62 protein-coding genes, 1 pseudogene and 1 riboswitch (2 of these 64 running past the window's edge) are annotated in these 56,280 nt (G+C 50.7%); of the genes and pseudogenes, 26 read left to right on the top strand and 37 right to left on the bottom strand.

What is annotated here, in order from left to right:
* The 3 genes from topA to SLIP_RS11990 form a co-directional block, all read right to left on the bottom strand.
* A protein-coding gene (gene topA, locus SLIP_RS04655; RefSeq protein WP_148216515.1) for a type I DNA topoisomerase crosses the window boundary here: on the bottom strand, positions 1–1,356 show its 5' portion. 726 nt of this gene lie to the left of the window's left edge; the window shows 1,356 of its 2,082 coding nt (coding positions 1–1,356); its start codon is at positions 1,354–1,356; the stop codon falls past the left edge of the window.
* Between the two features lie 533 nt (positions 1,357–1,889).
* Entirely contained in the window at positions 1,890–2,990 is a 1,101-nt protein-coding gene (gene dprA / locus SLIP_RS04650) for a DNA-processing protein DprA (RefSeq protein WP_013175124.1), read from the bottom strand.
* 146 nt (positions 2,991–3,136) lie between these two features.
* On the bottom strand, positions 3,137–3,826 hold the full coding sequence (locus SLIP_RS11990; protein ID WP_148216514.1) for a hypothetical protein: 690 nt from the start codon (positions 3,824–3,826) through the stop codon (positions 3,137–3,139).
* A gap of 333 nt (positions 3,827–4,159) precedes the next feature.
* Between SLIP_RS11990 and SLIP_RS04640 the strand changes: the two genes are divergently transcribed.
* Positions 4,160–4,573 carry a secondary thiamine-phosphate synthase enzyme YjbQ gene (locus tag SLIP_RS04640; protein WP_013175122.1) on the top strand — a complete coding sequence of 138 codons (414 nt, stop codon included), beginning with the start codon at positions 4,160–4,162 and terminating at the stop codon, positions 4,571–4,573.
* Between the two features lie 93 nt (positions 4,574–4,666).
* Positions 4,667–6,004, top strand: coding sequence for a hypothetical protein (locus tag SLIP_RS04635; protein WP_013175121.1), 1,338 nt, complete (start codon positions 4,667–4,669; stop codon positions 6,002–6,004).
* 23 nt (positions 6,005–6,027) lie between these two features.
* Here the strand turns inward: SLIP_RS04635 and SLIP_RS04630 are convergent, their stop codons facing one another.
* Both SLIP_RS04630 and SLIP_RS04625 read right to left on the bottom strand, forming a co-directional pair.
* Positions 6,028–6,219 (bottom strand): ferritin family protein, encoded by a 192-nt coding sequence (locus SLIP_RS04630; protein ID WP_013175120.1) that lies wholly within the window; start codon positions 6,217–6,219, stop codon positions 6,028–6,030.
* Positions 6,220–6,299: 80 nt separating this feature from the next.
* Positions 6,300–7,841 carry a YifB family Mg chelatase-like AAA ATPase gene (locus SLIP_RS04625; protein ID WP_013175119.1) on the bottom strand — a complete coding sequence of 514 codons (1,542 nt, stop codon included), beginning with the start codon at positions 7,839–7,841 and terminating at the stop codon, positions 6,300–6,302.
* Between the two features lie 163 nt (positions 7,842–8,004).
* Here SLIP_RS04625 and SLIP_RS04620 point away from each other — a divergent pair, with 163 nt between their 5' ends.
* Positions 8,005–8,472 carry an Hsp20/alpha crystallin family protein gene (locus SLIP_RS04620; protein WP_013175118.1) on the top strand — a complete coding sequence of 156 codons (468 nt, stop codon included), beginning with the start codon at positions 8,005–8,007 and terminating at the stop codon, positions 8,470–8,472.
* 92 nt (positions 8,473–8,564) lie between these two features.
* On the opposite strand, the gene hcp is transcribed toward SLIP_RS04620, so the two are convergent.
* Together hcp and SLIP_RS04610 are read right to left on the bottom strand one after the other, a co-directional pair.
* Positions 8,565–10,199, bottom strand: a complete 1,635-nt coding sequence (hcp, locus tag SLIP_RS04615) for a hydroxylamine reductase (RefSeq protein ID WP_013175117.1) — start codon at positions 10,197–10,199, stop codon at positions 8,565–8,567.
* A gap of 166 nt (positions 10,200–10,365) precedes the next feature.
* The gene (locus SLIP_RS04610; protein WP_013175116.1) at positions 10,366–10,767 is read right to left on the bottom strand and encodes an RrF2 family transcriptional regulator; all 402 of its coding nucleotides are present in this window, start codon (positions 10,765–10,767) and stop codon (positions 10,366–10,368) included.
* 164 nt (positions 10,768–10,931) lie between these two features.
* Positions 10,932–11,114, top strand: a riboswitch (cobalamin riboswitch).
* On the opposite strand from SLIP_RS04610, the gene SLIP_RS04605 reads away from it, so the two are divergent.
* From SLIP_RS04605 to cobK, 16 genes are all read left to right on the top strand, one after another.
* The gene (locus SLIP_RS04605; protein ID WP_049765004.1) at positions 11,072–12,607 is read left to right on the top strand and encodes a cobyrinic acid a,c-diamide synthase CobB; all 1,536 of its coding nucleotides are present in this window, start codon (positions 11,072–11,074) and stop codon (positions 12,605–12,607) included. Its footprint overlaps the riboswitch before it by 43 nt.
* A 57-nt stretch (positions 12,608–12,664) precedes the next feature.
* Positions 12,665–13,729, top strand: coding sequence for a pyridoxal phosphate-dependent aminotransferase (locus tag SLIP_RS04600; RefSeq protein WP_041433414.1), 1,065 nt, complete (start codon positions 12,665–12,667; stop codon positions 13,727–13,729).
* A 95-nt stretch (positions 13,730–13,824) separates the two neighbouring features.
* The gene (locus SLIP_RS04595) at positions 13,825–14,517 is read left to right on the top strand and encodes an energy-coupling factor ABC transporter permease (protein ID WP_013175113.1); all 693 of its coding nucleotides are present in this window, start codon (positions 13,825–13,827) and stop codon (positions 14,515–14,517) included.
* Positions 14,511–14,807 carry an energy-coupling factor ABC transporter substrate-binding protein gene (locus tag SLIP_RS04590; RefSeq protein WP_013175112.1) on the top strand — a complete coding sequence of 99 codons (297 nt, stop codon included), beginning with the start codon at positions 14,511–14,513 and terminating at the stop codon, positions 14,805–14,807. Before SLIP_RS04595 ends, SLIP_RS04590 begins: the two co-directional genes overlap by 7 nt.
* Entirely contained in the window at positions 14,807–15,568 is a 762-nt protein-coding gene (gene cbiQ, locus SLIP_RS04585) for a cobalt ECF transporter T component CbiQ (protein WP_013175111.1), read from the top strand. Before SLIP_RS04590 ends, cbiQ begins: the two co-directional genes overlap by 1 nt.
* Before the next feature lie 13 nt (positions 15,569–15,581).
* Positions 15,582–16,466 (top strand): energy-coupling factor ABC transporter ATP-binding protein, encoded by an 885-nt coding sequence (locus tag SLIP_RS04580; RefSeq protein WP_013175110.1) that lies wholly within the window; start codon positions 15,582–15,584, stop codon positions 16,464–16,466.
* Between the two features lie 28 nt (positions 16,467–16,494).
* Entirely contained in the window at positions 16,495–17,328 is an 834-nt protein-coding gene (locus SLIP_RS04575; RefSeq protein WP_013175109.1) for a sirohydrochlorin cobaltochelatase, read from the top strand.
* Between the two features lie 23 nt (positions 17,329–17,351).
* Entirely contained in the window at positions 17,352–18,053 is a 702-nt protein-coding gene (gene cobI, locus SLIP_RS04570; RefSeq protein WP_041432725.1) for a precorrin-2 C(20)-methyltransferase, read from the top strand.
* Positions 18,054–18,060: 7 nt separating this feature from the next.
* Positions 18,061–18,705: a precorrin-8X methylmutase gene (locus SLIP_RS04565; protein ID WP_013175107.1), complete on the top strand. Its 645-nt coding sequence runs from the start codon at positions 18,061–18,063 to the stop codon at positions 18,703–18,705.
* The gene (gene cbiD / locus SLIP_RS04560; RefSeq protein WP_013175106.1) at positions 18,702–19,820 is read left to right on the top strand and encodes a cobalt-precorrin-5B (C(1))-methyltransferase CbiD; all 1,119 of its coding nucleotides are present in this window, start codon (positions 18,702–18,704) and stop codon (positions 19,818–19,820) included. The genes SLIP_RS04565 and cbiD overlap by 4 nt, the downstream gene beginning before the upstream one ends.
* Positions 19,813–20,439 (top strand): precorrin-6y C5,15-methyltransferase (decarboxylating) subunit CbiE, encoded by a 627-nt coding sequence (cbiE, locus tag SLIP_RS04555; protein ID WP_041432723.1) that lies wholly within the window; start codon positions 19,813–19,815, stop codon positions 20,437–20,439. Before cbiD ends, cbiE begins: the two co-directional genes overlap by 8 nt.
* The gene (gene cbiT, locus SLIP_RS04550; protein ID WP_242649123.1) at positions 20,432–21,031 is read left to right on the top strand and encodes a precorrin-6Y C5,15-methyltransferase (decarboxylating) subunit CbiT; all 600 of its coding nucleotides are present in this window, start codon (positions 20,432–20,434) and stop codon (positions 21,029–21,031) included. The genes cbiE and cbiT overlap by 8 nt, the downstream gene beginning before the upstream one ends.
* Positions 21,032–21,462: 431 nt before the next feature.
* Positions 21,463–22,248, top strand: coding sequence for a precorrin-4 C(11)-methyltransferase (gene cobM, locus SLIP_RS04545; RefSeq protein ID WP_013175105.1), 786 nt, complete (start codon positions 21,463–21,465; stop codon positions 22,246–22,248).
* On the top strand, positions 22,248–23,363 hold the full coding sequence (locus tag SLIP_RS04540) for a cobalt-precorrin 5A hydrolase (protein ID WP_013175104.1): 1,116 nt from the start codon (positions 22,248–22,250) through the stop codon (positions 23,361–23,363). Before cobM ends, SLIP_RS04540 begins: the two co-directional genes overlap by 1 nt.
* Positions 23,360–24,100 carry a precorrin-3B C(17)-methyltransferase gene (gene cobJ / locus SLIP_RS04535; RefSeq protein WP_013175103.1) on the top strand — a complete coding sequence of 247 codons (741 nt, stop codon included), beginning with the start codon at positions 23,360–23,362 and terminating at the stop codon, positions 24,098–24,100. Before SLIP_RS04540 ends, cobJ begins: the two co-directional genes overlap by 4 nt.
* Positions 24,097–24,930 (top strand): precorrin-6A reductase, encoded by an 834-nt coding sequence (cobK, locus tag SLIP_RS04530; protein WP_013175102.1) that lies wholly within the window; start codon positions 24,097–24,099, stop codon positions 24,928–24,930. Before cobJ ends, cobK begins: the two co-directional genes overlap by 4 nt.
* 175 nt (positions 24,931–25,105) lie before the next feature.
* Here the strand turns inward: cobK and SLIP_RS04525 are convergent, their stop codons facing one another.
* From SLIP_RS04525 to pta, 17 genes are all read right to left on the bottom strand, one after another.
* Entirely contained in the window at positions 25,106–25,951 is an 846-nt protein-coding gene (locus tag SLIP_RS04525; protein ID WP_013175100.1) for a deoxyribonuclease IV, read from the bottom strand.
* Between the two features lies 1 nt (position 25,952).
* A complete protein-coding gene (locus SLIP_RS04520; protein WP_013175099.1) occupies positions 25,953–26,303 on the bottom strand; it encodes a YraN family protein in 351 nt (116 codons plus the stop codon).
* A gap of 20 nt (positions 26,304–26,323) precedes the next feature.
* Positions 26,324–26,602, bottom strand: a complete 279-nt coding sequence (locus tag SLIP_RS04515) for an EscU/YscU/HrcU family type III secretion system export apparatus switch protein (protein ID WP_013175098.1) — start codon at positions 26,600–26,602, stop codon at positions 26,324–26,326.
* 29 nt (positions 26,603–26,631) lie between these two features.
* Complete coding sequence (locus SLIP_RS04510; RefSeq protein WP_041432721.1) at positions 26,632–28,101, bottom strand: flagellar hook-length control protein FliK; 1,470 nt, start codon at positions 28,099–28,101, stop codon at positions 26,632–26,634.
* Entirely contained in the window at positions 28,073–28,741 is a 669-nt protein-coding gene (locus tag SLIP_RS04505; protein ID WP_013175096.1) for a ribonuclease HII, read from the bottom strand. The genes SLIP_RS04510 and SLIP_RS04505 overlap by 29 nt, the downstream gene beginning before the upstream one ends.
* Before the next feature lie 47 nt (positions 28,742–28,788).
* On the bottom strand, positions 28,789–29,649 hold the full coding sequence (gene ylqF / locus SLIP_RS04500) for a ribosome biogenesis GTPase YlqF (RefSeq protein WP_013175095.1): 861 nt from the start codon (positions 29,647–29,649) through the stop codon (positions 28,789–28,791).
* 60 nt (positions 29,650–29,709) lie between these two features.
* Positions 29,710–30,069: a 50S ribosomal protein L19 gene (gene rplS, locus SLIP_RS04495; RefSeq protein WP_207635748.1), complete on the bottom strand. Its 360-nt coding sequence runs from the start codon at positions 30,067–30,069 to the stop codon at positions 29,710–29,712.
* Positions 30,070–30,180: 111 nt separating this feature from the next.
* Positions 30,181–30,747, bottom strand: coding sequence for an RNA methyltransferase (locus SLIP_RS04490; RefSeq protein WP_013175093.1), 567 nt, complete (start codon positions 30,745–30,747; stop codon positions 30,181–30,183).
* Positions 30,744–31,493: a tRNA (guanosine(37)-N1)-methyltransferase TrmD gene (gene trmD / locus SLIP_RS04485; RefSeq protein ID WP_041432719.1), complete on the bottom strand. Its 750-nt coding sequence runs from the start codon at positions 31,491–31,493 to the stop codon at positions 30,744–30,746. Before trmD ends, SLIP_RS04490 begins: the two co-directional genes overlap by 4 nt.
* On the bottom strand, positions 31,474–32,010 hold the full coding sequence (gene rimM, locus SLIP_RS04480; RefSeq protein ID WP_013175091.1) for a ribosome maturation factor RimM: 537 nt from the start codon (positions 32,008–32,010) through the stop codon (positions 31,474–31,476). The genes trmD and rimM overlap by 20 nt, the downstream gene beginning before the upstream one ends.
* Before the next feature lie 34 nt (positions 32,011–32,044).
* Positions 32,045–32,275: a KH domain-containing protein gene (locus SLIP_RS04475; protein ID WP_013175090.1), complete on the bottom strand. Its 231-nt coding sequence runs from the start codon at positions 32,273–32,275 to the stop codon at positions 32,045–32,047.
* An 18-nt stretch (positions 32,276–32,293) separates the two neighbouring features.
* Positions 32,294–32,566, bottom strand: a complete 273-nt coding sequence (rpsP, locus tag SLIP_RS04470; RefSeq protein WP_013175089.1) for a 30S ribosomal protein S16 — start codon at positions 32,564–32,566, stop codon at positions 32,294–32,296.
* 31 nt (positions 32,567–32,597) lie between these two features.
* Entirely contained in the window at positions 32,598–33,941 is a 1,344-nt protein-coding gene (gene ffh, locus SLIP_RS04465) for a signal recognition particle protein (protein WP_013175088.1), read from the bottom strand.
* Positions 33,942–33,956: 15 nt separating this feature from the next.
* Positions 33,957–34,307 (bottom strand): YlxM family DNA-binding protein, encoded by a 351-nt coding sequence (gene ylxM, locus SLIP_RS04460; RefSeq protein WP_013175087.1) that lies wholly within the window; start codon positions 34,305–34,307, stop codon positions 33,957–33,959.
* A gap of 277 nt (positions 34,308–34,584) precedes the next feature.
* The gene (locus SLIP_RS11985) at positions 34,585–35,043 is read right to left on the bottom strand and encodes a rubrerythrin (RefSeq protein ID WP_013175086.1); all 459 of its coding nucleotides are present in this window, start codon (positions 35,041–35,043) and stop codon (positions 34,585–34,587) included.
* 206 nt (positions 35,044–35,249) lie between these two features.
* Positions 35,250–36,443, bottom strand: a complete 1,194-nt coding sequence (locus tag SLIP_RS04450) for an acetate/propionate family kinase (protein ID WP_013175085.1) — start codon at positions 36,441–36,443, stop codon at positions 35,250–35,252.
* 105 nt (positions 36,444–36,548) lie between these two features.
* The gene (pta, locus tag SLIP_RS04445) at positions 36,549–37,541 is read right to left on the bottom strand and encodes a phosphate acetyltransferase (protein ID WP_013175084.1); all 993 of its coding nucleotides are present in this window, start codon (positions 37,539–37,541) and stop codon (positions 36,549–36,551) included.
* Positions 37,542–37,755: 214 nt separating this feature from the next.
* On the opposite strand from pta, the gene SLIP_RS04440 reads away from it, so the two are divergent.
* On the top strand, positions 37,756–39,018 hold the full coding sequence (locus tag SLIP_RS04440; RefSeq protein ID WP_013175083.1) for a nucleotidyltransferase: 1,263 nt from the start codon (positions 37,756–37,758) through the stop codon (positions 39,016–39,018).
* Between the two features lie 55 nt (positions 39,019–39,073).
* On the opposite strand, the gene SLIP_RS04435 is transcribed toward SLIP_RS04440, so the two are convergent.
* Complete coding sequence (locus SLIP_RS04435) at positions 39,074–39,877, bottom strand: patatin-like phospholipase family protein (protein WP_013175082.1); 804 nt, start codon at positions 39,875–39,877, stop codon at positions 39,074–39,076.
* A gap of 234 nt (positions 39,878–40,111) precedes the next feature.
* Between SLIP_RS04435 and ylbJ the strand changes: the two genes are divergently transcribed.
* The 3 genes from ylbJ (at position 40,112) to SLIP_RS04420 (ending at position 42,746) form a co-directional block, all read left to right on the top strand.
* Positions 40,112–41,314, top strand: coding sequence for a sporulation integral membrane protein YlbJ (gene ylbJ, locus SLIP_RS04430; RefSeq protein WP_013175081.1), 1,203 nt, complete (start codon positions 40,112–40,114; stop codon positions 41,312–41,314).
* A gap of 93 nt (positions 41,315–41,407) precedes the next feature.
* Positions 41,408–41,926, top strand: coding sequence for an adenine phosphoribosyltransferase (locus SLIP_RS04425; RefSeq protein ID WP_013175080.1), 519 nt, complete (start codon positions 41,408–41,410; stop codon positions 41,924–41,926).
* A 19-nt stretch (positions 41,927–41,945) separates the two neighbouring features.
* Positions 41,946–42,746, top strand: a complete 801-nt coding sequence (locus SLIP_RS04420) for an S-methyl-5'-thioadenosine phosphorylase (protein WP_013175079.1) — start codon at positions 41,946–41,948, stop codon at positions 42,744–42,746.
* 118 nt (positions 42,747–42,864) lie between these two features.
* On the opposite strand, the gene SLIP_RS04415 is transcribed toward SLIP_RS04420, so the two are convergent.
* Both SLIP_RS04415 and rsmD read right to left on the bottom strand, forming a co-directional pair.
* Positions 42,865–43,326, bottom strand: coding sequence for an ATP synthase subunit B family protein (locus SLIP_RS04415; RefSeq protein WP_013175078.1), 462 nt, complete (start codon positions 43,324–43,326; stop codon positions 42,865–42,867).
* The gene (rsmD, locus tag SLIP_RS04410; RefSeq protein ID WP_013175077.1) at positions 43,326–43,898 is read right to left on the bottom strand and encodes a 16S rRNA (guanine(966)-N(2))-methyltransferase RsmD; all 573 of its coding nucleotides are present in this window, start codon (positions 43,896–43,898) and stop codon (positions 43,326–43,328) included. The genes SLIP_RS04415 and rsmD overlap by 1 nt, the downstream gene beginning before the upstream one ends.
* 297 nt (positions 43,899–44,195) lie before the next feature.
* Between rsmD and gpr the strand changes: the two genes are divergently transcribed.
* Positions 44,196–45,158: a GPR endopeptidase gene (gene gpr / locus SLIP_RS04405; RefSeq protein WP_013175076.1), complete on the top strand. Its 963-nt coding sequence runs from the start codon at positions 44,196–44,198 to the stop codon at positions 45,156–45,158.
* A 208-nt stretch (positions 45,159–45,366) separates the two neighbouring features.
* On the opposite strand, the pseudogene SLIP_RS12885 reads toward gpr, so the two are convergent.
* The 5 genes and pseudogenes from SLIP_RS12885 to SLIP_RS04385 all read right to left on the bottom strand — a co-directional run.
* A pseudogene (locus SLIP_RS12885) lies at positions 45,367–45,564 on the bottom strand (alpha/beta-type small acid-soluble spore protein); the annotation flags it as partial.
* Between the two features lie 84 nt (positions 45,565–45,648).
* Positions 45,649–45,783, bottom strand: a complete 135-nt coding sequence (locus SLIP_RS12325) for a small, acid-soluble spore protein, alpha/beta type (protein WP_013175074.1) — start codon at positions 45,781–45,783, stop codon at positions 45,649–45,651.
* 131 nt (positions 45,784–45,914) lie between these two features.
* Positions 45,915–47,978: an ATP-dependent DNA helicase RecG gene (recG, locus tag SLIP_RS04395; protein WP_013175073.1), complete on the bottom strand. Its 2,064-nt coding sequence runs from the start codon at positions 47,976–47,978 to the stop codon at positions 45,915–45,917.
* Between the two features lie 48 nt (positions 47,979–48,026).
* Positions 48,027–49,673, bottom strand: a complete 1,647-nt coding sequence (locus SLIP_RS04390) for a DAK2 domain-containing protein (protein ID WP_013175072.1) — start codon at positions 49,671–49,673, stop codon at positions 48,027–48,029.
* A gap of 13 nt (positions 49,674–49,686) precedes the next feature.
* Positions 49,687–50,046 carry an Asp23/Gls24 family envelope stress response protein gene (locus tag SLIP_RS04385; protein WP_013175071.1) on the bottom strand — a complete coding sequence of 120 codons (360 nt, stop codon included), beginning with the start codon at positions 50,044–50,046 and terminating at the stop codon, positions 49,687–49,689.
* A 139-nt stretch (positions 50,047–50,185) separates the two neighbouring features.
* Here SLIP_RS04385 and rpmB point away from each other — a divergent pair, with 139 nt between their 5' ends.
* Positions 50,186–50,374, top strand: coding sequence for a 50S ribosomal protein L28 (rpmB, locus tag SLIP_RS04380; protein ID WP_013175070.1), 189 nt, complete (start codon positions 50,186–50,188; stop codon positions 50,372–50,374).
* 44 nt (positions 50,375–50,418) lie between these two features.
* Here rpmB and SLIP_RS04375 read toward each other — a convergent pair whose 3' ends face one another.
* Together SLIP_RS04375 and SLIP_RS12550 are read right to left on the bottom strand one after the other, a co-directional pair.
* Positions 50,419–51,774 (bottom strand): stalk domain-containing protein, encoded by a 1,356-nt coding sequence (locus SLIP_RS04375; protein WP_242649122.1) that lies wholly within the window; start codon positions 51,772–51,774, stop codon positions 50,419–50,421.
* Positions 51,775–51,882: 108 nt separating this feature from the next.
* Positions 51,883–52,149, bottom strand: a complete 267-nt coding sequence (locus SLIP_RS12550) for a hypothetical protein (protein WP_148216512.1) — start codon at positions 52,147–52,149, stop codon at positions 51,883–51,885.
* Positions 52,150–52,520: 371 nt separating this feature from the next.
* Between SLIP_RS12550 and SLIP_RS04365 the strand changes: the two genes are divergently transcribed.
* Complete coding sequence (locus SLIP_RS04365; RefSeq protein WP_013175067.1) at positions 52,521–53,474, top strand: diguanylate cyclase; 954 nt, start codon at positions 52,521–52,523, stop codon at positions 53,472–53,474.
* 29 nt (positions 53,475–53,503) lie between these two features.
* Here SLIP_RS04365 and SLIP_RS04360 read toward each other — a convergent pair whose 3' ends face one another.
* The 3 genes from SLIP_RS04360 to SLIP_RS04355 all read right to left on the bottom strand — a co-directional run.
* A complete protein-coding gene (locus SLIP_RS04360) occupies positions 53,504–54,646 on the bottom strand; it encodes an acyl-CoA dehydrogenase (protein ID WP_013175066.1) in 1,143 nt (380 codons plus the stop codon).
* Between the two features lie 481 nt (positions 54,647–55,127).
* The gene (locus SLIP_RS12715) at positions 55,128–55,268 is read right to left on the bottom strand and encodes a hypothetical protein (RefSeq protein WP_169303745.1); all 141 of its coding nucleotides are present in this window, start codon (positions 55,266–55,268) and stop codon (positions 55,128–55,130) included.
* A gap of 178 nt (positions 55,269–55,446) precedes the next feature.
* Positions 55,447–56,280, bottom strand: partial view of a sigma 54-interacting transcriptional regulator gene (locus SLIP_RS04355; protein ID WP_013175065.1) — the final stretch only. Its footprint extends 1,359 nt past the window's final position; the window shows 834 of its 2,193 coding nt (coding positions 1,360–2,193); its start codon lies off the right edge, out of view — the gene reads right to left on this strand; it ends in the stop codon at positions 55,447–55,449.

The following is a 56,280-nucleotide window of genomic DNA, read 5'->3' as shown; positions in this document are numbered from 1 at the left end:
GTGCTGTTCGGGCTTAAAGCCCCGGGCTACAAGCTCCTGCCCTTCTTGAACCTCAGGTATCGCTCTTTTCTCATCCTCTTCCTCGTTCTCGCTCTCTTGATACACGGCCAGATAACCCGGAAACTTGAGATTCGAAGCAGAGGCACGAAAAACGTATCCCCCGCCGGTTATTTCCACAGTCACGGTATCGTAAACAGCTGGGGCCATCTGACTAGCCAAAAACCGTTCCCAGATGAGTTTATACAACCGGTACTGATCCCTGGTCAAGAAGGTCTTGACCCTTTCCGGTTGGCGCCAAACCGAAGTAGGTCTTATGGCTTCGTGAGCGTCCTGAGCCGTTTTCTTTGATTTATACACGTTTGGTTTCTCCGGCCGGTACTCTTTCCCAAAAGTTTGTTCCACGAAGTCTAATGCCTCTTTTTGCGCTTCTTCGGCAACCCGGCTGGAATCGGTACGAATGTAAGTCACTAAACCAACCGTGCCTCCTTCCCCAAGTGATAGCCCTTCGTACAGTTCCTGCGCCACTCTCATGGTCCTGCTAGCAGTAAAACCGAGCTTTTTGTAGGCTTCCTGCTGCAGGGTACTAGTAATAAAAGGAGGCACCGGGTTCTTTTTCTTGGTTTTCTTTTCTACCTTGCTCACGGTAAATCGAGCAGTTTCTAATTCTGCCAAAATCGCGTCGACAGCCTCGCGGCTGCCGATCTCTAGCTTCTCTCTCCCCCGCGCGACCAAGCGGGCAACCAAAGCCTTATTTCCTGCAGCGAATTCTCCCTCTATGGTCCAATATTCTTCAGGAACGAAGGATTCTATCTCGCGTTCCCTTTCGCAGATGAGCCTCAAAGCCACTGATTGCACCCTTCCTGCACTCAAGCCCTTCTTGATCTTATTCCAAAGCAAAGGACTCAAGCTGTAACCGACCAGACGGTCCAGCACTCTTCGGGCCTGCTGGGCATTAACCCTGTTCATATCAATCGGCCTCGGTTTCTTGACCGCCCGGGTAACCGCATCTTTGGTGATTTCATTAAACTCTATCCGGCAAGGGTTCTTATCCTTGAGATTCATGGCTTGACTCAAGTGCCAGGCAATAGCCTCTCCTTCCCGGTCAGGGTCAGTAGCCAGTAGCACCCGAGACGATTTCTCTGACTCCTCTCTGATGTGTTTGAGTATTTCCCCTTTTCCCCGAATAGTCACGTACTGAGGAGTGAACCCGTGTTCAACATCCACTCCCAGCTTACTCTTGGGCAAATCCCTAACATGCCCCACGGAAGCAAGCACCTTGTAGTTCCGTCCTAGAAACTTGCTTATGGTCTTGGCTTTGGCAGCTGACTCCACTATTACCAGCACTCTATCTCCCAAGAATAATCACCTCATCCAATAATCTTCCCCGGAAATCGATTGGCGGGAGGAGTGTTAGCCAGCTCGCTCCAAGACTCCTCGCCTGCAACACATCGGCTCTCTTCGGCAGCCGCCTGCTTGCGCAGGCTAGGCTGCCGGCTAAAATCTATTACAGCGTGCCGCTTATCCAAGAAACCAAGGAAGGTTTGACTTATTAAGCTCATGTTTGCTCGGTTTCTTGGGCGGCACTAGGCGGACCGCTCGGGATTCGTCCGGCACTCAGGGAATGGCATGCTCCGGGAAATCGCTGCTTACGAAAAGGTCTCCCAAGCCAGACTCATCCTGAGTGCCGGAACTCAGTCCCTCGCTGCTCGAAACCTCCTGTTTCTCGCTCCGCTTCGCAGCCCTCAGTTTCGCCGTGTGTTGCAACGGCTCGTCATACGTCGCTTCGCCCGGCTAACACTCCTCCACAGTCGCATTTTCATTCTCTAGTGGTGACTAGGATAAGAGTCATAAAGGTCTGCCTTTATTTGCACTGGCCGTTGGCACCATCTTCACGATCCTCTCAGCCTTATAAAATAGTTACCGGGTAAAACCTCGATTATTCCACGAATCTGAAGTTCAAGCAGCATACCAGATAACTGCCCCGGGGTAAGCCCGCTAAGCCTGACCAACTGATCCAAGTGTACCGGTTCGGTCCCCAGTAGATCAAGTACCATATCGAACTCCGAACTCCTATCCAGGTCACCAAGTGGTAAAGCGCCTGTTTCAGTATCTTTTAACACCAGCTGGTACTCCTCCAAAATGTCCTCGACAGTTGTGACAAGTTTGGCTCCTTGCTTGATAAGGTTGTTCGTGCCCTGGCTCAACCGGCTGGTTATGGGCCCCGGCACTGCAAACACATCCCGCCCTTGATCTAAGGCCCAATCTGCTGTGATAAGGGCTCCGCTTTTGACTCGAGCCTCCACTACCAGCACGCCTTTCGATAATCCTGAAATTATCCGATTACGAATAGGAAAATTCTTGGGCTCAGGAGGTGTTCCAGGAGGAAACTCGCTGACAACTACTCCGGTCTCCGCAATGCGGGAGTACAAACCCTTGTTTTCTCGCGGGTACACCACGTCAATGCCGCTGCCCAAGACTGCTACCGTGCGTCCTCCGGCCTCAAGCGCTCCCAAATGAGCCTCGGTATCGATTCCGCGGGCCATGCCGCTGACTATCCAAAAGCCGGCTCGGGCCAGATCCGTAGCCATCGAACGTGCAATTTGCCGCCCGTAAGGAGATGGTTTCCTTGCCCCTACGACTGCAATGGCCTGCTGATCGAGGGTTTCAACCTTCCCCCAGCCGTACAAAACTGCTGGAGGGTCATACAGACTCCTGAGGGCCTCGGGATAGGTCTTGTCAAAAATTGTCCTAATACTATATCCCTTGCTGTACAAAACTTCACGGTAGGCTAGGGGATCCAGGTTTTTTCGGGCAGCCAGCAGAGCATCCAGCTTCCCGGGCAAAAACCGAAAAGCCTTCAGTTCCCCCGCTTCAGCTTCCCACACCTCGCGAAACCCGCCGAAGTAGTCCTTTAATTCTTGCATCTTTCGCGCTCCCGCGAAAGTAACCGCGTGTATCGCAAGAAAGTATGCCAGCTCCTCTTCTTTCATCCCCGAGTACAACCTGCCTCATCCATGATATGCCCTATAACCGTAAACCTTTTCCTTTCCAGCGTCAATTACTGTTTTCAGATTATCCTTCTCCACCATTTCCCACATTTCCTTCCAGCTCCCTTTAGTTTTCGGCTCGATTCGGACTAAGGCTTGGTCCGACCCGCGGCCTTCAAAACCATGGCTTGGTGTTTGGGATCGACGCGGTTGCCGGCATGGGTCTTGCTGCCAAAAAAGTGAATACAAAAATGCCCGGGAAAATCATTGTCTTTTATGGCACCTGCGCCGTGAGGCATCCCGTTCATGGAAGCCGCCATCCTCCTGCCCCTGACTACAACGATTATAGCCCTCCTTTCCCAGCTCCATTTTCCTTTATAAATTGATTTCATAATATGCGAGTCGCGTGCTGTCAAAGGCTGTACGTCGGCGTGATTGGTTCCTGCCCGCCTTTGCACCCAAAAACTCTTTCTCGTTTCCACATCAGTTATCATCGCTTTGTCGTATATACGGAAAATCTTTTCTGCCTTTGCCCAGGGAACCAGCTCCCCGTATCGTTCACTGATAATGTTTTCCAGGTTAATTATACCGTTGTCGAGCAACCTGCAAAGAGAACCACTAAGGCTAAAAGCCCTTCCTTTCTCGTCCCAACCTATGCGGGCAGTGCGATGGATAAACAAGCGGTGTTTTCTCCCGTCTTGAGAAAAGTGTATCAGTACGTATTCCGGAGACAATTGGAAGGGATTGAGTGGCATACGGAAAGAGCGGTCCAAAGCCTTCGACAAGCGTACTCTTTCCTTCGTTTCCATTAGGTATGATTCGCTGTAATCCTCTTTCACCAGCCTTACCTCTTTTCTCACGTCTATATCCGGCTTATATGTGAAGAATATTGCCAAAACGCAGAATATCAAACAAGCGACGCATACGTTAGACGCGAGTATATAGAACAGACACCGGTTCACATCCCGTCCCCTTTCCCGGTTTACTTGATTCTATGAAGAATAACATCCTTACAGACTCGCAAGTCTTACCATTGATGTGTCATACTTCAATGCGACAACAAGGGTATAATTAGAAGCAGGCGAAAGATTAAGAGGAACTCCATAACCAGGCAGGTTGCCAGTCAAAAACATGCCAGAGATAACAAACAAAAAAGATAGGGGGTTAAACGCTTGAAATCGCACACCGTATATCACTGGTTTAACACGAAAAACAAGAGGGAGTTTATCAACATTACAGGCCTGGTTGCCGATGCTGTGAAGGAATGCGGCATACGGGAAGGGATGGCGTTGATTTCGGCCATGCATATCACGGCCGGTGTTTTCGTGAACGATGAAGAACCGGGAATCAAAATGGACCTGATGGAGTGGGCGGAGGGCCTGGCCCCTTTTCGGTCGGACTACCGGCATCACCGCACGGGGGAAACCAACGGAGATGCCCACCTCAAAAGCATTCTTTTTCACCACCAAGTGATTGTCCCTGTTACCGATGGGAAACTTGACCTTGGCCCTTGGCAGGAGATATTTTATGCCGAGTTCGACGGCCAGCGCCGGAAGCGATTGATAATAAAAGTGTTGGGCGAATAATTGGGTTGAGCCAGGAACCTGCTTGCGGTACTATCAACTCAGTATTAACGGTAAAATAGCCCAAACCAGTCGTAGCTAAGGGGGACTGATGCAGTGCAGAGGATAAACACCTTTTATAATTACTACTTTTTTTTACCAGATGATGAAGACAAGCTTCTGTCACTGGTGAAGACTCTATCAGCACGCCCTTTTCCCGAACCCTCCGGTAAGGCCTCGGGAACCGAGATGGAACTCGATACCACGATTAATCGCTACCGATTTCTCTCGGTCGACGACCTACAAATCCTGGTACTCAAAGTAGGCCGGAGTTTTGGCTCTAACGACGAAGCACGTAATTGGCTAAAAGAGCACGAGGAAAAAGCGGGGCTCGGTGATGACAGCTTGTTAGGAAAAGTCTTGGTCTTACTCACGCCTGCCGGCAAGGAAGCTGACGCCTTTGAAACAAGCGGCACAAAGTGGCGGGAAATCCGGTTTGCGGCCCGTAACGTGGAATTGATTCGTTTTTTTAAGGCTGGTTTCGAGTACGACATCGTGTACCGAGCCCAGATAAACCCCAATGCCTCCGAACCGGCTTACCAGCTCTTCGAAAACGACCTACCGACCGTGGAAGCCTACCTGGCCAAAATCCGGCTCCTAACAAGCGTCTACCACGACTCAGCGCGCACCGTACTAGAAGAAGTCAAGGAATCGGGGCGGAAATTGTCGGGTATCCTCCATACCCAGTTCGGTACCCAACACAGGGGTGAACCCGCGATCCAGGAACTCGAAGGAGAAATCCATGAACTTTCTGCCTCTTACGGAAAACTCGTAGCCAGCCAAAGCTTCTTAAGCGAGGGAAAAAGTAATCTTCAAGGAGTTATGGAAAACTTGAAGCAACACCTGAAAACCAGAATGAACATTACTCCTGAAAGCCCTGTTGTGCAAAACTTAATCGACTTCTACCAAGGGCCTTGGAAACTTCTCGACCGGTCCCTCCGCGAGGTTCAGTCCTCGGTTCAGAATCACCAGGCAGCCATCGAAGTGGTCAGAGGCAGGATCGAAATCCTCATGAGCCGAGAAAGCGCCTCGCTTCAAAGCAGGATCAGGGATGTTCTCGAACTCAATGCCTCACTGCAAAAACAGAGCCTGACTTTTCAAGTCGCTGCCAGCTTTATCGAGTTCATCGTTCTGGCCTATTACACCCATTCCCTCTGGAAGAACCTAGCCCCAGGAGCTTACGCGGGAGTCGCTAAAGGAGTACAGTTCCTCTTGGTCTCCCTTTTTGCTGGGATAGCGGTATATGGTACTCACCTCATCGCCGAGCGAATACAGGGTGCCCACCATGTTGACAAACCTTTGAAGATAGTACTCGGTGCGCTGGTGTTGATTTTAGCTGTAATAATCGGGTTGAGCATTGCCTACAGCGGTCACGCGGCAGTAACTCCCCATTAGGCTCTGTACTCGCCATGATCTTGTCAGGATCGCATTAATTTTACGGCTTTTAACCTGTCCACCAGCCGCTTGTAATGCGATTCCTCTTCCCGGGCTATCTGTTCAAACATGAGTCTGGTTTCCGGATCACTGGCTTGGGCCGCCAGCTCCCTGTACCGGGCTGAAGCCTCTTTTTCCTCCTTTATCGCCGTCTCTAGGGCAGCAATTATGTCCATGACATATCCCCCTTTAACAAGTATGATTTGTACCCATTTGCGCCAGCTTCCCCGGTCAAGACCGGTAGTACATCAAATAATCATAACCCGTTCCAATACTTCCGATCCAGGCTGCGGTATTGAACAGCCTCGGCTAAATGCCGAGGAAGAATACTCGATTCCCCTTCTAAGTCGGCTATGGTCCTCGCTACCTTCAGGATACGGTCGTAGGCCCGGGCACTCAAGGCTAACCGTTCAAAAGCAGCTTTTAAAAGCTTCTCGCCTTCTTCAGACAGGCGGCAAAACCTGCGGATATCGCGGGGCGGCATCAGCGCGTTGACCTGGTACGGCCTGTCTTCGAACCGGCGCTTCTGAATCTCCCTAGCCCTGACAACCCGTTCCTTTATTGTCGAAGAACTTTCTCCCCTTTCGGTCGGAACCAGGTCCTCGTACTTGACCCTCGGTACTTCCACGTGAAGGTCAGTACGGTCGAGCAGGGGCCCCGAAATTCTGGCTAGGTACTTGCTGATCTGGTGCGGGGTACAGCGGCACTCCCTGAGAGCATCACCGTAGTAGCCACAAGGGCATGGATTCATACTTCCCACTAACAAAAAGTTGGCCGGATAGGTCAGGGTGGCCTGGGCCCGAGCTACAGTCACTACCCTATCTTCCAGCGGTTGCCGCAATGCTTCAAGGACGTCCCGTGAAAACTCGGGCAGTTCATCCATAAATAAAACCCCGTTCTGAGCCAAACTGATCTCTCCGGGGCGTGGCACGCGGCCGCCACCGATGACACTGGCGGAGGAAGCGTTCTTGTGTGGGGATCGAAAAGGCCGCCTGGTTATCAAAGGTAAATCCGTGTCCAGCAGTCCGGCAGCCGAATACACGCGAGTGGTTTCCAAAATCTCGGAACGGTTCATATCGGGCAAGATTCCTGGAAGCCTCCTAGCCAGCATGGTCTTACCGCTGCCCGGAGGTCCGATAAGAATAATGTTATGATAGCCGGCCGCGGCTATCTCCAATGCCCTCTTGGCGATTTCCTGTCCCTTCACATCGGCAAAATCGAGATGCTCATCGGAGATTTCGCTGCCATGAACCTCACCCTGATTTGAAACTAGAGCGAGATTTCCCTTCCCGTTGACGAATTCGATGAACTCCGCCAGCGAACCTACGCTGAAACAACGGAGCTCTTGTACTAACGCCGCTTCTTTCAAGTTCTCCCGTGGAACCACCAGGCTCGGCACAGGGGCTTGGGTTATCAGCTCTAAGGCCATGGGTAGCACCCCCGGAACTTTTCTGACGCTCCCTTCTAAAGACAGCTCCCCAACCAGATACAGATTACCTGGAACCTGGCCCTCAAGCTGGCCACTGGCAGCAAGAATACCAACCGCAATAGGCAGATCAAAGTGGCTTCCTTCTTTCTTAATATCAGCAGGAGCCAAATTAACGGTGATACGCTCCAACGGGAATTTCAGGCCGGCATTCTTTATGGCGGATCGCACGCGTTCCTTCGCTTCCCGAACCGACTGGCTAGCCAGCCCCACTATGTCGAACGAAGGCAGGCCTGAGTGTATATCGACTTCGACTTCAACCGTCCGGGCTTCTATGCCCTGCAGCACAAGCGAATTGACTACAGCCAGCACCTTATCACCTCTCCCTTGATAGTTTTTCTTCGCGGCCTTGCAATATCCTGCTATTCCTGTTACTGGACGACACTTTTCTGGAAATTTTGGGTTTTACCCCTGTTAAAGGCATTATTATAATAAAATCGTGGGGTAAATTTTTTCAGGAAAGGAGCGAATGATTATGAGGAGACTGCCAAAACCTTTCGGTGAGCATCCCCTGCGTATTTGGAAGGCCGGTATTGACAAGCTTTATGAAGACATGGATCGCTGGTTTGAAGAAGCCACGAAATCAGCTTTTTCACTGCTTCCGGCCGATTGGCAAATGAAGACTCCCAGAGCAGAAGTGTGCGATACTGGCGAAAATTTAGTGGTGTCCGTCGAACTGCCCGGAGTAGAGAAGTCAGACCTGGAAGTAAAAGTTTATCCCACCTACGTATCAATCAATGCCGAAAAGCGGCAGCAAAACGAAGTGAAAGCAGACAGCTATTACCACAGCGAGTGTTACTACGGTTCTATTTCGCGTAATATTCCTCTTCCCGTAGAAGTAGACTCTGCCCAAGCCAAAGCAGAATTCAAAAACGGCGTGCTCAAGTTGGATCTACCTAAAAAACACCAGGGAGACATTGGCCGCAAGATCGACATCGAATAAGAATAATAAGGGGGACAAGCAGTCCCCCATTTGTTTTCAGTTTGAAAGGCCGCCCATCTTCAGGCCTACGAGAGTGGGCCGTTTTTTTTCTCTTATCGAGACAGAATCGCCTGTAGATCCTCCTCTGGGCTCGAAATCGGCTTGATACCGAAATTATCAACCAGTACTCCCAATACTCCCGGACTGATAAAAGCAGGTAACGTCGGGCCCAGACGGATGTTCTTTACCCCCAGGTACAGCAAGGTCAACAGTATTGCTACTGCCTTTTGCTCGTACCAAGAAAGCACCAGGGACAAAGGCAGTTCATTAACACCGCAACCAAAAGCGTCCGCTAAGGCTAAGGCCACTTTTATCGCCGAATACGCATCGTTGCACTGTCCGATATCGAGCAATCTGGGTATCCCCTCTATGGTCCCCAGTTGGCGGTCAAAGAATCTGAACTTCCCGCAAGCCAGGGTCATCACCATTGTGTCGCCCGGTGTTTTCTCTACCAGTTCTGTGTAGTAATTCCGCCCCGTTCGGGCACCGTCGCAGCCCCCCACCAGTATGAAGTGCCTGATCTTTCCATCTTTGACAGCTTGAATTATCTTGTCCGCTGAACCCAGGATGGCGCTGTGGGCAAACCCGCACATAACACTTCCCCTGTCTTCGTCAGACTCGAACCCGGGCAAGCTCAAGGCTTTTTCAATCGGCTTCCCGTATTCCCCTTCTGCCAGGTGTTCGACCCCCGGCCAACCTACAGGTCCGGTAGTGAAAATCCGATCCCGGTACGATTCGTGAGGTTCCTGGATACAGTTGGTATTAATCAGTATCGCCCCCGGGAAAGCGGCAAACTCCTTTCTCTGGTTGGGCCATGCTGTCCCGTAGTGACCGAAGAGATGGGGAAACTTCTTCAGTTCCGGATAGCCATGGGCAGGAAGCATTTCACCGTGAGTATAAACATCGATACCCTTGCCCTGGGTTTGTTCCAAAAGGTTTTTCAGGTCCTTCAAGTCATGTCCGGATACTAAGATACACTTGCCCTTTCGATGTCCCAACGGTACTGAAGTCGGCACCGGATTACCGAAGGCTGAGGTATGGGCCTTGTCCAAAAGTTCCATGGTCTTCAGGTTGATTTCCCCACAGCGCAAAACCATGTCCAACCACTGTTCTCCGCCCCACTCCTTGTTTCCCAGAGCAGCTAAAGCTTCGTGGATAAAGCCGTAAACGGAGTCGTCTTCCTGGCCCAAGGTCTGGGCATGATGCGCGTAGGCCGCCACTCCTTTGACACCGTAAAGCAATATCTCCTGCAGAGACCGGACATCAGGGTCAAGGTCTAAACTGATTAAGAATCCCAATCGGTTACCTTTGTCGATCAGAGTAGAAATATCAAACCGCTCCAATACCAAAGCAGAAGGCAAGCTACCGGCTAAGTCAGGCCGGTTCTTCGATAACTCTTCCCTAACCTTATCCCTCAGCTCCTGAGCCTGTTTTATGAGCCGTTGGAAACGCTCAGGATCGAAGTTTACGTTAGTCAGGGTTGCAAATACTGCCTCACAAGTGAAATGATTAACTTCTTCGTCTACCCAGCCTGCTTCGCGGGCAAGTGAGGCGTGGGTCGCCAAGTCGCGGATGGAGTGCAGCAACAGGTCTTGGAGAGCTGCCACCTCTTCCGATTTCCCGCAAACTCCTCTTCTAACGGTGCATGCCACCCCTTTGGATGTTTCCTCACACTGGTTACAAAACATCTTACTTTTTCCTCCTCTCCTCAATACCGTCAACTACGACGAGGGTTACCCACCTTCTAGGTTCGTCTGAAACCGGATCACCTCCTATAGAGGATAATAAATATGATATTTGTCTCTTTTTAGAGAACACCGATTCCCCTGTCATTTTTTCTTTACCCTGGGGGCTTCAAAGCTCGGCCAGTTCCGCCAGCGAATTGCAGGAAAGCTCGGAAACTAATGCCTTCTGCGCCCTGGCCAGTACCCGGTGCACTTTACAGTCGGGTTTGTTCACGCACTCGTACCCCGGCACCAAGCAAACGTTTAAGGCCAAAGGCCCCTCTACCGCTACTAAAATATCGGCTAGAGTTACTTCGGTCGGGTCTTTCGCCAACTGAACTCCACCCCGTGGTCCACGCTGAGTGTGCACCAGTCCTGCCCTGGCCAGTATCTGTATAGTCTTTTTTAAAAACACTTCTGGAATCTGCTGCTTTTCGGATATTTCGCGGGCTGACAGCATTTCACCTTTGGGCAACCTAGCCAGCTCTAACATAACCCGAACTGCGTACTCCGTCTGTCTGGTGATCTGCATTGCATCATCTCCAATAGGGATATAAGTTATCCTCTTAATCTCTAATATACTTATAACCCAAGTGAACCTGGATTGGCAATAGTATGGTTGTGGAATTTGCTGGCCTGGTCTTGACGAACTACCGGCTCTTGGTTATGATGAGACTAGATTTGGAAAGTATAGAAAACTGTATAGCGGCGTCAGGTGTTCCCGTCCAGGAATAAACGGGGAAATCGGTGAGAAGCCGGTGCAGCCTCCGCTACTGTAAGTGGGACGAATCCTCATTAGAAGCCACTGGGCATGGCCTGGGAAGGTGAGGAGGAGGATGAACACGAGCCAGGAGACCCGGCCTGACGTGTATTTTGGTCTTCGGAGAGAAGGGCAAATGCTCCGTCGCGTGACGCTACGGACGATGTTGTTGACTGGCTTCGAAGAAGCCTTTTTTGTTTGTTTGAGGCAGGGAGGTAAATTCATGTCTACGCCACGAATAATCATTGCCGGTACCCATAGCGGAGCTGGTAAAACCACCATTTCAATCGGATTGATGGCCGCCCTAGTGCGGCGTGGCTTGCGAGTACAGCCTTACAAAGTCGGGCCTGATTACATAGATACCGCCTACCACACCTTGGTCGCCAAGCGCGTGTCCAGAAACCTGGATGACTGGATGCTCACCCCGTCAACTCTGCGTTACCTTTTCCTCAAAAATATGTCGGGAGCAGATATTGCTGTAATCGAAGGAGTCATGGGCTTGTTCGACGGTATAGGTGCGGGGATTGCTGGCAGTACGGCTGCGGTAGCCAAGACCCTTGATTGTCCCGTGATTCTGGTCGTGGACGCCTCCTGCCTGTCAGCGAGCGCCGCTGCTCAAGTCTTGGGTTACCAGCAATACGACCCGCAGGTTCAAGTTCGAGGCGTTATTCTAAACCAAGTCTCTCCAGGTCCGCATTATGACGCGGTGCGAGAAGCAGTCGAGAAACGTACTGGAGTTCCTGTTCTCGGATGTCTTCCCCCACGCGAGGAGCTGCGCTTACCCAGCCGCCATCTGGGACTTGTCCCGGCGGTAGAGATGGAAGGAATGCACGCCCGCATCGAGAAGCTTGCCCGCCTTATGGAATCAACAGTAGACATCGATCGGCTGCTGGCTATAGCGTCGTCAACCCCGGCTCTTTGGACACCCGCTTACCCTGCCCTCTCTCCTCCCGAAAACGTTTTCCCGGTCAACTTGGCAGTAGCTTGGGATGAGGCGTTCAACTTTTACTATCAAGACAATCTAGACCTGCTAGCCCAGCTGGGAGCGTCAGTTGTGCACTTCAGTCCTTTGCACGACAAAATCATACCGGAAGATGCCGACGGGGTTTACTTGGGGGGAGGGTTCCCGGAAGTATTTGCCGAGGGTCTATCGGAGAATCAATCCATGCTGGAAAGTTTTCGCCAGCGTTTGGCAGAAGGCCTGCCGTGTTTTGCCGAGTGTGGAGGCTTGATGTACCTCACCCAGAGCATACAAGACGGTGAAGGAAAAGAGTGGCCTATGACCGGGGTGCTGGATGGTATCAGCCGAATGACTGATGGGTTGCAACGATTTGGCTACGTCGAAATCCGTTTAACTTCGGATAGCATTTTGGGAGTGGCTGGCAGGTTGGTTAAAGGACATGAGTTCCATCACTCCGTCGTGGAAGGCATTTCGTTGCCTCATGTTTATGAGGTTACTGCAGCTTCAAACCAGAACAGGTGGCAGTGTGGTTTCGTCTACAAAAACACCCTAGCAGGTTACCCTCACCTCCATTTCTGGAGCAATCCTTTGCTAGCGGAAAGCCTAGTCGCATCTTGCTGGAAATACAAGCAAATTAAGAATACCGGTTAGTTCTCTGATACACACAAGGCTAGAACGGATAAATTCGGAGAGAAGGTTTGCGATGTGATGGATTTCCACGGAGGCAACATCTACCGGTATCCGTACCCGGTAATAGATTTCAGCGCTAATATAAACCCTCTAGGAGTTCCGCCCCGAGTCAGAAAAGCAGTAGTAGAAAAACTCGACCTCTTGGTTCACTATCCTGATCCGGAATACATTGCTCCCCGGGAAGCAGCAGCCCGGTATTGTCGGGTTTCGAAAGAAAACGTGATCTTAGGCAACGGCGCCACCGAAATCATATTTCAACTGTTTCGAGCCCTCAAGCCTGACCGGGTGCTTGCTCCCGTTCCCCTTTTTTCTGAATACGAACGAGCAGCCCGCTTAGGCGGAGCGGAGTTCGTTCCTATTGTTCTCGACTGGGAAAATGGTTTCGCTCTGTCACCGCAACTCTTGTTCGAGAACCTGCAACAGGTAGGAGCCCAGATGTTGATGCTGTGCAACCCCAACAACCCTACCGGTAAGTTGCTGGACCGTGACACCATGAAGGCCGTGATCGAAACAGCTAAAAGCCTTTCGGTAACAGTAGTGGTTGATGAAACATTTATCGAATTCACCGAGGACTACCCTGACTCCTCGGTTCTCAGCTTTGCTTCCGAGTTCGACAACGTGGTGGTATTGCGGGCTTTGACCAAGTTCTTCGCCCTCCCCGGCTTGAGAGCAGGTTATGCCTGGGTGGGAAGCGAGGAAGCGCTCTCAAGATTGCTGCTGACCAAGGAACCGTGGTCGGTTAACCTGCTGGCAGCCTGTGCTATGGAAGTCGTTTTTGACGATGCCGATTACATAACCGCCTCTCGTGCCTGGATTGCCGAAGAACGGGCTTACTTTTGTGACCGCCTGGCTGAGTTTCGCGATCTCGTCGTATTTCCTCCAGCTGCTAATTTCGTTTTATGCCGGATCAACCGCCCCGACCTCGATGCAGCCCGGTTAAAAGCGCTGCTGTTAAATGATGGTTTCTTAATCAGGGATGCCAGCAATTTTCGAGGCTTGGACAGCCGGTTTATTCGGATAGCTATCAAAAGTCGCCAAGACAACCAGTCCCTTATAACCTGTCTTAAACGGTACCTCAGCTAGTGACTGGAAATTCAAAGTGAGGATAGGAGGTGAAGTTAAGCAATAACTACCCCGGCCAGTGGTTAACATTTCTCATCGTCAAGGAGGGAAGTCTTATGCACATTATGGAAGGTTATCTTCCGGCCAAACACGCCCTGGCGTGGACCGCCGCCTCTGCCCCGTTCGTAGTCTACGGGACCGCTAGACTAGCCCGCGTGCTTAAAGAAAAACCAGAAACCAAGATGTTATTGGGTGTTTCCGGTGCTTTCACTTTTGTGTTATCTGCCTTGAAGTTGCCTTCGGTGACCGGCAGTTGCTCACATCCCACAGGGACGGGCCTCGGTACCATCCTGTTCGGACCGTGGGTAATGCCGGTTATCGGCTGTATAGTCTTGCTGTTTCAGGCTTTGTTGCTGGCGCACGGAGGTATAACTACCCTTGGAGCCAATACCTTTTCCATGGCCATAGTGGGGCCCTTCGTGGCTTGGTGGATTATGCTAGGAGGAAAAAAGCTAGGTATGCCCCTACCGGTAAGGGTCTTTCTTGCTGCCTCTTTGGGCGATCTGGCCACGTACGTTACAACTTCGCTGCAGCTGGCAATTGCTTTTCCCGACTCCGTAGGAGGAATTGCCGCTTCTTTTGCCAAGTTTTCAACTATATTTGCTTTCACCCAGGTTCCCCTGGCAGTCATCGAAGGCATTGTCACCGTATTCGTCTTTAACCTAATTCTAACCTATAATTACCAGGACCTCTCGGAGTTGCAGGTCATCAGCCTTGTTAGGCCCAAGGAGGTAGACGACAAATGCTAAAAACCAGCCACAAATGGGTATTAGGTGTTGTTCTGCTGCTGATTCTAATTCTTCCTTTTTTGATGGCACCGCACAAAGGCGACGCCGAACTGTTCACGGGAGCAGACAGTCAAGCCGAAGGCTTGATAGGGGAGATAACTCCTGGCTATAAACCTTGGTTCAACCCGGTCTTTGAACCACCCAGTGGCGAGATCGAAAGCCTTTTGTTCTCTCTACAGGCAGCTCTAGGTGCGGGAGTTATCGGTTATTACGTCGGATACAATCGGAGAAAATCCGGGGATGAGGCCTGATGTTGCTCGATGATTACGCCTGGAACAACGCTTTGCGCCGCTGGCACCCGTTGGAGAGGTTAAGCATAACAGCAGGCGGTATGCTAGTAACGCTCATTTCTCACCGCCCGGCTGTGGCCTTTTCGGTTTTTCTGGTGTTCTCGGCGCTGATTGTCGGTGCGGCCCGGGTAAAACTGAAAGACTTCCTCTACATGTTATCGTGGCCTGTGGCTTTTCTTGCTATTGGAATTATAGCTATAGTCATCTCCTATAACCCTGGCATCCCGTGCGTGTTGTCCGTGGAGACATTCGGCTTAACGTGGGGCATCACCTGGGAAGGGGTGCAGACGGCTCACCAGTTGTCAGCAAGAGTCTTATCTATGGTCAGCGCCATGTACTTTCTCTGCTTGACCACACCGATAGTGGAATTGACCTCAGCTTTGAAAACCTTAAGAATGCCGGATATCATCAGTGACATCATGTACATCATGTACCGCGGGATATACCTATTGTCTGAAACAGTCGAACAAACCGTGCGGGCTCAAACGCTCAGGCTTGGCTATTCTGACTGGAAACGTTCTTGCTCATCCTTTGGTTATTTGGTTACTTTCGCTTGGGTAGACGCTATACATAGGTCTCGGGAAAACACCACCGCTATGTTGGTCAGGGGTTTGAATTGCACCCTACCCGACCTAGCTATTTCTACAAAGTTGTCACCCGCCCGCTTGTTGCTGGTTTGTTTCGTGTCAGCAGCCGCCATAGTCATTGCTGGTATGGTTTGAGTGAGGGATATAAATGACGAAAGAAGTATACGTCTTCGAGGTCCAAGACCTGAGTTACCGTTATCCAGGTCAAGTTAACGGACTGAAGAATGTAAACTGTTGCATACCGGAAGGTAAAAGGACGGTTATCATGGGACAAAACGGGGCCGGGAAATCCACGCTGTTGTGGACACTGACTGGCGTGTTACGTCCGCATCAAGGCCGTGTCCTTTTCCAAGAAAAACCCCTGGATTATTCCAAACCCGGCCTAACCTATCTGCGTTCCCGGGTAGGGTTAGTGATGCAGAACCCCGACACCCAGGTATTCTGCCCGACTGTATATCAAGATGTGGCGTACGGACCAACTAACTCGGGTCTTTTAAAGCACGAGATAGAAGATAGAGTCAAGTGGGCCCTGCAAGCGGTGGGGGCTAGCCATCTGGTGGAACGCCCAGTTCCGTTCTTAAGCTTTGGGGAAAAGCAAAAGGTCGCCCTAGCCGGGGTTCTGGCCATGCGGCCCTCTGTAATCCTCCTGGACGAACCTGCATCTGGCCTGGACGCCGCTGGTGTAGAATCATTATTTTCGGAACTCGACAGGTTGCATAGCCAAGGGGTAACCTTGGTAATGACCACTCATGACATAGATTTAGCCTGGAGCTGGGCTGATTACTTCATAATCATGGATCGAGGGACTACCGTTTGGGAGGGAGACTTTTCAGAACTTTCGCAAGACCCTCACCTCTTATTCGAGTTCGGACTCAAGCCCCCGGTCGTCACCGTCGTTCACGAAAGCTTGCTCAAGATCGGGTTTATACCGCCCTCGCTACCAAGACCGCGGCATATACGGGACCTGATAAGCGCAATCGCAACCGAATCACCTTCCAAGAAGGTCCGGGAATGGATCGCGAGCCGCCCGTAGTGCGAACTAAAAAGGAGGCTATTAGGTAATGAACCAAAAGAAAGCGATACTGGTAGCAGCCTTCGGAACCACATACGCTGCGGCGAGGCAGAATGCCATTGACAGTGTCGTGACCAAGATCAAACAAGCTTTTCCGGAATTTGAAACCAGGCTGGCCTTTACTGCAGAGATGGTAATAAGAAGGCTATGGGAAAGGGACTCGATCAACGTCGAGAATCCTTTAGAAGCCCTCGAGGCCCTAAAAACCGAAGGCGTAAAACATGTAGTTATTCAACCCTTACACATTATTCCCGGTCTGGAATGGAAGAAGCTTTTACGGGCCATTCGCCGCTACCATGATAGTTTCGAACGGGTAAGCCTGGGACGACCTCTTTTGTATTTCGCCAAGACTGAGAAATCCCCTGACGACTATGAAGAAGCCGCCCTGGCGTTGCTCCCGCAGCTGCCCCAAACCGGTGAGGGACAGGCGGTGATTCTAATGGCACACGGGAGCTGGGATCCAGCTAACGGGTGTTACTTCTGTTTTGAGTGGACTTTAAGAAAACTGGGAGCTGACCGGGTGCACCTGGCTACGGTAGAAGGGTGTCCCGACCTTTATCAGGTCGTAGACCAATTGGACCAAAAGAGCGTAAAAAAGGTTACTTTGATGCCATTTATGCTGGTTGCAGGTGAACATGTATTTCGCGATATGGCCGGAGATGATGAATCCTCCTGGAAAAGTGTTTTGGAGCGGCATGGTTACAGGGTGCAGGTATGGACGCACGGCTTAGGTGAAGTCGAGGCTTTTCAAAACCTGTTTGTAAAACGGGTAGCCGAAGCCGTGTCGGGTAACTACGAAGACCTGATGGAGCTGGAGTTGTAACACAGAGCGAAGGGGGATCGGACTTGTTGGGGGTTTTTTACGGAATAGGGGTAGGGAGCGGGGACCCGGAACTCTTAACTTTAAAGGCTTGTAAGACCCTTCGTTTGCTTGATGTGCTCATAACACCGGTTACCGCCGAAGAAAAAGAAAGCCTCGCCTACAATATCGTCCGCGATTTGCTAAACCACAATGTTGAAGTTCTTTTTCGCCGCTTTCCTATGTCAGAAGATCCTGCCATCTGGCAAGAATCCGCGGCTGCGGTAGCCGAAGAAATCAGGATTCTCATTGGAAACGGCAAGAATGTCGGTTTTGTGACCTTGGGGGATCCCATGTTCTATTCTACGTACGTGTATCTCTTGCAAGAACTGAAACGCCGGGGCATAGACGCCCAAACCATACCGGGCATCAGTTCGGTAACAGCTGCCTGTTCGAAAACCGGAGTATCCCTGGCCGAGAAGAACGAACGAATAGCAATCGTGCCTGCGGTGTACGCTCATACTGATATCCAGCCTATTCTCGACGCCTTCGATACCGTGGTCTTCATGAAGGTTAAAGGCGATTGTTCATCTTTGATAGAAAGGCTTGAAAGAGCGGGCATGAAGGAAACAGCGGTTTTTGTCTCTCGCCTGGGGTTAGACAATGAACAGATCGTGTATGACTTAGATGAGATTCGGGGTTGTAATGTCAACTATTTGTCCTTAATAATAGCGCGCAAAAAGAGGTGAATACATCTTGACCTTTTTAAAATCTCCGAGCAGTATCGAACAGAAGAGCTTCGAAATCATCCGGAAAGAACTGGGGCAACGCTCTTGGACCGAGGCTGAAACCAGAATAATCACCAGGATGATTCATACTACCGCCGACTTCACCTTTGCCGACATAACCGAAATAAGTCCAGGAGCTATTGAGGCCGCGGTTACTGCGCTTAGATCAGGATGCCATATCGTAACCGACACCAATATGGCCAAGGCAGGGGTTAACCGTAACATGTTGGAACGGTTTGGAATCGGAGTCTCGTGCTTCATCGACCTGCCGGAAGTAGAAGAAACAGCCCGTAGCCTAGGTATTACCCGGGCTATGGTGGCCATGCGGGCTGCCTCAGATGATCCCCGTAACCGGATCTTCGCGGTGGGTAACGCGCCCACTGCCTTATTCGAACTTATTTCTTTGCATGAACAGCAAATGATCAATCCGGCGGTAGTAATTGGAGTCCCGGTGGGGTTTGTTGGAGCTACCGAAGCCAAAGAAGCCCTCCGCCATACGTCAATCCCTTACATCATTACTAGGGGGCGCAAAGGAGGTAGTAATGTGGCCGCAGCCGTCGTTAATGCGCTTTTACATTTGGCGTCAAACGGCGAGGTCGAACCTCAGGTATGAATCATTACGTTACGGTAAATGGACGAAAGCTCAGAAAGGGTTATACTACGGGCTCTTGCGCGGCAGCGGCTGCCCAGGCCGCCACCAGGATGCTCGTGACCGGAGTACCGCTGGAAACCATTGAAATCGAGGTGCCGGCTGGAATTAAGCTCCAGCTTGCGGTGGACAACGTCATCATACAGCCTGATTGGGCTATGTGTTCCGTGCGCAAAGACGGGGGAGATGACCCCGATGTTACAACCGGTCTCGACGTTTTCGCCAAGGTGTCCTTTGCTGTCCACGCGCGGATCGACATCTACGCCGGCGAAGGAGTCGGCGTCGTAACCAAGCCGGGGTTAGGTATCGCCGTCGGGGAACCAGCCATTAACCCGGTTCCTCGCCGTATGATACTGGATGCGGTTAGGACCGAGCTGCCACCAGGTCAAGGGGCAGATGTCACTATATTCATTCCGGGCGGAAAAGAAGTCGCCGAAAAAACCTTTAACCCCCGTTTGGGAATTGAGGGGGGACTGTCCATTTTGGGTACCACCGGTATAGTGGAACCCATGTCAGAGGAAGCCCTGAAAGAAGCCTTAATCCTTAAGGTCAAGGTCCTTGCAGCCAGTGGCTGCAAACAAGCGGTATTAGTCCCTGGAAAATACGGGGAAAAATTCGCGACTACCAAACTGGGCTTACCTCACGAGATGGTGGTTATATCCAGTAACTTTATCGGTTCCCTGCTCGATTCCTGCCTTGAACAGGGATTCGAGGACTTGCTAATAGTCGGTCATATCGGCAAGCTGATAAAGATAGCAGGAGGCATATTTCACACCCACAGCCGGGTGGCTGATGCCAGGATGGAGATATTATCTGCCTTCGCTTCTTTGCACGGTGCTGACAGGGATACAATAGCTCAGTTGCTGGACTGTCCCACCACTGATGCAGCTTTAGATATCATACGAGAACGGGGCCTCGAGGGCGTTTACCAGTTCGTCGCGGAACGCGTCAGCGCGAGGTGCAGGCAAAGACTTCAGAGTCGCGTTAGCGTGGGAACGATAGTTTATGCAGGGAAAGAGAGCCTTCTAGCAATGGATACTGTTGGCAAGCAACTCTGGGAGGAGTTTTTACATGTCTAGCCTGTTCGTAATAGGTATGGGTCCGGGCAATCCCGACTATATCTTGCCCGTAGCTTTCAAAACTGCAAATAAGTGCGACGTGCTGGTAGGGGCTCGCCGGTACTTGAATCTCTTTGATAAGCCTCAAGGCCACCTCATAGAACTCACCGGTAACCTCGAGCCGGTCTTGTTGTCCGCAGAAACATGGTATAAACAAGGCAAACGAGTCGGGTTCTTAGTATCGGGAGACCCCGGCATTTTCAGCCTGCTGCCCCTGTTGAAAACCCGTTTTCCGGACAACGATATAGAGGTGATTCCGGGCATAAGTTCTGTCCAGTACCTGTTTGCCAAACTGAAACGTTCATGGCATGATTGCGAGGTTGTAAGCATGCACGGACGCCAAGATGTTGATCTGTTGTCCAAGGTCAGGAATACGAGGCTGTTGGCGGTCCTGACCGACAACTCAAATACCCCGTCTGCCATCGCCCGAAGTTTGGTCCGGGCGGGGCTCAAAGACAAAAGGATAACCGTCGGCTCTCGTCTGTCTTGGCCTGGCGAGCTCATAATTACAGGTTCTCCCGAGTTGATTAGCCAAGTGGATTTTGACGGGATGTGCGTGGTTGTGATCGAAGATGAGTAACAGTGAAGAAAAAATTATGACCCCGGGAATACCGGACGATATGTTCGTGAGAGGCAACGTGCCTATGACTAAGGCCGAGGTGCGAACCATCGTTCTCAGCAAGCTGCGGTTGAAAAATAATTCAGTGGTGTGGGATGTAGGAGCAGGCACGGGATCTATTTCGGTAGAAGCTGCCCTGAGCGCAGCCAAGGGTACAGTTTATGCCGTGGAATATCGTCCTGAAGCCGTCGAACTGATCCGTTCCAATCAGGTAAAGTTCGCGGCCAATAACCTGTCTATCGTTGCCGGCAGAGCTCCGGAAGCTTTGCTCGCTTTGCCCTCGCCGGACCGGGTGGTAATAGGTGGAAGCGGGGGTGAACTGGCTGCCATATTGGAGGTTGTAAAGAACAGGCTCTGTCCGGCTGGGGTAGTTGTACTGACCTGCGCAACCGTGGAAACCCTTTACCACAGCTTGAATTGCCTGCGCGAAATGGGATTTCACGGGATAGAAGGGGTAGGGGTCACTATCACCCGCTTGAAATCGCAAGGCAGGTATCACATGCTGGAAGGTTTGAACCCCGTATTTATTGTATCGGGAGTCCAGTCCACTTAACCCGCTAGTGATAACAAATACCCTTATGACACCCTCGGTGTCGCCACTAGATATGCGAAAATGTCTGTCTTTTTTAAGTCGCCAGGCATATCAGTGTTCATCTGCCCGGCACTCAGCTCAAGCCTTGATTAGTGAATAGCGTTGTCAGAACAAGCTGGCATATTGCAATTTCGGCCAGCTGAGTGCCGGGTCTGTGTGAATCTATGACCAGATTTTCGGAACAAACTCCCATGACACCTAGCGGTGTCACCACTAGAGGATGAAAATACTTGCGTAGAGAGCTTCTTCGAGGAGTGTTAGCCGGCTCGCTCCAAGACTCCTCGCCTGCCTAACACTCCTCTGTGGTTGTACATTTCAGGTATAATCAGTGTAAATCTGTGTTAATCCGTGTTCATCAGTGGCTATTTTCGAAACAGGAAGGGTCGAAAAACATGAAATTAGGTAAGGTGTATTTTGTCGGGGCGGGGCCGGGAGACCCGGAGCTGATAACCGTCAAAGGGAAAAAAATTATCGAGCAGGCCGACGTAATCGTGTATGCGGGCTCACTGGTCAACCCGTCGGTACTGGCGGACCGCAAACCGGCATCGATTGTGTATAACAGCGCCCACATGACCCTGGAAGAAATAATCCTGGTCATGGAACAAGCTGTTAAAAAGGGCTCAGTGGTAGCCAGGGTTCATACCGGCGACCCCAGCATATTCGGGGCGATAAGAGAACAGATCGAATGCTTACGGGAAAGGGGAATCCCTTTTGAGGTAGTCCCAGGTGTAAGCTCGTTTTTGGGGGCGGCAGCAGTTATGAACCTGGAGTACACCGTTCCCGGCGTATCCCAGACCGTAATCCTCACCCGAAAAGAAGGCAGGACGCCGGTCCCGCCCGGACAGAGCCTAGCAGAACTCGCCACCCACCGGGCTTCTACGGTCATATTTCTCAGCACCGCCATGATCGACGAAGTAGTCCAAGAACTCACAAAAGGGTATCCCCTATCAACTCCGGCAGCAGTGGTTTATAGGGCTACCTGGCAGGATGAGCTTATTATAAGGGGCACGCTGGCTGACATCGCAACTCGCGTCGCGGATTCGGGGATTGAAAAAACGGCCCTTATACTGGTAGGTGATTTTTTGGGGGACTATTATGGGCGCTCTGAGCTTTACCATCCCGGGTTTACACATGGCTTTCGCCGGAGCAAGAGTACGCCCGAAGGGAATGAAGCGTGATGGAGAGTAGACCGGCCCATGTCATCGCTCTCAGCGAACCCGCGGCTAATGTGGCCAGAAAAGTAAGGCAGGTGCTGGCAGATGGAGGCCAAACCGTGCGACTCCACCTTCCCTCCCGTTTTGCCCGAAGGGAGGAAGGCGAATCCCCGATCAACGGGGATTTTAAGGCACTAATGGCAGAGAGCTTTGGCAACGCCTCTTGCATGGTATTTGTTACTGCGGCTGGCATTGCCGTCCGGGCTATTGCAGGCGAGATTAAAGACAAGAAGACTGACCCGGCAGTCCTGGTCATCGACAACCAAGGCCAGTTCGTCATCAGTCTACTGTCTGGTCACTTAGGGAAAGCCAATGAAATAGCCCGCAGACTGGCAGCGGCCCTGGGGGCAACGCCGGTTATCACCACTGCCTCCGATTCCCTTAAGATTCCTGCGCTTGACGAATTAGCCGTGTCCCGAGGTTGGCGCGTTGAAAACTGGGATGAGGTAAAGCAGGTGATGGCTGCGATGGTCAACGGGGACAAGGTTCTGGCAATGGTCGATCGCCTTCACTACCTGGAACAATTAGAATTCCCGTCCAATGTCAAGGTTGTACCTGTATCAGAAAGCACAGATACCGCTTCATTCGCCGCGGCGTTCGTCATCAGTACCCGTGCCAACCTCCCCCGATTCTCAAACCCAGTGCTCGTTATCCGTCCCTGTACTGTCATCGTCGGAGTCGGGTGCAGGCGGGGTATATCGAAAGACAACATCGTGTTCGCGATACGCGAAAGTCTGAAAGCAGCCGATCGCAGTCTCTCAGCAGTCAAGTGTTTGGCGACCATCGAGCTTAAACGCTACGAGACTAACCTCGTAGAAGCTGCTGCCGATTTAGGGCTGCCCCTGGAGTTCGTGACAGCCGAGGATATTGCTCGGGTGGAGAAAAGGTTCTCGTTTTCCCGTTTGGTTAAATCCAAGGTGGGAGTAGGATCTGTTTGTGAACCGGCCGCATACCTGTCAGGTCGCGAACCTGAGCTCGTACTCGGAAAGACGGTATACGGCGGAGTCACGGTAGCGGTCTTTGAAGAAACGCCGCATGATGCCAATAATCGGAATTCGGAAGAAGGACAGATGCCATGAAAAAACAAGGCGAGATACTGGTTGTAGGCCTGGGTTCGGGAAGCGAAGACTCTTTGACCCAAGAAGCGCGGCAGGCCATCGAGGAAAGCGACGTAATAATAGGGTACAAAACTTACACGGCCTTGATAGCCAACCTCACTGCCGGCAAGAAGGTAATAAGCTCGGGAATGCGCAAGGAAGTAGATCGCTGCCATCAAGCATTGGACCTGGCAGAGGCCGGTTGCAAGGTAGCCCTGGTCAGTAGCGGAGACCCGGGGATATACGGAATGGCAGGTATAATGCTGGAAGTTGCCCAAAAAAGAAATCGACACATACCTATCCGGGTAGTGCCCGGGGTGACCGCGGCCAGCATCGCAGCGGCGGTTTTAGGAGCGCCTTTGATGCACGATTTCGCAGTCATAAGCCTGAGTGATCTTCTCACCCCTTGGGAAAAGATCCGCCTCCGGCTCGAGCTATGTGCCCAGGCCGACTTGATTATTTGCCTGTATAACCCCCGCAGCCACGGCCGTACCCAACAGTTGACGAAAGCGTGGCAGATATTGTCGAAATACAAAAAACCGGAAACCCCTGTCGGCATAGTAAAGAATGCAGGCCGGTCCGATCAGAAAGCCGACCTGACAGATCTCGGCTCCATGCTTTCCGTAGACACTGATATGTCATCCGTTATCATTATTGGCAATGAATCGACCTATATCGCCCACGGAAAAATGATAACACCACGGGGGTATGTCCTGTGATCCTGGTCTTAGGGGGCACAACCGAATCCCGGGAGGCAGTCGCAGGGCTTGTCGATGCCGGATTCCAGGTCTTGGTATTGGTCGCCACCGAGTACGGTCGAAAAGCCTTAAACTTTGCTGACAAGATCGAAGTAATAGCCAAACCTTGCGGCCTGTCAGACCTGCTGGATCTGATTGAAAACCGCGGCATTCGGGCGGTGGTGGATTGTACCCACCCCTTCGCCGCCCAGGTCTCCCACACCGCCATGCTGGCCTGTGACCGTACGGGAATAAGCTATATCAGGCTGGAAAGAGAAACCCTGAAAGCTGCTGACTACCCCGGAGTGATGAGGACTCCGGATTTCGAGGCTGCGGCCCGATTAGTAGCGAGCCTTGAAGGTACGGTTATGCTCACCATTGGAGTCAAGCACCTGCCCATCTTCATAGATAAAAGATGCGAGCCAAACCCGCGGCTGGTAGCGAGGGTGCTCCCTCACCCTGATTCAGTAGCCAGATGCCTTGCCTGCGGCTTGGCTCCAGAGGACATAGTGGCCCTTAAAGGCCCCTTCAGCGTTGATTTTAACCGGGCTTTGTTTATCGAGTACGGTGTTACCGCGGTTGTTACTAAAGAAAGCGGAACTATTGGAGGAACGGATGCGAAGCTCGAAGCCGCCGCCCAGCTCGGCATAAAGTCTGTCCTGATTGAACGCCCGCGCCTAAACTACTCGGTAGTAGCCGACACGGTTCAAGACGTCATCTGCTACCTGTTCAACCAGGGGTGTTCAACCAAGGGGACGGCCCTTGTCGACGACAAGGCAACCGCCCCCTTGGTCCGGCAATCCCGGCACTAGTCCCGGTTAAACAGGATAAGGAAAAGGATCAGTATCAGTATCAGCCAAGGGAACTGGTATCCGTGATCGAACCCGAAATTCTCTTTGTCCATCCGCTTCCCTCCCCCCGCTTTTGGTAATAGAATATGCGGGGTGAAGAGGTTTGGTCACACCGCGCGAAACCAGGTGGTAGGTCTCAAACTGCCCGGATTCGCTTGAGGGTTTCGACATCACGCGCAATCCCCGAGTACTCTGTTTCTAGGATGAATGGAAGCTGGCGCAAGAGAGGATGGTGACAGAGAAGAGCAAATCCATTCTCTCCGATGTTACCCTGTCCGATATGGGCGTGACGGTCTTTCTTGGAGCCAAGACCGCCTGCGCTGTCGTTGGCGTGAACCAGTCGGACCTTGTCTGTTCCGACAAGTTCGTCCATCTCCCTAAGCGTGCGTTCCAGCCCTCCGGGATCAACGATGTCGTAACCTGCGCCGTACAGGTGACAGGTGTCGAGGCATACCCCGACTTGGGGAGGACGACCCAACTCCTCCAAAATCTTCGCCATCTCTTCTAGGTTTCGGCCGATTTCAGTACCCTGGCCGGACATGGTTTCGACCAAGATCCGGGTATTACCCTCGTAGTCGGTCAAAACCCGATGTAACAAGGCCACCAGCCTCGCAGTAGCCTGACCCGGAGAAGACACCGTGTAGGCCCCCGGATGTAACACCAGGTAATCGGCTTTGATGAGATCGCAGCGGGCAAGATCTTCGGCTATAACGCGGTAAGCCAGTTCATATATCTCTTCTTTGGCTGCGGCTGGGTTGCATATGTACGGGATGTGGACCACCACAGGAGAGATGTCGGCCTTTTTCGTGTTTTCGATGAAATACTCGATCTCTTCCTCTGTCAGTTCCCTCGCCTTCATCCCTCGAGGGTTGCGCAAAAAGATCTGTAATGCTTCTAAACCCATAGCCTGAGCCTCGTCGACCGTGTGTTTCAAGCCTTTGGCCACGGGTAGATGAGCCCCTACGCGTGGAAAATGCTCCATGTCAAAAAGCCCCCTCTATATGCCTTATCTCAGGTTGGCCGGTATTCAGTTCAACCGCGACAACATCGAACAATATCCGGCGGTATCTATTTCGGCTCTCTTGCGACAAATAAACCAAAGCGCTGCGGCGTATTCTTTCGATCTTACGAGCGGTTATAGATTCCTCGGGATAACCAAAAGCCTTCGTGCTCTTGCTCCGAACTTCCACGAACACTATGTCATTGCCCTTCTCACACACAATGTCTAGCTCTCCGTACAAGGTTCGATAGTTACGGGCAATTATCCGGTACCCCTTTTTTGCGAGATACTCTGCCGCCATTTCTTCCGCTTGACAACCGATGCGTCGTTTCATCCTGCCTGCCTCCCCGAGTTTCAGCGAACATCCCTCCTGTCTAGGCGGTAAACAAAAGCCAGTATCTCTGCCACCACCTGGTAAAGCTCAGGAGGAATTTCTTGGTATATATCCAGCATCGCCAGGTATTCCACCAGTTGTGGGTCTTCTTTTATAGGTACCCCGGACTCCCGCGCCAGTTCTATTATTTTCTCAGCCAGCAGCCCCCTGCCTTTAGCGGTAACCACCGGAGCCTCGTGAATCTCAGGGTCGTAACGTAGCGCTACGGCTTTTGATTCCAGCCGTTCCTTCTCGTCCACTTCGTAATCCTCCTCAGCCTTCCACCGCTTTATACGACAATATCAATTCCCAGCCAACGCCGGGGTTCCTTGGCCCTTACTAAGCTCTGCTTCAAGGCCCGCTGCCTAGAATCTGCGACTTTTACCGTCCAACCCTTTATCTCAAACCCTAATCGTTCTAAACTCTCAGCAAGTTCAGGTAGTTGCGCCTGCAGGCGACTACCGACCTTATGGTTTTGGGCCACTGCCTGCAATACAAGGCTTTTCTGGGGATAATAAGTAACGTGGAAAAGAACCATGCCGAGAGTGCCAGTTGACAAAGACAGAACCAGGCTGAACGCATCTTTTTCAGACCTTCGTTCCTGCTTTCCCGCCCCATCTTTCATCACTTTCAGTTCACACAAGTGGTAATCTTGGCCAACCATTACCGGAAATGCCAGGTAGAAAAGCAGTTGGGTGTTATCTCGAGGCAGATTGTTTAAAACGTTGAACAAATGCTGTCCTTCCAGCTCATAGCGGGCTACTTTCAGCTTGTTCAAGACATGTTCCACTGACCCGTTTTCCGTCTCAGGTAAAGAATTGGCAACTACCTGTTCTAGGGCGGCCAAGGCTCTAGTCGCATCCAGTTGGTTTTCCATCAATCTTTTTATCTCGCCAGGCAAAAGGCTACCCGTCTCCTCTATCTTGAGAGTGATGGCCTCCACCAAGCGGCTTATCATATCTTCCAAGAAGGGCAACGGAATTCCTGCGGTAACGGATGTAGGCCTGCCAGAGCTGACCTGGCCAGACCTTCCGTCACTCCCGCTCCGCCCGAGAGTAGTTACTTCCAGTGTTTTCTCTCCTTGAACCTTATCGCCCCAATCACCTTGTAGTATCTGAATTAGAGTGGGAGGGCTCGCGCTATTCTCCTCCTGAATCGCATTTTGTCCTTCTACAATAGCTTTCAGCCCGTCCCGCACCTCTGCCAACAAAAGCGCGAGATTGTTCTCAGAAGTAAGAAATCCCTTCAGGGCCAGCATGCGTTCAGGCAACACCTCGATGTTTCGGCTTACCATCCAGGCAGAAATCTCTTCCGTTCCCGCGTCTTCAGGGCCTAGAAAACTTGTAATCCGCAAGAGCCTGGTCAGGTTTTCGCGAGTTACTGGCAATTCGTTTTTAACCAGTTTGGCCGCCAAGCCTATAGTCCTATCGTCAGGCCTGATCCCGAGTTCATTCAAGGCGGAAACCAGCTTCTGCTGCTCCGGATTGGCCACTATCTCAGGTACAAGCACCCTGAGATGCACGTAACCTGGCCGCACTTCATTGACATACAAGCTAAGTTTTTGTCCAGGGAACAACGGGATCTCGGTCTGCGCCTCCAAACTCTTACCCCTGACCATTAGCTGAACCAGCCCGTTTCCCTTTACCGTCTCTACCAACCCCGTAACCAAGTCTCCCTGCCGCCAAGGGATGTTTGTTTCAAACAGCTGGGAATCAGTTTTTAAGAAAAGATTAGTCAAATAGTCTCCCTTGATGTGCATCTTCTTTCATCACCATCGATTTAATCGGCTCGAAGCTTATCCGGTGGATGGGGCACGGTCCCTTAACTTCTAAAGCCCGCAAGTGTTCGCGGGTGGCGTACCCCTTGTGACGGGCAAACCCGTAGCCGGGGTATACTTCATCCAGAGCTGTCATGATCCGGTCCCTTTCCACCTTTGCCAGAATCGAAGCACAGGCCACGGATATGCTGAGACTATCCCCTTTAACAAGAGGGGTTTGCGTCACCCCAAGTTCTGGGATCGGCCAACCATCGACAATGACATGTTCGGGGGGAATGGCCAGCCCTCCCAAAGCCAGTCTCATGGCCTCCCAGGTCGCGTTCAGGATGTTGATACGGTCGAGATACGGCGGAAAGAGTATCCCCACGGCCCAGGTAAGTGCGTTCTCTTTTATTTTATCGGATAGCCACTCTCTTTTTTTAGGCGGCACCTGCTTGGAATCATTCACTCCCGGAACTTCGAAATCAGGTGGCAAAATGACCGCGGCGGCCACGACCGGCCCTGCGATGGGTCCCCTCCCTACCTCGTCGGTTCCCGCCACCAAACGAATTCCCTTGGCATACAAGCCGTACTCGTATTCTTTCATATGCTGCAGCCGTTTGCGTTCATCGTCCGAAACCATAACCGGCCTTGCCTCCTGAGTTGAGCCCCACTTTTGCGTGATACGGGCTAGCTATTTACCTCATCAGGCAGGCGGTCCAAAGTCAAGCGCCCTAGACCACCTTTTCTAAAATCTTCGAGCACAGCCCGCGCCGTCTTGTTCAGGTCCACTGTTCCCCCTCTAAGGAAGAAGCCTCTTTTCCCACCTATTTCCTCAAGCAACTCACCCGGCTCCCCGTCCCAACTCTCCAGACGGTAGCGCTCCTTAAGCATCTCGGGCTTACGGTGTTTCAATACCGATATCAGGTAACAGGCCACTGCTTCATCCTCGTACGCCTTTTCGCCAACGACAGCGAGCAGGGCCAGTTTCGTTCCTTGCTCGTCGTTTTCTACTTTGGGCCACATTACCCCTGGAGTGTCTAAAAGCTCGATACCTTCCTTTATCCTTATCCACTGCCGGCCCCGAGTGACGCCTGGCACAGCACCGGTTTTGACCACCCTTTTCCCTGCCAGACTATTTAAAAAAGAAGATTTTCCAACATTGGGCAAGCCTGCAATCATAATTCGGGCGGGGCGCACGCGTTGGCGTTTCTCGAGAAGAGTCTTGGCCAGAGGGGCATATACGCGTTCAACCGCCCTCACCACATCGGGAAGGCCTTTGCCTCGAAGAGAATCGGCTGCCACTGCTCCAATTCCATTTTTTTGAAAAAAAGAGATGAACCTGCGGGTTTCTCTTTCATCTGCAAGGTCAGCTTTGTTAAGTACCTTGATGATAGGTTTTCCTCGCACAAGATGGGGTAGGTCTGGATTAGTAGTGGATAAAGGGGCACGGGCATCGACTACCTCGATTACCATGTCCACAACTTTGGCATTTTCTTGTATTTCCCTGCGGGCTTTTAGCATGTGACCAGGAAACCAGTTTACCGTCATTCTAGACCACCCTATCCTCGTACTTACCGTTAACAAAAAAGACTGGTTCTTGACCAGCCTTTAACCTTTGAGGTAATCCTTTCTTTCTTTGACCCTGGCCTTCTTGCCCATCCTTTCTCTGAGGTAGTACAGACGGGCCCTTCGTACCTTTCCGCGGCGAGACACCTCGATCTTGCTAACCCTGGGTGAATGTAAGGGAAACGTCCTTTCCACGGCTACCCCGTATGATACCCTGCGGACGGTGAAGGTCGAGCTCATGCCCCCTCCCCTCTTTCTAATCACAGTGCCTTCAAAAACCTGGATTCGCTCCCGTCCACCTTCAACTACTTTGACATGAACTTTAACTGTATCGCCTGGCCGGAAATCCGGTAGGTCTTTTCTCATCTGTTCTTCTTCGATGGCTCTGATGATGTCCTGCACCTTTCTCGCCTCCTTCCGCACGGCGTTCTTTTCTGGTAGAACCAGCAGCGGACCGCCGTTAGTCACAAATGGAATTATATCACAGGGCATGGCCAATAACAATGGCCCTACTCACCTGTCACCCAGCAGTCGATCCAGAATAATTGCCACCGCACTTCTTACCGACAGGTGGTTGTAGGAACTGCCAGCGGCAATCGGCTCGAGAATAAAATCGGTTTCCATCATCAATTCCCTAGCCAGGCCCCAGCCGGTACCAAAAAGAACGACGTAAGTCCCGGTTTGGGCGGCCATCTCCTCTCGAAGAGCTCCGTAGCCCACCGTGTTTGGATACACCCGAGCATCTGTCGCAACAGTTTTCGGTGCCCGGCCGGTTTCCCGGGTAATGGTTTCTAAAACTTCTTCGAGCGAAGATGCCAACCTGACTATCCGAAACGCCTCCTTGCGATCAGGATTATACTCTCCCCCATAACCGCGCTGCCAATAATCGAGAATCTGCCCGGCGAGCTCCCTTTGCGTTGCAAGTGGATGCGCCAAAAAAAACCCGTCTACTTCATAGGTCCTGGCAACCCGAGCAATGTCGTGGATGTCAAGGTTGGTAATAGAAGTGGTAATAACCTCCATTTTCTTGTTATATACCGGGTAGTGCAGTAGAGCTATGTATACCTTGGACTTTCTCACCCTTCATCCTGCCCTTCTCGCGAAAAAAGGATCTCTTCCAGGAGCTCTCGTTCTTCCGGATCGAACTCCCGTTGTAGCAGGAGGTCCGGCCGTTTCAACAAGGTCCTTTTTAAACTCATCTTCTTCCGCCAGCGACGAACAGCCTGGTGGTCCCCAGAAACCAGCACCGGAGGCACCTCCAGCCCGGAAACAACCCGAGGACGGGTATATTGGGGATACTCTAAAAGACTAGATCCAAACGATTCCTCGGTGTGAGCCTCATCTGAGCCCAACACTCCTGGAACCAAACGCACCACCGCGTCGGTAACCACCATAGCCGGTATCTCGCCCCCGGTCAAAACATAGTCACCGATAGAGATTTCTTCGTCAATTACCGCTTGGCAGCGCTCATCGATGCCTTCGTAATGCCCACACAGCAAAATGAGATGAGCACGAGCCGCCATTTTCTTGACTAAAGCCTGGTTCAATACTTCCCCTTGAGGGGTCAGGTATACAACCCTGCAATCTGGTGACCTAAGGGCTTGGACCGCCCGGATGACAATATCCGCTTTGAGTACCATCCCTGCCCCGCCTCCGTAAGGGTAGTCATCCGCCTGGCGGTGCCGGTCCAGAGCAAAATCCCTGAGGTTGACCAGGTTTATCTTTACCAGCTTCTTCTCCTGAGCCCGCTTTATGATACTGCTGCCGAAAGGCGATTCGAACATCTCGGGAAAAAGCGTAAGTATATCAATCCGCACTGTCCTCATCCCCTTCGTCAATCAACCCGGGGATAAGCCTGACTTCGACCCGTCCTTCCTCTAAACGTATGTCCCGAACCACCTGCTTTATCGCCGGGATTAGGACCTCCCCAAAAGGTCCTCCTTGAACTACGTATACGTCATTGGCCCCGGTTTGAATCACGTCGGTGATGGTTCCTAAGAACCCTCTGGTATCGTCGTACACCTCCAGCCCTTTGAGCTGGAATATGTAGTAGCAGTCCTCGGGTAACGGAAACACTTCTGATGGCGGTACCTTGAGGTAAGCTCTAACCAGACAGCGGGCTTGTTCTCTGGTGTCGATCCCGCGGAACTTGAAGACCATAAAGTCACGTAGAGGAGATACAGCCTCTATGGTTAACACTTCCACGTTATCCCCTTGTTGTACCAGGACTTCCTTCATCCCGTTAAACCGCTCGGGGAAATCGGTCAGCGGTCTTACTTTCAGCTTACCCTCGGTTCCAAATGTACCGCACACCTCGCCGACGGTAATCAGGTCCTTCGTCATTTTCTAGCCCCACCATCTCCTACTTAAGTAGGGTCTACCTTATGATCTCTACCACTACCCGTTTGCCTTCTTTGGCAGCAGCGGCTTTAGCTAATACCCGAATCGACTTGGCTATCTTGCCCTGCTTCCCTATCACTTTACCCATGTCGTCGGGAGCAACCCGCAGTTCGATAATTACCGACTTTTCGCCTTCTATCTGCTTAACCTCCACCATCTCTGGGTTGTCGACCAGCGACTTGGCAATAAGTTCCACCAGATCTCGCACTGAAACCACCCCCTGCATTTATCTGGCCTTTCGGGTCTCGTTAAACTTAGCTAAAACACCCACCTGTTTCAGAAGCGATCTAGCGGTGTCAGAAGGCTTCGCTCCATTTGCCAACCACTTAAGCGCCTTCTCCTCATCGATACTTATCGTAGCCGGCTTGGTCGTAGGGTCATAATAACCTATTTCCTCGATAAAGCGACCATCGCGGGGAGACCTGGCATCCGCCACCACTACCCGATAAAACGGATCCTTCTTAGCCCCCATCCTTTTTAACCTGATCTTAGTAGCCACTAACTTCACCTCCTCGTGCTGATTCACTCTTTTAAAACGGCAAGCGTAAACCTTTTCCCTTTTTCTTGCCGCCTTTATCGCTGAACTGCCTCATAAGTTTTTGAGACTCTTCAAAGTGCTTCAACAGACGGTTAACGTCTTGAACCCTTGTACCGCTACCCTTGGCTATTCTCTTCTTACGACTGCTGTTCAGCATAGTCGGGTTCAAGCGTTCTTCCGGGGTCATCGATTTTATGATAGCCTCGATCCTGCTAATCTCTTTTTCATCAATGTCGGCAGTTTTAAAGCCCTTTAATTGCTTCAAGTTTCCAAAACCAGGTATCATCGCCAATAGGTCTTCTAACGGTCCCATAGACCGGACTTGCTGTATCTGATCCAAAAAATCTTCCAAAGTAAACTCCTGCTGTCTGATTTTTTTCCCGAGTTCCCTGGCTTTTTTTTCGTCTATGCTGGCTTGGGCTTTTTCCACCAAGCTCTGAACATCGCCCATGCCGAGAATACGCGAAGCCATGCGGTTAGGATAGAAAGGTTCCAGATCCTCTAGCTTTTCGCCTACCCCGGCAAACTTGATAGGACAGCCGGCTACTGCTTTAACCGAAAGCGCCGCTCCGCCTCGAGTATCACCATCCAACTTAGTCAGAACCACCCCTGTCAATCCCAGCTGTTCATTAAAAGAGCTAGCCACGTTTACAGCATCCTGGCCGGTCATGGCATCTACTACCAGAAGTATCTCGTGCGGGTTCAAAGAGGATTTTAAATCTTTGAGCTCGTTCATGAGTTCCTCATTGATGTGCAATCTTCCCGCAGTGTCGAGGATTACGATGTCGCGGCCGTTGGAACGAGCGTATTCGAGAGCAGCTCTCGCTATGTTGACCGGGTTTTCTTGTCCCATCGAAAAAACCGGGCAGTTGCATTTTTCCCCCAGTACCTGAAGCTGTTTGATGGCAGCTGGCCGGTAAATATCAGCTGCAACTAAAAGCGGCCTCCGCCCCTGGGCCAAAAGGCTGCGTGCAAGCTTGGCACAGGTCGTCGTTTTTCCGGTTCCCTGCAGTCCCACCATCATTACTACGGTCGGTGGCTTGGCGGCCAAATTGAGCTTAGTCTGGTCTCCTCCCATCAATTGCGTCAATTCTTCGTACACTATCTTAACCACTTGCTGCCCGGGAGTCAGACTCTTCAAAACCTCCTGCCCCACCGCCCTCTCTTTCACCCTGGCCACGAAGTCCTTAACCACCTTGTAGTTTACATCGGCTTCCAGCAATGCCAACCGAACCTCGCGCATAGCCAGGTTTACATCCTCTTCAGTCAGCTTGCCTTTACCCCTGAGCTTCCTGAAGGTTTCCTGTAACCGGGTTGATAAACCTTCAAAAACCATTATCCCTCTCCTCCGCTACCTGCCATTCCCCAGAACCTCTTCCAATAAAGTTAAGGCACGTTTCTTTCTATGGTCGTCCCCGGCGACCTCCATTTCTTTCAATAACCTGTAAACCTCGGTCAGTTGCTGCCGCTCACCCATGAATTTACCCACCAAACCCAAGCGTTGTTCATAGTGCTCCAGAGCCTTTTCTGCCCGTTTCAGTATATCATAGATTGCCTGTCTGGATACGCCGAACTCGGCCGCAATTTCCCCCAGCGACCAGTCATTTTCGTAATGTAACTCCACGATCCGCCGCTGTTTGTCGGTCAAAAGCGGTCCGTAAAAATCGAACAACCAGGCCATTCTTTCTATTTTCTCTAGCACTGTGCTCCTCCAGTGTAAAGTATATTTACTTTACAGCTTGTAATTGTAAGGCTTGATAATGTATTTGTCAAGAACGGCAAACCAAAATTTGTTATCGTTGTGTGATATTGTTTTCTCAACAGCAGGCTCGCAGCCGCAGATCAAACGCAGATCAAACAAAAAGCGGAAACGGTCCCCTGCTCTTTAATGGAACCAGAACCGTTCCCGCCTCATGCTTACAACCGCCTGCTAACCGGTCACCGCCCCCTAGTGGTAACTCCACTCCTACTGGTACTGGCTACGGGTCTTGAAAACAACCATTCCTGATGAGGAGGTTGTTAAACCACCTGGCATGCTCAGCTTCGTCAAGGAGAGCATCAAGAAAAGCTTTCTTAACTAAGTGTCGTTTATTACAAAAATAGTTCGCCTTATAGAACTCGTAAGCCTCCTGTTCATCGTTAAACGCTTTCGCCAGGCCTTGACAGTAGCTCGCGGGCTGGTCAACGTCCGGCTCAGGGTAGCTATAGGTACATCCAGTTAGCCGACAGTACACGGCCTGGAAATTGTTCAAGTGCCTTTTTTCGTCTTCTCTTATGCCGAATATCAAATCTCTTTGAACTTGGTCAGGGGTTAGTTCGATAAGATACGTATAAAACTTGATAGCTGCAGCTTCACCCCGAATTGCTTCTTGTAAGGCCTTGTCAGTTTCCTGACAAGCAACATCCTCATAAGAGGGGCACCTCAAAGGTTTGTACATCTGGCAAGCCTCCCTTCGATAACTGTACTCAATATAGTCTATGCTGCATCGAGAAATCGGTTCTTATTGCGACGATTTCCATAACGCTCGAGAGCCTGCCACGGGGTCTTAGCAACTACCGTGTTACACGAGTAGAAAAACAGATAAAAGCCGGGCGTCAAAGACCCGGCTTCATCCACATCATGGTTATACTGCTACCGAACTGCCTACTTAGCAAGCTGGTAAGTGTCGCGGGCGATGACCAGTTCCTCATTGGTCGGAATGACGAAGATCCTGACCTTGGAGTCGTCCGCTGCCACGTCTACCTCTTTACCTCTAACTTTGTTCTTTTCTGGATCCAGCTTAATGCCAAGGTAATCCAGGTTCTTACAGATGTTTTCGCGCATATCTATGCCATTTTCCCCGACACCGGCAGTAAACACCAAACAGTCACACCCGTTCAGTTGAGCAATGTAATTTCCGATGTAGCTCTTAACCCTAGTGTAGTACACATCGAGTGCCAACTGAGCCTTTTCGTTGCCGGCAGCCGCCGCTTCCTGGATGTCTCTCAAATCGTTTGACACGCCGGAGAGACCCAGCATCCCGGATTTTTTATTCAGGTAGTTATTCACTTCAGAAGTAGAAAGATTGAGTTTTTCCATGATAAAGAATACTATGGCCGGGTCAATGTCCCCACACCTGGTCCCCATTACCAGACCTTCCAGCGGGGTGAATCCCATAGAAGTGTCAATGACTTTACCGTCCATGATCGCGGCCATGCTGGCTCCATTGCCGAGGTGTAAGGTAACTATCTTGCACTGCTCGTACGGTTTACCCAGCAAATCGGCAGCACGGTGAGAAACGTAGAAGTGAGAGGTCCCGTGGAACCCGTACCTTCTTACTTTATACTTTTCATAAAGCTCGTAAGGCAAAGCGTACATGTAGTTCTTGGCCGGCATGGTCTGGTGGAAGGCGGTGTCAAACACGGCCACGTGCTTAATATTGGGCATCAATGCTTGGCAAGCTTCAATCCCCATGAGGTTGGGCGGATTGTGAAGGGGAGCAATATCAAAGCATTCCCGAATTACTTGTTTTACGCGGTCATCAATAACAACGGAATAGGCAAAAGCTTCACCCCCGTGGACTACCCGATGGCCCACAGCCCCGATTTCATCCATGCTCTTGATGACCCCGTACTCGGGATGTACGAGAACCTCCAGCACGAGTTTCATGCCTTCGGTATGGTCTGGCAGGTCTTTCTTTATGACTACCTCGTCCTTACCCACAGGCTCGTGTTTGAGAACTGTCCCCGGAATTCCTACCCGGTCCAACAACCCCTTGGCTAGGACCGACTCATCGGTCATATCGAGTAATTGATACTTAATCGATGAGCTCCCGCAGTTTACAACCAATACCTTCATTACTCAAACCTCCCTAACAAAATTCTCCTCTTAAATAAGTATCTACCTAGTTATTGAAAACTAGCTAATGCCCACCCCCTCAACTCCTCCTTGCGGGATGGGATGTTATGCCCGCACAGCAGTCATTGCCACTACGTTGACAATATCCTCGACGCTACATCCCCGAGATAGGTCGTTCACCGGTTTGGCAATACCCTGGAGTATCGGGCCAATAGCCTCTGCTTTGGCCAGCCTCTGTACCAGTTTGTAGCCTATGTTGCCGGCCTGGAGATCAGGGAAGATCAAAATGTTACAGTACCCCGCTACCGGGCTCCCCGGAGCTTTGGAAGCACCAACCTTGGGAACCAGCGCCGCGTCGGCCTGGAACTCCCCATCCACTTGCAGGTCTGGGAACCTGGTTTTGGCAATTTCAGTAGCTTTTGCTACCTTGTCGACCAGTTCATGGCTGGCGCTACCCTTGGTAGAGAAAGACAACATGCCTATCTTAGGTTCTTTTATCCCACAGAGATTAACCGCAGTGCTAACCGAGGCAGCAGCAAACTCTGCCATCTGTTCTGCGGTCGGGTTGGGAGTAACCGCACAGTCGGCAAAAACAAAGACCCCGTTATCTCCGAACTCACAGTTAGGTACGATCATTATGAAGGCTCCAGACACCGAAGATATTCCAGGAGCAGTCTTGATTATCTGGAGAGCTGGCCTCAGAACGTCACCAGTCGTGTTCTCGGCCCCTGCTACTTCGCCATCGGCCTTGCCTGACTTAACCATCATAGATCCAAAGTACAGGGGATCAGCCATCAGGGTTTCAGCCTTTTCCGGGGTCATGCCTTTGTCTTTTCTCATCTCGTAAAAGTCCTGCACAAAGTCCTTGAAGAAAGGAGCTTCTGCCGGATTGATAATCTCGGCTCCGCTGAGGTCTACCCCCAGGCTGTCAGCTAGCCCTTTGACTGCTTTCGGATCACCCAACAGGATCGGATTCGCTATCTTTTCTTTGATTAGAATGGGCACTGCTCTGAGAGTCCTCTCTTCCGTCCCTTCGGGCAACACGATAGTCTTGGCCTTAGCTTTTGCCTTCTCTTTGATTTGATCCAAAAGATTCATCGCTCTTCCTCCTTTATTTTCTTATACTTGTTTTTATAGATAGCCGGAACCCCAGCCCAAAACCGCCCTCAACCGGAGACTTGTTAAGATTATCACATGGTAACGCGTAATAATCCTTGAACTCAGGATTTGCAGGTGTATCACGACCCTGTTATCCTGGTAATAACAACCACAAACCAGGAACCGATTGGTTCCGCCGAAGAGGAGGATACCCTTGTCAATCGTAGGGATTGTAGCAGAATACAACCCTTTCCATAACGGGCACCTCTACCATCTCGACCAAGCCCGCATGGCAACCGGAGCCGAAGCAGTAGTATGTGTCATGAGTGGAAATTTCGTACAAAGAGGAGAACCAGCTATAATCGATAAATGGGCTCGTGCTGAAATGGCTTTACGATGCGGAGCTGACCTCGTGTTCGAATTACCTTTCTGTTTCGCGGTCCGCAGCGCATACAACTTTGCCCTGGGAGCGGTACAAACCCTAGACCGGACAGGGGTGGTTACCCATATATGTTTTGGAGCGGAAACTCCGGACTTACCGCTATTGCAGCAAATCGCATTCATACTCTCAGAAGAACCGGAGGAATTCCGAACCCGCCTGAAAGCCTTGCTTGACCAAGGTCACAACTATCCTTTAGCTCGAGCCTCAGCTGTTTCCTCTTATTTAAGTTACCATACCCGAACCTTAGATCCCAACCAGGTTCTAACTACCATGATGGGACCCAACAACATACTGGCCATAGAGTACTTGCGAGCCTTACGAGAGACCAAAAGCTCTATCGTTCCTGTCCTGGTCCCGCGTGTCGGTTCGGGATATCATGACACCAGCCTCACTTCGTACGCCAGCGCTACCGCCATCCGCGGCGCTTTTTCTGACCCTAATTGGGATAAGCTGGTAAAACCATACTTGCCATCCCCAAGCCATGAAATCCTTTTACGCGAGATCGACCAAGGAAAAGGCCCGGTTCAAGAAAAACACCTCGAACCTGTTCTCTTAGCCCTCCTAAGACGCATGACGGCTTCGGAGCTAGCTGCCATCCATGACATTACAGAAGGATTGGAGCACCGCATCAAAAAAGCTGCTCGCCAATCAAACAGCCTGATACACCTGAAAAACCTTGTCAAGACCAAGCGTTATAACCTAACCCGCATTAACCGCATCCTGCTATATGTGCTGTTCAACCTGACTAAAACCAGAGCAGCAAGCTTCGATGAAACGGGCCCGGCTTACTTACGTCTTTTAGGTCTTTCTCCATCTGGACAAAAAATCCTTCTTAAAATAAAAAGTAAATGTAGAATTTTATTAATAAATAGAGTAAAAACAGTAAATAAATTACTTTCTCCACAATCACACCCGGTGGCCCGTGATATGTTTGACCTCGATGTGCTGGCCACCGATATATACTCTTTGTTTTTCGCAGAAGCCCAGCGCCAGGGAGGTCGGGACTACACCGTGTCTCCGATTCGCATACGATAGGCTGCCCGTCTACGTAACCTTCCCGCGTAGCCCCGGCTCAGGCTTCGCCCCACCCTCAAACATTTACAGCCCTTTTTATCTCGTCCAGTCTTTCCAGCACCGCTTCCCGGCCCCTTTGAATACACTCCTCGGCCCGGTCAAAACCGCTGGAACTTATATGTCCCAGCTTAGGTTGAACCAGTATATCGGCCTGGGGTTTGACCAGCCCGGTAAAAATCTGCCGCTCTAAAAGGTCTATCGATGCCAAGATGACGTGAATAGCATTTCTTATCCGGGGTTGCGCGGCTTCCGCAAAATTCACGTCTACAGCGATAACGCGTTCTGCTCCCATGTCGCGAGCTGTTTCTATAGGTAGCCGGCTTGTAACCGCTCCGTCTACCAACAGCCTCCCTTCGTATTCTACCGGGACAAACACCCCTGGTATTGCTATACTGGCTCGAACCGCTTCGCTCACCACCCCCCGGTTTAGAACCACGCTTTCGCCCGTAAGTATGTCTGTGGCTACCACCGCCAGAGGTAAGCTGAGCTCTTCGAAGCTTTTCCCCTTGGTTAGCAGATGAATAAACTCCTGTACTTTCTTACCATTGATGAAACCCATTCGAGGAACACCAATATCGAGCAGCATGTTGACATTCAAGTTGACCGCTAACTTGGCCAGTAGATCAAGGTCAGCCCCGGCTGCAAAAACGGCCCCGACTAAAGCTCCCATACTGCTGCCCACAATGAAATCGAAAGGTATCCTGTGTTCTCTCAAGACCTGCAAAACCCCGATGTGGGCCAATCCCCTTGCACTCCCAGCTCCCAGCACAAGTCCCACCCGTGGTCTGCTCTTTTCGCATGACAAGTCTTGCTCCGTCATATTCTCAGCTCACCTCCGTCTTCATATATTTCTAAGAGGTTCACGTTCAAGCAACTTCCCTAAACCCGCGTAGCTTAACCGGCTTGGCTACCGAAAGTCAATCCCAGTCCTTCAGGTACTCTTGGCAACCGACTTGCCAGGTTCGCGGCAGGCGGTCAGCACCATACTTTTTAGCAAGTGATTGGTCAGCAAAGCGGTTCTGCGGAAATCTGAGTCTCGCGAGGTGTTAAACCTTTGAGTTACTGGTACGTCCCGTTTGGGATCATCGTGACTGTTTTACTAGCTGGTTTTATGATAATCAACCCAACTCTTACCATCAAGTCCGCTGCCGACGGAATAGATCTTTGGTTTCGCCTGGTGCTCCCGGCCCTGTTTCCGTTTTTCGTTGCCAGTGAATTGCTGGTTCAGTTTGGGTTCGTCCGTTTGTTGGGTTGGCTTTTAGAACCGATTACCCGACCGTTCTTTCGCCTGCCGGGTGCCAGCTCGTTCGTCATCGTTATGGGATTCACCTCTGGGTTTCCGGTTGGAGCCTTCCTCACTCGCAGGTTACTGGAAGAAAAGTTGCTCAATATCAAGGAAGCAGAAAGACTAGTTTCGTTCACCAACAACGCCAGCCCGCTTTTCATTTTAGAGACAGTCGCGGTTGGAATGTTTGGATTGCCCGAAGCGGGATACATTCTGGCAGGCAGCCATTACTTGGCAAATCTGACCGTAGGCTTCATCTGGGGACGAATGGCCAGTGACTCCAGCGAAAAAAGTAACTCCCCCGGGCCTCAGAACCAGGATCGACAAGCTTCTTTACTCCAAGTGTTGCGGACTTGTCAAAACAGTCATACGAGCATCGGAAAAATTATGGGCGACTCTATCCGCAAGGCCATAGCCAGTGTAGTCGGCGTTGGCGGGTTTATCGTTATGTTCTCGGTTATTACCAGGATGCTGCAGGCTTTGGGTTTTATCGACCTTATCGCGAAGTTCCTGCAACAGGCGGCCGTTGGTTTGCATCTTCCATACTCACTGGCCTATGGTCTCAGCATCGGCCTGTTCGAAATGACGCTTGGAACCAAATCCATCACGTCGTCGGAAGCCTCCCTTTTGCAACAGCTGGTAGCAGTCAGTGCGGCTATGGCCTGGAGCGGCATATCCATCATTTCCCAGGTCATGAGCATAGTCTCTGGAACGCCCATCCGGCTCTCTTTCTATCTGCGCTCCCGACTCCTCCAAATGCTTCTGGCCTCTGTTTTTACCTACGTGGCCTACCATGTTATTTTGACAAAACGCCTGGTCGAGGTTTTTCCTCGCAGCCTATTGATGTCCCCAGTTCACTATAACCCGTCGGTAGGGGCTTATCTTTTCCCCTTGTTGGCAGCAGGTATCGTATTATTGTTCGCTTGCCTTTTGTCAGGTGTGGTTAAGTATGCAGTTTCCCGCCAACGTTAGGTAAAGAAGATTGACTTTATCGGCAGGACTTTCTGTTTGTGACGTAGAAGTACTGATGCGATGACCATACCAGAATGGGGAGGGAGTGTAAACATGTTCGATCACTTGAGAGAAAAGATCCGGGATGTTCCGGACTTTCCAACGCCAGGGGTAATTTTTAAGGATATCACCACTTTGTTGAAAGACGGGCCAGCTTTTAAAGAAGTCATTGACACTTTGGTTGAACGTTACCGGCAACGGGGGATAGATGCGGTAGTGGCTATCGAGTCCCGAGGCTATATCTTCGGAGCCCCCTTGGCTGCAGCCTTAGGGGTAGGACTGATTCCGGTTCGCAAGATGGGCAAGCTACCTGCCGAAACCATCAGCGCGACGTATGAATTAGAGTATGGAAAAGAGACGGTCGAGATGCACCGCGATGCTATTCTTCCCGGGCAGAAGGTTCTAATCGTCGATGACCTTTTGGCAACGGGTGGAACGGCGAATGCGGCTAAGTCGCTGGTAGAGCAACTCGGAGGTAAAGTAGAAGGCTTTGCCTTTCTGATTGAACTCACATTCCTGAAAGGGCGAGACAAGTTAACAGGTTATGATGTGTTCACGATGATCACGTATTAGTCCTATGGGAGGGAAATATATGGAAAAAAGAGCTGATATCGGAGTTTTTGGAGGATCCGGGTTTTACCGCATGGAAGGGGTAGAAGAGATAAAGATCGATACCCCGTTTGGAGCTCCTAGCGACAAAATAACCTTGACTACCATCGGTGGCAAACGGGTGGCATTCCTGCCTCGCCACGGCAAGGAACATCAACTCCCACCGCACATGATTAATTTTCGGGCCAACCTCTGGGCCATGAAAGAGCTGGGAGTCACCCGGGTAATAGGTCCCTGTGCCGCGGGAAGTCTTCAACCCCACATCAAACCTGGAGACTTCGTGATCTGCGACCAGTTTGTGGATCGCACGCGTGGTCGGAAAGACACCTTCTATGATGGTCCTATAACCACGCATATTTCGACTGCAGACCCATATTGTCCCGAACTACGGGAACTTGCGATAAGGGAAGCAAGAAAACTCGGTATCACGGTTCACGAAACGGGAACGGTCGTGGTCATTCAAGGCCCGCGGTTTTCGACCCGAGCGGAAAGCAAGTGGTTCTCCAGTCACGGCTGGGAAGTTATCAACATGACCCAGTACCCTGAGTGTGTGTTAGCCCGAGAACTCGGAATGTGCTATGTGAATATCTCCTTAATCACCGACTATGATGTCGGCTTAGAAGGAAATCCCGACATCGCACCCGTCACTCACGAGCAGGTCATCGAAGTGTTCAAACAAAACAACGACAAACTCCGTACCCTGCTCCACGGGTTGATAGCCGCCATACCCGATGAACCAGGATGCAACTGTTACCGTCACTTACTGGATGGAAGGCTGAACTGAATCATTGCTTAAAGCCTTAAGAACTCAGCAGGTTCTACGTTTTACTCCCAACCAAGTCTCATAAACCCTTCCTCACAGGGCAACAGAGGAAGGGTTTTTCCTTTGGTTAGGACTCTTTTCAACGAAGATCCTGATCGATAAGCTCTTTCAGTTGCGATCTTCCTTTTTGGATGCTGTTCAGCCCTTCTCTTAAAACCCTTTCCATGTAAGTCAGGAGCTCGTCAGCGTATTGGTTGGCCTCGAGTTTGATTTCGCGTGCCAGCTCTTCCGCTTTGGTGATGATCTCTTTGGACACGCTCTCCGCTTGTTTGGTAATCTCGCTATGCTCAATTATCCGCGCCGCTTGGTACTTGCTTTCATCAATAATCTGCTGCGCAGCCCGATTAGCCTCATTAAACATCTCCTGCTGCTCCTGTAACAGGCTTCTGGCCTCCTCCAGCTCTCCCGGCAATATGGCCCGGATCCGGTCCATTTTCTCCAAGAGAAAATCAGCATCAATCACTGCCTTACCGGAAAAGGGAATGCGAATGGCCGACTTGATTATTTCTTCCATTTCATCCAGTATGTCCCATAGCTCCATCACAGTTCCTCCTCTCTCTCCCGCTGCCTGTAGTAGATGAGGGCTGACTCACCGTAAACATCGATGCGAAACTGTGCAATAAACGCAAGTCGCTCAGGGAGAGCGTGTTTCCTAGGTACCCTGATTACAAGCGTCCCCCTTTCCGCTAACAAACGGTTATTATCCAAAGCCTGAAGAACTTGAACAAATATCTCAGGCTGGTCAAACGGCGGGTCCACGTATATAACGTCAAAAACCTTTCCCCGCCCGACCAGAATCCTCAAAGCTCTGAAAACATCCATACCTAATACTTCAAAACCGGAAGCAAAACGACACCCGTCAAGGTTCGCATAAATCGTCCTGATCGCGGCCGGGTGTTTTTCGACAAAAACGACATAGGAGGCCCCACGGCTCAGGGCTTCAATGCCAACCTGCCCGCTTCCAGCAAAAACATCTAACAGCCTAGCGTCTTCAATTTCCCCTCCCAAAACATTGAACAGGGCTTCTTTGATACGATCCGTAAGCGGGCGGGTTATAAACCCTGGTGGAGCTTTTAGTTTCTTGCCCCGAGCAGTGCCCGAAATTACTCGCACCCCTCAACTCCCCCAATATTCTTCTTCATTGACCATCTTCTTACCTTCTTTTGGCACGTTTTAAACTGAATTATAGCATAAGAAAAAATTTTTTCTTACCGTGTATGTTTTGTCCATAAACCGGACATCATACTTAATGCCAGGGCAGACACCTGGTAAAACAAACCCTCCCCAACAACTTTACAAAATTCTCCTCTCCCCAAACGAACGGCGGCCTAGGTGGCCGCCACTTTTTGTCATGAATGAATATTTAGTGGCAGACGCGGCAGACTATACTCTGAAGGGAGGCAAATATCGATGAACTTAGATTTCTATCGTGCTTTTTCAATCAGCGTGGACCTTGCACTCGAAGCACGCGATATCATACGGGGTGCAACCGGCAGGGAAATTCCTGGAGTAGAAGAAAGAGTACAGCAGCTTCCGAACGGAAAAGTTACAACCATTACTATTAAAGACAAAAACGCCGAACAGGTAATGGGCAAACCAATGGGAACCTACGTGACCATTGAGGTACAGCGCCTTCGCTTCAAAGACCCTGAAGTTCAAGAAGAGATCAGCCAGGCTGTTGCTCAAGCCTTAACCGCCCTAATGTCTGCTCATTTACGCCCCCAAAGCCACGTATTGATTATCGGATTGGGTAATTGGAAGGCAACGCCCGACTCCTTAGGCCCTAAAACCGTGGAATATATACCTGTTACCAGGCACTTGCATAAATATGCTCCGGAGGCTTTGATTACGGGAATGAGGCCCGTTTCAGCCGTAGCCCCCGGTGTTCTCGGCACCACCGGGATTGAAACCGTCGAAATAATCAAAGGTATCGTTCAAAATGTCAAGTGCGACTTAGTAGTAGTCATAGATGCCTTGGCTGCCCAAAGCACAGAACGAATTGGCACGAGTATTCAAATCTCTAACACAGGCATCCAGCCGGGTTCCGGAATCGGCAACCCTCGAGAACCGATTAATCATGAAACCTTAGGAATCCCGGTAATCGCTATAGGAGTGCCTACGGTCGTGAGCGCCGCCACTATCGCCAACCAAGCCATCCAACGATATTGCCAGAATACCGGGGCCATATTCAACCAAGAAATCAGCCTCAACTCCATTCGTGCCGTCTTGTCTTACTTTGGCGGGAGTCTAACTGTTACCCCCAAGGAAATCGATGACTTAATCGAAAACACCGCCCGCATAGTATCCACCGGTATAAGTTACGCTCTTTTCCCTGGCATTCCTAAGGAAAGCTTTGGTTTCTACACTTCTTAGCGGCCAAAAGTCGAAAAACAAACAAGCGGACAGTCTCTTGACAACTATCCGCTTGTTGAAATGGTGGATATTTAGGCCTGCACATAGTGGCAAAGCTTAATTAGTAGCTTTGACCAGGTTGTCCAGCGTTTTGTACTGACTGCTGAATCTGCTGCTTGGTTTGCTGAAGATCCTGTACCTGATTTAGCGAAACCTGATTTCCACCGGCCAGATTGTTTTCGTAGGCCAAAATCATCTTCTTCACCATCTGGCCCCCGATACTCCCTGCTTGCCGGGTGGTCAGTTCTCCGTTGTAACTGGCATTCAAGGGAACACCGAGTTCAGTAGCTGACTCCTGCTTAAACTGGTCCATGGCCGCCCTAGCTTGAGGAACCAGGATACGATTGTTGGTACCCTTACGCGGCATTTCTATTTCACCTCCTTGTCATTTGTGGTCTTATTTTTCTCGACCCTCGTTGCATATATACTGGTATTATTTTTATCTCTTTTCTTATTTAGTTTCCGATGCCTGACTCTTCTTCTTTTTTTGATTTATACCGATTTCTTGGGAAACCTCGTACTTAACCTTTTCCATTCGCGATGTTTCGTCTTCAAGACGCCGGAGTTCATCCTTTTGTTTCTCCATATTCACACCTCCAACACATAGGTTTTGTAATTTTTTCGCCTTCGATACTGGTAAGAAAATAAAAGCCCACCTTAAGGTGAGCTTTTTGCAATATTTTAGACGCTGATTAACGCAGATTTTTGCGACAATAATTATTGGTTATAGTTGACTTTATTTTCCATTCGGTGTAAGCGTGACAAAGCCTTTGCTAAGTCCTCGTTAAGAGTCAATCCCGCAGCTATCTCCCGGTGAACCGTCTTTAAAAGATGGGTGTCTCGCCCCAAATCAGCTACTCGAAACTGGGGCAGTCCGTGCTGCCGCACGCCCCAAAAATCCCCCGGCCCCCTCATCTCAAGATCCGCCCGGGCTATTTCGAACCCGTCATTCGTAGTTTCCATGAGCTTCAGCCTCGCTCTCGCTTCCTCGGTCTTAGGGTCACCGACCAGTATGCAGTAAGACTGGTCTCCTCCCCGTCCAACCCTTCCTCGCAACTGGTGAAGTTGAGCCAATCCGAACCTCTCCGCGTGTTCCACCACCATCACGGTAGCGTTGGCAACATCTATTCCGACCTCTATGACGCTGGTCGTGACCAGGATATCGATCAGACCCTGCCGGAACCTTTCGGCCACTGCTTCTTTCTCTGGGCTCTTCATGCGCCCGTGTAATAAACCCACCCTTAGCTCCGGAAAAACACAGTTGGCAAGCTCTTGCTGCAAGCTTGTAGCTGCCAACAAGTCTTGCTTCTCCGATTCTTCGACCAGAGGACAAACAATGTAAACTTGCCGTCCCTTATTAACCTGGCGGCGGATAAATTGATACAGTTTGCTCTTCGCCGCTTCCGTAATAAAGAAGGTTCTGACTCGCTTTCGCCCTGGAGGAATCTCATCGATGATAGAAACGTCCATGTCCCCGCATAAGGCCAAAGCCAAGGTGCGCGGTATCGGAGTAGCACTCATAACCAGAGTGTCGGGGTACCCCTTCCCTTTTCCTACCAGGGAAGCCCTCTGTTTTACTCCAAAACGTTGTTGTTCATCGATCACGACCAGGCCCAAGCGAGCAAATTCCACGGTATCGGTAATAAGCGCATGGGTTCCTACCAGGATGTCGAGTTCATGCCTTTTAGCCATTTCAACGATCTTTCGCTTTTCGCTGTAAGGTGTCTTGCCCGTAAGCAAAGCCACTCTTATGGGAACGCGACTCACCAGTCGCAGAAGGGAATTATAGTGCTGAACCGCCAGTATCTCGGTCGGAGCCATAAAAGCAATCTGATAACCGTCTCCGGCCATCTTAGCTGCGGCTAGAGCAGCTACTACAGTTTTCCCCGAACCTACATCCCCCTGCAGTAGCCTGTTCATCGGGTCGGGGCGAGTTAGGTCATCGCGTATCTCTGCCAACACTCTACGCTGGGCCTTAGTCAGCTGAAAAGGCAAGGCAGATATCACTTGTTCAACCAGTTCATCACCACCAAGATGCGCTACTCCCCGTCCCTTCAACTCACCACGCGCTCTATTCTTTAACTGTCTCACGTTCCACTGCCAGAGGAGCAGTTCTTCAAAAGCCAGCCGCCTCCGCGCCGGTTCCACGTCTAGGACATTTTTAGGGAAATGCAAGTTTCTTATCGCAGACTCAATATCGATCAATCCTATTCTTTTCCTAGCAACCGGATCTATGATATCGGGATATTTTTCAGCATATTCCTGCACCACCTGGTAAGCTATGCTACGTAACACCCTCTGGTTCAACCCCTCGGTAGAAGGGTAAAATGGCACAATCCCAACCCGATAGGCAGGACTCCCGCTGTTTAAAGTCTCGTACTGACTTACCCAAAGTTCTGGGTTGCCCCGGATCATATTCACCTTGCCTGTTACCAGAATAGGGATCCCGGGGTGCAATACTTGCTTGATGTATCTTTGGTTGAACCAAACGGCGACGATCCCGGCGTTCCCATCTTCCAGCCAAGCCTTCACTACAACAGTCCCCCGGGCTGACTTGGTCAAACTGATGCTCTTAACAATCCCTTTGACGGTATTCACTTGTCCCACCCGAATCTGATCCAAGCCCTTGGCTGCAGCCCAGTCAAAATAATGTCTGGGAACATGCCACAGCATGTCCCAGACGCTCTCTATCCCCAACCTCTGTAAAGAAGCAAAGCGGCCTGGTCCAACACCCTTAATAAAGCGAATAGATTTCTCTAAGTAACTCAGGTCTACCTCCATGGTCAATTCCTCGAACCGGCACCATATAAGTCCCGAGGCTTGAAACCCCTACTCGACAGATATGAAGTAGTGGTAATGAGGCTGGCCTCCAAAGTGCAGATCAACCTCACAGAAAGGGAAAGTCTCTCCAACCTTCGTCTTCAGCGCTTCCGCGTCCTCGGCGGCAACGTGTTCGCCGTATATGAGGGTAATCAGCTCATGGGTATCAGGATCGACTATCTCGCGGAGGAGGTTCAAGACTACGGCCTCAACGGTTTCTCCTGCCACTCTTACCTCGCCATCAACTAGCCCGATAATGTTACCTGCCTTCATGTCAATCCCGTTTATGACCGTATCCCGAACCGCATAGGTTATTTCCGCACTCTTGATGCTGGCCATCCTTTCTTTCATAGCGGAAATCACGCCTTCCGGATCACCTTCAGCATCATACGCGATAAGAGCTGCCATACCTTCCGTAATGCTTCTGGTGGGAACAACTTCGATCCGTCGCTGGCACAGATATTTTGCTTGTTCGGCCGCCAGGATTACGTTGCTGTTATTAGGCAAAATGATTACCTGCTCCGCATTAACGGCTTCACAGGCCCGAACCAGCTCCTCCGTACTCGGGTTCATGGTCTGCCCTCCTTCGACCACCTGGTCAACCCCTAGGCTCTTAAAAATCTCATTTATGCCAGTACCTGCTGCTACTGCCACGACTCCTAACCTTCGTTTTGGTTCTGCCCAGGAATCCTGAATTATGTTAGATTCCTCCGTCAAGTTACGCTGGCGCTCCTCGCTTTCATCCTGCATGTTATTAATCTTGATATCATGCAGGCTGCCAAATTCGATACATGCCTCAAGTACTTTACCCGGGTGATTGGAATGAATATGCACCTTTATCAGGCTATCATCCCCCACCACCAAAAGCGAATCCCCTATACCTAAAAGCCTGTCCCTGATAGCATCTTGGTCGAGTTTCTGTCCCTGGATGAGCACCTCAGTACAATAGCGAAACTCGAGATCTACCTTCCCTGCTTCCCGTACATCCTGAGGCACATAGCCGGTTTCTTTAGCTACATCCACTACTTGCCCGCTTTCATAAAAGCTCCATGCGTTCAAGGCTCCCTCAAGAAAATATAAAAGCCCCTGCCCTCCAGCATCTACTACCCCGGCTTCCCTTAGAATCGGCAACATCTGCGGGGTCTTGGCTAGTGTTTTTCTCCCTTGATCAAGGCCTGCCTGTAAGGTTCCAATTATATCAAGCCCACTCCCAGCCGCGGTCACCGCTGCCCGGGCTATTTCTTTAACAAAAGTAAGGATGGTACCTTCTACCGGTTTCATAACCGCTCGATAGGCTGTGTCACAGCCTGCCTGCAAAGCCCTACCAAGTTCCAATGAAGTAATCTCTTCTTTACCGTCGAGATACTTAGCCATCCCCCTGAAAACCTGGGATAGTATTACCCCAGAATTGCCACGAGCTCCCATCAGAGAACCCCTGGCCATAGCTTGAGCTACCGTACCTATTGACGTGCTCTTTTCCTTTTCCACCTCTTTGACGGTAGCTACCAGGGTCAAATACATGTTGGTTCCCGTATCTCCATCAGGTACCGGAAAAACGTTCATAGCGTTGACTTTTTCTTTATGTAACTCAAGGTTTGCACAACCGGCTTTCAGCATGTTAGCTAGATCTTGCCCGTTCATTCGTTCTAGGTTCAAATGAATATCCTCCCTACTCCTTGATAACCCTGACACTTTGAACATTTACGTTGACTCTTGCCACCCTAAGCCCCGCAACCTCCTGCATCACGTACCTTATTTTCTGCATAATGTTTAGGGCCACCTCCGATATCTTAGTCCCATAACTGATTACGACGAAAACATCCACGATCAGCCCTTCTTCCTCTTCCTTGACCTCAACCCCTTTTCGCACGGATTCGCGGCCCAGAATATCGCTGACACCATCTGCCCACTTGCGTGGAACCATTCCCACCAAGCCATAACAATCGACCGTGGCCAGGCCTACAACTGTCTCCACGGCTTCTCTACTGATATCCACTTTACCCAACTCGCTCTCAGCAACCAAGAACATACTTACCGCTCCTCCTTGTTACTATATTTATATTCACATCATTGCCTGAGTCCAGAAATGTATACCCGGTTTTCTTGCCCTCTCCCGCCCGTTTTGATACAATGGGAGCGTGTACTTTCAACGAGAGGAGGAAGCAAAAGTGGCCAAGTGTGAAATCTGCGGCAAGGGAATTGTTTTTGGGAAGCAGTACAGCCACTCCCACATAAGAACCAACCGCAAATGGAAACCAAATGTGCAGAAAGTCCGAATTCTGGTTGACGGCCAACCCCAGAAGACATACGTATGTACCCGCTGTCTTCGTTCCGGCAAAGTTCAAAGAGCCATATAGTTGATAACACAAGCCTTAGCCCAGTCTAAGGCTTAAGTTTTGTTTTACCTGTTTAAGGCTTTTAGCCAGTAATCTTGGATTATGCTCTGCCCGTAGGTAATTCCCGGAACTGCCCAGCGAGCATTTAATCCTTGCCAAGTAGGAGCACTTCCCCTGGCTACCAGCCCAAACCGGGGATCACACAGCACCTTTCCTGATGGTAATGATTCCTTGGTTGCATAAGCGTAGAGATGCTGTATGTGGGCTTCTACCCCTGCAGCCGGCGACGAGAATATGGCCCCGTGCACTCCAGGCTGGAACTTTACCATACCAGGATCTGCCCCGTTCAGGGATTCCTGCCCCGTGCAAGCAGAGCCTGTAGCCCACAACCCGCAGTAGTTATTCTGCCACGACTGAACCAGACCCGTGAACTGGAAGTACTCGGTTTCCTTAACCGCCTGGCAAAAAGCCAGATCGCCTCTGATTCCATATTCAGAACCTATTTGGAGGTAAAGATCTACAAGCTCGAGCGGTATCGGCTGGAAAACCCGGCCGTTCTGCTCCATCTTAGCCTGGATCCTCGGGGTTTCTGCCTGTATCCAGGATTTTAGCTGGTCGGCAGTAGCAATCGACTTCCCTTTGATCTCCAGAGACCAGGTGGGAATAACTGTACCGTCGGGCAATTGTATTTCTTTTGTATACTTCTGAAGCTCTTTCAAGGCCGTCTGGAATAACTGAAGGTCAGCCTCGCTGAACGTGGAAATATCTTTCGAAGTCAGATCCTGTGTATTGATTACCGTCCCGTCCGACAACTTCAGGTTGGTATGATAGCTGGCTAGTTCCTGTACCAAACGCGTCTTGTCTGCGTTTTCATCAACCCCTCCGTTAGGACCCCCGGTGGAATCCTCGGTAGAATCGGAAGCCACAGGATTAGAAGTGACAAACACGGTCCGCGTAGCAGCATCCCAGGTCACCTGACACCCCAGGGCCTGGCCGATGACCCTCATAGGAACCACAGTTCTCCCTAACCTGGTTACCATTACCCTGCCATACTCAGGCGGTATGACCAGAACCTGCCCATTTATTACGACCTCAATATCGCTCCGATTCCCGTTCCTTAAAACAGGTTGGGCTACTGGCGAAACCACAGCACCTGGAGTGTAAATTACCACTTGCCTGGTACTTGCCCGCCATTCAACCCGGGCTCCGAGTCCTTCGCTAATAACCCGGAGCGGGACATATGTACGTCCCTGCAGGCAAAACGGTGCCTGGTCGCCCGCTGGCACCTTTATCGAGCTACCATTTATCATTATCTTAAGCCCGTTATCGGCTGCGTGAGCCGAAGGAAGATAACCGAAAAACATCCCCAACCAGGCCATAACAGTGAAAATGACCAAGGCTCTTCTCACGTCAGTCTTCACTCCTCCACCCTCGTAAGTGTCTCACGTTTTCTCATATAATCATGTATACGACACCCTCAGCCAACATCCTGCCTTCCCGCCGCAATATCAAAAATGCCCCGCTTTTTCTCATAGAAAGCTGCTTAGGTCGCAAAGCTCACCTTTGGCCTCCATCTCTTTCAGTTTCTTTTCCGCCTCTTCTACCTGCTGGGAACTGACCACGCCTTTCTTTATTAACCGTTGCACCAAATCCCGGTTCTGTTCCAGTATTTCTCTTAGTCTAGCCGGATCCCTGGTCCTCTTTACTTGGGCAGCTATTACTCCAAGCCGTAATTTATCAACAGTCCCAATTCTAGAATCCGTTAGAGCACCGCTTAATCCTTTATACTCCTCCATTTCCTTCCCGCTCCTCCTATCATCATCGCCTGGCCCAATCATTGCTTTTTTCCCGGTGATTGCAACCACAGGCGCTTCCCTCAATGCAAAGGCCTGTCCAGTTGTTACGAACAATCGTTGCGCCATGGTACCGGTCCCAGTAATCAACATCTTACCATAAATTCTCGAAAATTCGAACCTCAGTCTGGTAATGACCAACCTAGTGTTTCGGTAGGAAAATCTAAAAGCCGGTTGTTCGATGGAAAAGCAATGAACAATGAATACCGATCCGGGCCCCTGATTTTTGTTACCCAAGGTTTTTCATCCTGCTATAATATAGTCGTGGGCCTGTGACCGGTTCTGTAGCCGCGGAAGTGAGGAGATACGAGATAATGTCGCGCAAGACTAGGGTTCTGGTAGTCGATGACGAAAAGCTGAGTTTTAGACTCTTGGAACAGATATTTGCCAAAGAGGATTGGGAATCTTTCTGGGCGGCGACCGGCAGCTCCGGTATTGAGATGGCCAAGTTGTTGGAGCCTGATATTATTTTGTTGGATTTGGTTCTACCCGACAAGAACGGTTTCGAGGTTTGCGCTGCGCTCAAGGAAAATGAACTCACAAAAGATATCCCCGTGATATTTGTCACGTCGCGCAACGACCGGGAAGCTATTGTGAAGGCCTTTGAAGAGGGAGCAGTAGATTTTGTCACCAAGCCTTTTTTCCTCGAGGAAATATGGGTGCGAGTCAAGACTCAGCTCAAACTGAAACAGTATGCAGACGAACTCAAAGAAAAGAACGAGCAGCTGTCGCTGTTGGCCGAAAAGCTCCAAATACTGTCTTTGACCGACGAGTTGATGCTGATAGGAAACCGCCGCGCCTTCGAAATGGAAATCGAAAGAGTTCACAACCAGGCCGTAAGATTACATCAACCGTATTGTTTACTCATCGCCGACATTGACTTCTTTAAAAAATTCAATGATTACTTCGGACACCAGGCCGGTGACCGTGTTCTCAGAACCCTAGGGGAGATATTCAAAAACTCCGTCCGCTCCTACGACTTCGTGGCTCGCTACGGAGGAGAAGAAATCGTAGTCATCCTTCCTCAGACGGACTGTCCCGACGGAATGCGCATTGCACAACGCATCCAGGAAGAAATCGCGAAGAAAAACATCGTGCATCCTGCTAACCCGCCACATAACCGTCTTACCGTCAGTATAGGTATCAGCTGTTTCCAACCGGACAATCCGGACTTCAGTTACTACGAGATCATCCGCAAAGCTGACCAAGCGCTGTACCTAGCCAAGAACGCTGGTAGAAACTCAATCAGAGTATTTAGAGAAGAGTAACAACTGTCAGAAGGAAGCCCGCATGCGATTCACTTGAGGATGTGATTCGCTATAACCATCTTTTGGACCTCAGCCGTTCCTTCATAGATCTGAGTTATCTTAGCATCCCTCATATAGCGCTCCACCGGGTGGTCTTTTATATAGCCATGCCCTCCCAGCACCTGTACCGCCTCTGTAGTAACCCACATAGCCACGTCGCCAGCGAACACCTTCGCGAAGGCGCTTTCTTTGGAGTAAGGAAAACCGTTTTCTTGGAGCCAGGCCGCTTGATAGGTCAAAAGACGAGCTGCTTCAATCCTCGTCGCCATATCAGCCAGCTTAAACTGTATAGCTTGAAAAGTAGCTATTGGCTTCTCGAACTGAATCCTCTCCTTCGCGTACCTGAGAGCGTATTCGTAAGCCGCTTGGGCAATACCCACAGCCTGAGCTGCCACTCCGATTCGACCCCCGTCCAAAGTCCTCATAGCTATGGCAAAGCCTTCTCCTACCTGTCCCAACAGGTTCTCCCTCGGTATGCGGCAGTTATCGAACACCAGTTGGCACGTAGCTGAACCACGAATACCCATCTTGTCATCCTGCCTACCAAAAGTAAACCCCGGGGAACCCTTTTCAACCACCAGGGCGCATGTATTACGGTGCCTGTCATCGGCGCTGCCTGTCCGCGCCATCACAATGTAGATGTCCGCGTAGGGAGCATTAGTGGTAAATAACTTGGTGCCGTCCAAGACCCACTCATCTCCCTCTAGCCGACAACGGGTTCGTATGCTGCTGGCATCACTCCCCGCCCAAGGCTCCGTCATAGCAAACGCCCCCATCTTTTCGCCTGACGTCAGCATCCTTAGATACTTCGCCTTTTGCTCTGGTCGAGCGTATTCATGAATAGGCCAGCAGCAAAGCGAAATATGGGAAGAAAGAGTTATGCCGGTAGCGGCACACACGCGCGATAATTCTTCTACCGCGATGATGTAGCTGAGATAGCCAAGTCCGGCTCCACCGTACTCTTGCTCAAACGGGATGCCACACAAGTCCAGCTCTGCCATCTTGCGCCATATACTGGGATCAAACCTTTGTTCCCGATCCCTTTCCGCAGCAGTCGGTAGTATCTCATTCTCGGCGAAATCCCTCACCATTTTCTTGAACATCTGCTGATCTTCGCTCAGTCGGAAATGCACGGTTCCCCCTCCCTCACCAGTGTACGCCAATCCCTTTGGTTTTTGCAAGCAAGGGCAATATACTCCACTAACATCCATTATAAACATAAAAAAAACTGGGATAATAACTACTTCCCAGTTTCTAGTCGGAACCGTGTGCTCGTATCCATGATTTTGTAAAAGGGCTGGTTATGGATAGCTTAACCGAGCCCATAAATTCCCTGTATACTTTTCCATGCACTACCATCCACTACTACCACATAAAAAAAAGCCGCCGCTCTACGATACAGGCATCTATCTGTGGGCAGACCACTAGACACGTCACTGTATCAACAAGGTTTCCAGCCACTAAGGCAAAACCTTCTATTCAAGTTCCGTACCGTAGAGCAGCATGGCGAGGGAGTCAAAACTAAACCGTTAACCATTAGTTATTATACCCACACCCTATAGAAGATGCAATTAATGTGCCAAGTTTTGTCCGTCTCCTAAGCTTTTTTCTCGCTTATACGCCGGTCCCAGGAATGCCCGTCCAGCCTGAACTTCTCAGAAGACAACTTTGAGCTTGGGCTTGAAGAAACTCGCGGCGGGCGAACAGGTTGATGTCATTCGACATCACATCTTGATTTTCGATGCTTAGCTGCATCCCCGGACGCCCACCCTGCAAGACCGACACCCTTCTTGCTCAATTGTTATATATTTCACAGCGGTTTTCGCCTTTACAAGCCCTAACCAGGATAGCATTTAGTCGCTAACGATGCCCTACGACATCGCACACTACTGCGCACTAGTGCATCGATTATTGCCCTATTGCATCAATATCGTTAGGTATTCACAGCGGTTCGGTGGGTACCTAACCCGTACTTTGCCGCTTTCCTGACCACGGTTGACTGGTTTACGCCTAACTCTTTGGCTATTTTACGGGTTGTTTTGTACTTGGCAAAAGCCTTCTCCAGCAATTGCTTTTCCAAGGCTTCAATGGCATACCTCAACGGAATTACTTCCGAGACTGCTATCTCAGAAGTGACCTGATTAGCCCTGCTTCCTCCCAAATAGGGCGGCAAGTCTTCGCAGGTTATGGTATCGTGCGCAGTAGTAACAACCAATCGTTCAATCAAGTTTTCTAATTCACGTACGTTACCGGGCCAGTTATACTGCATGAAAGCGTCGATCACCTCTGGTGCCACTCGCTTGTGCAAACTGTACCTCTGGTTATACTTGTTAAGAAAATGGCTCACAAAAGCGGGAATCTCCTCCAAACGCTCGCGCAGAGGAGGAACTACCAGAGGTACCACGTTTAAACGGTAAAAGAGGTCTTCACGGAACAGTTTCTCTTCCACCATTTTAGCCAGGTCTCGGTTAGTACCTGCGATTATACGGACATCTATGGGGATAGACTTGGTTCCGCCTACCCGGGTGATTTCCCGATCCTGCAGCACCCTTAGCAGTTTCACCTGCAGGTTCAGGGGCAATTCGCCTATTTCGTCTAAGAACAGGATGCCCCCGCCGGCCAGTTCAAAGGTCCCGGCTTTACCCTCTTTTCTGGCCCCGGTAAAAGCCCCTTCCTCATAACCGAAGAGCTCCGACTCCAAAAGGTTCTCGGGAATCGCACCGCAGTTAACCTTGATGAAAGGCCCCTTGCGCCGGGGGCTGTTGGC

The organism is Syntrophothermus lipocalidus DSM 12680 (genome assembly GCF_000092405.1).
In the GTDB taxonomy this organism is placed as follows: Bacteria; Bacillota; Syntrophomonadia; order Syntrophomonadales; family Syntrophothermaceae; genus Syntrophothermus; species Syntrophothermus lipocalidus.
This window is presented reverse-complemented; position numbering and strand designations above follow the sequence as displayed.

Bases quoted from the DNA above. Each gene is read 5' to 3' on its own strand.
- dprA (WP_013175124.1), bottom strand. From the start codon at position 2,990: ATGAAAGAAGAGGAGCTGGCATACTTTCTTGCGATACACGCGGTTACT.
- SLIP_RS04630 (WP_013175120.1), bottom strand. From the start codon at position 6,219: ATGGACATAATTGCTGCCCTAGAGACGGCGATAAAGGAGGAAAAAGAG.
- SLIP_RS04620 (WP_013175118.1), top strand. From the start codon at position 8,005: ATGAGGAGACTGCCAAAACCTTTCGGTGAGCATCCCCTGCGTATTTGG.
- hcp (WP_013175117.1), bottom strand. From the start codon at position 10,199: ATGTTTTGTAACCAGTGTGAGGAAACATCCAAAGGGGTGGCATGCACC.
- SLIP_RS04610 (WP_013175116.1), bottom strand. From the start codon at position 10,767: ATGCAGATCACCAGACAGACGGAGTACGCAGTTCGGGTTATGTTAGAG.
- SLIP_RS04605 (WP_049765004.1), top strand. From the start codon at position 11,072: ATGAACACGAGCCAGGAGACCCGGCCTGACGTGTATTTTGGTCTTCGG.
- SLIP_RS04600 (WP_041433414.1), top strand. From the start codon at position 12,665: ATGGATTTCCACGGAGGCAACATCTACCGGTATCCGTACCCGGTAATA.
- SLIP_RS04595 (WP_013175113.1), top strand. From the start codon at position 13,825: ATGCACATTATGGAAGGTTATCTTCCGGCCAAACACGCCCTGGCGTGG.
- SLIP_RS04590 (WP_013175112.1), top strand. From the start codon at position 14,511: ATGCTAAAAACCAGCCACAAATGGGTATTAGGTGTTGTTCTGCTGCTG.
- cbiQ (WP_013175111.1), top strand. From the start codon at position 14,807: ATGTTGCTCGATGATTACGCCTGGAACAACGCTTTGCGCCGCTGGCAC.
- SLIP_RS04580 (WP_013175110.1), top strand. From the start codon at position 15,582: ATGACGAAAGAAGTATACGTCTTCGAGGTCCAAGACCTGAGTTACCGT.
- SLIP_RS04575 (WP_013175109.1), top strand. From the start codon at position 16,495: ATGAACCAAAAGAAAGCGATACTGGTAGCAGCCTTCGGAACCACATAC.
- cbiD (WP_013175106.1), top strand. From the start codon at position 18,702: ATGAATCATTACGTTACGGTAAATGGACGAAAGCTCAGAAAGGGTTAT.
- cbiE (WP_041432723.1), top strand. From the start codon at position 19,813: ATGTCTAGCCTGTTCGTAATAGGTATGGGTCCGGGCAATCCCGACTAT.
- cbiT (WP_242649123.1), top strand. From the start codon at position 20,432: ATGAGTAACAGTGAAGAAAAAATTATGACCCCGGGAATACCGGACGAT.
- cobM (WP_013175105.1), top strand. From the start codon at position 21,463: ATGAAATTAGGTAAGGTGTATTTTGTCGGGGCGGGGCCGGGAGACCCG.
- SLIP_RS04540 (WP_013175104.1), top strand. From the start codon at position 22,248: ATGGAGAGTAGACCGGCCCATGTCATCGCTCTCAGCGAACCCGCGGCT.
- cobJ (WP_013175103.1), top strand. From the start codon at position 23,360: ATGAAAAAACAAGGCGAGATACTGGTTGTAGGCCTGGGTTCGGGAAGC.
- SLIP_RS04525 (WP_013175100.1), bottom strand. From the start codon at position 25,951: ATGGAGCATTTTCCACGCGTAGGGGCTCATCTACCCGTGGCCAAAGGC.
- SLIP_RS04520 (WP_013175099.1), bottom strand. From the start codon at position 26,303: ATGAAACGACGCATCGGTTGTCAAGCGGAAGAAATGGCGGCAGAGTAT.
- SLIP_RS04510 (WP_041432721.1), bottom strand. From the start codon at position 28,101: ATGCACATCAAGGGAGACTATTTGACTAATCTTTTCTTAAAAACTGAT.
- SLIP_RS04505 (WP_013175096.1), bottom strand. From the start codon at position 28,741: ATGGTTTCGGACGATGAACGCAAACGGCTGCAGCATATGAAAGAATAC.
- ylqF (WP_013175095.1), bottom strand. From the start codon at position 29,649: ATGACGGTAAACTGGTTTCCTGGTCACATGCTAAAAGCCCGCAGGGAA.
- trmD (WP_041432719.1), bottom strand. From the start codon at position 31,493: ATGAGGACAGTGCGGATTGATATACTTACGCTTTTTCCCGAGATGTTC.
- rimM (WP_013175091.1), bottom strand. From the start codon at position 32,010: ATGACGAAGGACCTGATTACCGTCGGCGAGGTGTGCGGTACATTTGGA.
- ffh (WP_013175088.1), bottom strand. From the start codon at position 33,941: ATGGTTTTTGAAGGTTTATCAACCCGGTTACAGGAAACCTTCAGGAAG.
- SLIP_RS11985 (WP_013175086.1), bottom strand. From the start codon at position 35,043: ATGTACAAACCTTTGAGGTGCCCCTCTTATGAGGATGTTGCTTGTCAG.
- SLIP_RS04450 (WP_013175085.1), bottom strand. From the start codon at position 36,443: ATGAAGGTATTGGTTGTAAACTGCGGGAGCTCATCGATTAAGTATCAA.
- pta (WP_013175084.1), bottom strand. From the start codon at position 37,541: ATGAATCTTTTGGATCAAATCAAAGAGAAGGCAAAAGCTAAGGCCAAG.
- SLIP_RS04435 (WP_013175082.1), bottom strand. From the start codon at position 39,877: ATGACGGAGCAAGACTTGTCATGCGAAAAGAGCAGACCACGGGTGGGA.
- SLIP_RS04425 (WP_013175080.1), top strand. From the start codon at position 41,408: ATGTTCGATCACTTGAGAGAAAAGATCCGGGATGTTCCGGACTTTCCA.
- SLIP_RS04420 (WP_013175079.1), top strand. From the start codon at position 41,946: ATGGAAAAAAGAGCTGATATCGGAGTTTTTGGAGGATCCGGGTTTTAC.
- SLIP_RS04415 (WP_013175078.1), bottom strand. From the start codon at position 43,326: ATGGAGCTATGGGACATACTGGATGAAATGGAAGAAATAATCAAGTCG.
- gpr (WP_013175076.1), top strand. From the start codon at position 44,196: ATGAACTTAGATTTCTATCGTGCTTTTTCAATCAGCGTGGACCTTGCA.
- SLIP_RS12325 (WP_013175074.1), bottom strand. From the start codon at position 45,783: ATGGAGAAACAAAAGGATGAACTCCGGCGTCTTGAAGACGAAACATCG.
- recG (WP_013175073.1), bottom strand. From the start codon at position 47,978: ATGGAGGTAGACCTGAGTTACTTAGAGAAATCTATTCGCTTTATTAAG.
- SLIP_RS04385 (WP_013175071.1), bottom strand. From the start codon at position 50,046: ATGTTCTTGGTTGCTGAGAGCGAGTTGGGTAAAGTGGATATCAGTAGA.
- SLIP_RS12550 (WP_148216512.1), bottom strand. From the start codon at position 52,149: ATGGAGGAGTATAAAGGATTAAGCGGTGCTCTAACGGATTCTAGAATT.
- SLIP_RS04365 (WP_013175067.1), top strand. From the start codon at position 52,521: ATGTCGCGCAAGACTAGGGTTCTGGTAGTCGATGACGAAAAGCTGAGT.
- SLIP_RS12715 (WP_169303745.1), bottom strand. From the start codon at position 55,268: ATGCAGCTAAGCATCGAAAATCAAGATGTGATGTCGAATGACATCAAC.